This window comes from Streptomyces sp. NBC_00637, from assembly GCF_045161545.1.
Classification (GTDB): Bacteria; Actinomycetota; Actinomycetes; order Streptomycetales; family Streptomycetaceae; genus Streptomyces.
This window is the reverse complement of the sequence record NZ_CP109046.1, coordinates 4,989,291-5,045,913: the sequence shown is the minus strand read 5'-3', so window position 1 is coordinate 5,045,913 and position 56,623 is coordinate 4,989,291. Positions and strand designations below refer to the sequence as shown.

Annotated in this window: 50 protein-coding genes, 1 tRNA gene, 1 pseudogene and 1 riboswitch (2 of these 53 only partly in view); of the genes and pseudogenes, 22 read left to right on the top strand and 30 right to left on the bottom strand. The window is 71.7% G+C overall.

Annotated elements, in window-relative coordinates:
• The 4 genes in view from OG440_RS22190 to OG440_RS22175 are tightly spaced (at most 34 nt apart) and all read left to right on the top strand, a layout consistent with a single transcriptional unit that may run on beyond the window.
• On the top strand, window positions 1-343 hold the 3' portion of the coding sequence (locus OG440_RS22190) for a hypothetical protein (protein ID WP_406008539.1). It extends 113 nt beyond the left edge of the window; only the last 343 of its 456 coding nucleotides appear in the window; its start codon lies off the left edge, out of view; its stop codon occupies window positions 341-343.
• Entirely contained in the window at window positions 340-1,269 is a 930-nt protein-coding gene (locus OG440_RS22185; protein WP_406008538.1) for a transcriptional regulator, read from the top strand. The genes OG440_RS22190 and OG440_RS22185 overlap by 4 nt, the downstream gene beginning before the upstream one ends.
• Before the next feature lie 34 nt (window positions 1,270-1,303).
• On the top strand, window positions 1,304-1,840 hold the full coding sequence (locus OG440_RS22180) for a roadblock/LC7 domain-containing protein (protein ID WP_406008537.1): 537 nt from the start codon (window positions 1,304-1,306) through the stop codon (window positions 1,838-1,840).
• Window positions 1,841-1,862: 22 nt separating this feature from the next.
• Window positions 1,863-2,237: a hypothetical protein gene (locus OG440_RS22175; protein ID WP_020128504.1), complete on the top strand. Its 375-nt coding sequence runs from the start codon at window positions 1,863-1,865 to the stop codon at window positions 2,235-2,237.
• Between the two features lie 34 nt (window positions 2,238-2,271).
• Here the strand turns inward: OG440_RS22175 and OG440_RS22170 are convergent, their stop codons facing one another.
• From OG440_RS22170 to OG440_RS22160, 3 genes are all read right to left on the bottom strand, one after another.
• Window positions 2,272-2,856, bottom strand: coding sequence for a hypothetical protein (locus OG440_RS22170; protein WP_406008536.1), 585 nt, complete (start codon window positions 2,854-2,856; stop codon window positions 2,272-2,274).
• A gap of 197 nt (window positions 2,857-3,053) precedes the next feature.
• A complete protein-coding gene (locus OG440_RS22165) occupies window positions 3,054-3,995 on the bottom strand; it encodes a MurR/RpiR family transcriptional regulator (RefSeq protein ID WP_406008535.1) in 942 nt (313 codons plus the stop codon).
• Window positions 3,992-5,500, bottom strand: coding sequence for an aromatic amino acid ammonia-lyase (locus tag OG440_RS22160; protein WP_406008534.1), 1,509 nt, complete (start codon window positions 5,498-5,500; stop codon window positions 3,992-3,994). Before OG440_RS22160 ends, OG440_RS22165 begins: the two co-directional genes overlap by 4 nt.
• A 142-nt stretch (window positions 5,501-5,642) precedes the next feature.
• Here OG440_RS22160 and OG440_RS22155 point away from each other — a divergent pair.
• A pseudogene (locus tag OG440_RS22155) lies at window positions 5,643-6,090 on the top strand (ATP-binding cassette domain-containing protein); the annotation flags it as partial.
• A 28-nt stretch (window positions 6,091-6,118) separates the two neighbouring features.
• Window positions 6,119-6,547, top strand: a complete 429-nt coding sequence (locus OG440_RS22150; protein WP_406011422.1) for a hypothetical protein — start codon at window positions 6,119-6,121, stop codon at window positions 6,545-6,547.
• A 45-nt stretch (window positions 6,548-6,592) separates the two neighbouring features.
• On the opposite strand, the gene OG440_RS22145 is transcribed toward OG440_RS22150, so the two are convergent.
• Window positions 6,593-7,426 (bottom strand): SDR family oxidoreductase, encoded by an 834-nt coding sequence (locus OG440_RS22145; RefSeq protein ID WP_406008533.1) that lies wholly within the window; start codon window positions 7,424-7,426, stop codon window positions 6,593-6,595.
• Window positions 7,427-7,571: 145 nt separating this feature from the next.
• Here OG440_RS22145 and OG440_RS22140 point away from each other — a divergent pair, with 145 nt between their 5' ends.
• Window positions 7,572-8,444 carry a helix-turn-helix transcriptional regulator gene (locus OG440_RS22140; RefSeq protein WP_406008532.1) on the top strand — a complete coding sequence of 291 codons (873 nt, stop codon included), beginning with the start codon at window positions 7,572-7,574 and terminating at the stop codon, window positions 8,442-8,444.
• Between the two features lie 404 nt (window positions 8,445-8,848).
• Here the strand turns inward: OG440_RS22140 and OG440_RS22135 are convergent, their stop codons facing one another.
• Window positions 8,849-10,237, bottom strand: coding sequence for a cystathionine beta-synthase (locus OG440_RS22135; RefSeq protein WP_406008531.1), 1,389 nt, complete (start codon window positions 10,235-10,237; stop codon window positions 8,849-8,851).
• A gap of 161 nt (window positions 10,238-10,398) precedes the next feature.
• Here OG440_RS22135 and OG440_RS22130 point away from each other — a divergent pair, with 161 nt between their 5' ends.
• The 3 genes from OG440_RS22130 (at window position 10,399) to OG440_RS22120 (ending at window position 14,073) form a co-directional block, all read left to right on the top strand.
• Window positions 10,399-11,433, top strand: a complete 1,035-nt coding sequence (locus OG440_RS22130; protein WP_406008530.1) for an SGNH/GDSL hydrolase family protein — start codon at window positions 10,399-10,401, stop codon at window positions 11,431-11,433.
• 312 nt (window positions 11,434-11,745) lie between these two features.
• The gene (locus OG440_RS22125; protein WP_171397696.1) at window positions 11,746-12,966 is read left to right on the top strand and encodes an acetyl-CoA C-acetyltransferase; all 1,221 of its coding nucleotides are present in this window, start codon (window positions 11,746-11,748) and stop codon (window positions 12,964-12,966) included.
• Between the two features lie 297 nt (window positions 12,967-13,263).
• Complete coding sequence (locus OG440_RS22120; RefSeq protein WP_406008529.1) at window positions 13,264-14,073, top strand: hypothetical protein; 810 nt, start codon at window positions 13,264-13,266, stop codon at window positions 14,071-14,073.
• Between the two features lie 3 nt (window positions 14,074-14,076).
• Here the strand turns inward: OG440_RS22120 and OG440_RS22115 are convergent, their stop codons facing one another.
• On the bottom strand, window positions 14,077-14,388 hold the full coding sequence (locus OG440_RS22115) for a hypothetical protein (protein WP_406008528.1): 312 nt from the start codon (window positions 14,386-14,388) through the stop codon (window positions 14,077-14,079).
• A gap of 104 nt (window positions 14,389-14,492) precedes the next feature.
• On the opposite strand from OG440_RS22115, the gene OG440_RS22110 reads away from it, so the two are divergent.
• Window positions 14,493-14,720 (top strand): DUF4287 domain-containing protein, encoded by a 228-nt coding sequence (locus OG440_RS22110; RefSeq protein WP_020128488.1) that lies wholly within the window; start codon window positions 14,493-14,495, stop codon window positions 14,718-14,720.
• An 83-nt stretch (window positions 14,721-14,803) separates the two neighbouring features.
• Here the strand turns inward: OG440_RS22110 and OG440_RS22105 are convergent, their stop codons facing one another.
• From OG440_RS22105 to OG440_RS22095, 3 genes are all read right to left on the bottom strand, one after another.
• Window positions 14,804-15,697 (bottom strand): Bax inhibitor-1/YccA family protein, encoded by an 894-nt coding sequence (locus tag OG440_RS22105; protein ID WP_406008527.1) that lies wholly within the window; start codon window positions 15,695-15,697, stop codon window positions 14,804-14,806.
• 243 nt (window positions 15,698-15,940) lie between these two features.
• Window positions 15,941-17,116 carry a 4-hydroxybenzoate 3-monooxygenase gene (locus OG440_RS22100; protein ID WP_406008526.1) on the bottom strand — a complete coding sequence of 392 codons (1,176 nt, stop codon included), beginning with the start codon at window positions 17,114-17,116 and terminating at the stop codon, window positions 15,941-15,943.
• Between the two features lie 264 nt (window positions 17,117-17,380).
• Window positions 17,381-17,464: transfer RNA gene (locus tag OG440_RS22095), tRNA-Leu, on the bottom strand.
• 391 nt (window positions 17,465-17,855) lie between these two features.
• Between OG440_RS22095 and OG440_RS22090 the strand changes: the two genes are divergently transcribed.
• Together OG440_RS22090 and OG440_RS22085 are read left to right on the top strand one after the other, a co-directional pair.
• A complete protein-coding gene (locus OG440_RS22090; RefSeq protein ID WP_406008525.1) occupies window positions 17,856-18,656 on the top strand; it encodes an ABC transporter ATP-binding protein in 801 nt (266 codons plus the stop codon).
• Between the two features lie 50 nt (window positions 18,657-18,706).
• Window positions 18,707-21,235, top strand: coding sequence for an ABC transporter permease (locus tag OG440_RS22085; protein WP_406008524.1), 2,529 nt, complete (start codon window positions 18,707-18,709; stop codon window positions 21,233-21,235).
• Window positions 21,236-21,341: 106 nt separating this feature from the next.
• Here OG440_RS22085 and OG440_RS22080 read toward each other — a convergent pair whose 3' ends face one another.
• Both OG440_RS22080 and OG440_RS22075 read right to left on the bottom strand, forming a co-directional pair.
• Window positions 21,342-22,631, bottom strand: a complete 1,290-nt coding sequence (locus tag OG440_RS22080; RefSeq protein WP_406008523.1) for a class I SAM-dependent methyltransferase — start codon at window positions 22,629-22,631, stop codon at window positions 21,342-21,344.
• 237 nt (window positions 22,632-22,868) lie between these two features.
• Window positions 22,869-24,263 (bottom strand): NAD(P)/FAD-dependent oxidoreductase, encoded by a 1,395-nt coding sequence (locus tag OG440_RS22075; protein ID WP_406008522.1) that lies wholly within the window; start codon window positions 24,261-24,263, stop codon window positions 22,869-22,871.
• A gap of 548 nt (window positions 24,264-24,811) precedes the next feature.
• Here OG440_RS22075 and OG440_RS22070 point away from each other — a divergent pair.
• A complete protein-coding gene (locus OG440_RS22070; protein WP_406008521.1) occupies window positions 24,812-25,084 on the top strand; it encodes a type II toxin-antitoxin system Phd/YefM family antitoxin in 273 nt (90 codons plus the stop codon).
• Window positions 25,081-25,350 carry a type II toxin-antitoxin system RelE/ParE family toxin gene (locus OG440_RS22065; RefSeq protein WP_406008520.1) on the top strand — a complete coding sequence of 90 codons (270 nt, stop codon included), beginning with the start codon at window positions 25,081-25,083 and terminating at the stop codon, window positions 25,348-25,350. Before OG440_RS22070 ends, OG440_RS22065 begins: the two co-directional genes overlap by 4 nt.
• A 4-nt stretch (window positions 25,351-25,354) precedes the next feature.
• Here the strand turns inward: OG440_RS22065 and OG440_RS22060 are convergent, their stop codons facing one another.
• The 10 genes from OG440_RS22060 to OG440_RS22015 all read right to left on the bottom strand — a co-directional run bounded on the left by OG440_RS22060 (window position 25,355) and on the right by OG440_RS22015 (window position 35,697).
• Entirely contained in the window at window positions 25,355-26,296 is a 942-nt protein-coding gene (locus OG440_RS22060; protein ID WP_406008519.1) for an exopolyphosphatase, read from the bottom strand.
• Window positions 26,293-26,838, bottom strand: a complete 546-nt coding sequence (locus OG440_RS22055; RefSeq protein WP_406008518.1) for a DUF501 domain-containing protein — start codon at window positions 26,836-26,838, stop codon at window positions 26,293-26,295. The genes OG440_RS22060 and OG440_RS22055 overlap by 4 nt, the downstream gene beginning before the upstream one ends.
• A gap of 57 nt (window positions 26,839-26,895) precedes the next feature.
• A complete protein-coding gene (locus OG440_RS22050) occupies window positions 26,896-27,372 on the bottom strand; it encodes a septum formation initiator family protein (RefSeq protein WP_406008517.1) in 477 nt (158 codons plus the stop codon).
• A 112-nt stretch (window positions 27,373-27,484) separates the two neighbouring features.
• Window positions 27,485-28,771 carry a phosphopyruvate hydratase gene (eno, locus tag OG440_RS22045; RefSeq protein WP_054244161.1) on the bottom strand — a complete coding sequence of 429 codons (1,287 nt, stop codon included), beginning with the start codon at window positions 28,769-28,771 and terminating at the stop codon, window positions 27,485-27,487.
• A gap of 344 nt (window positions 28,772-29,115) precedes the next feature.
• Window positions 29,116-29,832, bottom strand: a complete 717-nt coding sequence (locus OG440_RS22040; RefSeq protein ID WP_406008516.1) for a transglycosylase family protein — start codon at window positions 29,830-29,832, stop codon at window positions 29,116-29,118.
• Window positions 29,833-29,835: 3 nt separating this feature from the next.
• A riboswitch (cyclic di-AMP (ydaO/yuaA leader) is annotated at window positions 29,836-30,021 on the bottom strand.
• A 205-nt stretch (window positions 30,022-30,226) separates the two neighbouring features.
• The gene (locus OG440_RS22035; protein ID WP_406008515.1) at window positions 30,227-31,243 is read right to left on the bottom strand and encodes a transglycosylase family protein; all 1,017 of its coding nucleotides are present in this window, start codon (window positions 31,241-31,243) and stop codon (window positions 30,227-30,229) included.
• Window positions 31,244-31,448: 205 nt separating this feature from the next.
• Window positions 31,449-32,735, bottom strand: coding sequence for a cytochrome P450 (locus OG440_RS22030; RefSeq protein WP_406008514.1), 1,287 nt, complete (start codon window positions 32,733-32,735; stop codon window positions 31,449-31,451).
• Between the two features lie 94 nt (window positions 32,736-32,829).
• The gene (locus OG440_RS22025; RefSeq protein ID WP_406008513.1) at window positions 32,830-33,825 is read right to left on the bottom strand and encodes a nucleoside triphosphate pyrophosphohydrolase; all 996 of its coding nucleotides are present in this window, start codon (window positions 33,823-33,825) and stop codon (window positions 32,830-32,832) included.
• A 191-nt stretch (window positions 33,826-34,016) separates the two neighbouring features.
• Window positions 34,017-34,661, bottom strand: a complete 645-nt coding sequence (locus OG440_RS22020) for a SurA N-terminal domain-containing protein (protein ID WP_406008512.1) — start codon at window positions 34,659-34,661, stop codon at window positions 34,017-34,019.
• Between the two features lie 205 nt (window positions 34,662-34,866).
• Complete coding sequence (locus tag OG440_RS22015) at window positions 34,867-35,697, bottom strand: glycoside hydrolase domain-containing protein (RefSeq protein ID WP_406008511.1); 831 nt, start codon at window positions 35,695-35,697, stop codon at window positions 34,867-34,869.
• Window positions 35,698-35,959: 262 nt separating this feature from the next.
• Between OG440_RS22015 and OG440_RS22010 the strand changes: the two genes are divergently transcribed.
• Entirely contained in the window at window positions 35,960-36,361 is a 402-nt protein-coding gene (locus tag OG440_RS22010) for a hypothetical protein (protein ID WP_406008510.1), read from the top strand.
• 90 nt (window positions 36,362-36,451) lie between these two features.
• On the opposite strand, the gene OG440_RS22005 is transcribed toward OG440_RS22010, so the two are convergent.
• Both OG440_RS22005 and OG440_RS22000 read right to left on the bottom strand, forming a co-directional pair.
• A complete protein-coding gene (locus tag OG440_RS22005; RefSeq protein ID WP_406008509.1) occupies window positions 36,452-37,195 on the bottom strand; it encodes an N-acetyltransferase in 744 nt (247 codons plus the stop codon).
• 180 nt (window positions 37,196-37,375) lie between these two features.
• Complete coding sequence (locus tag OG440_RS22000) at window positions 37,376-38,128, bottom strand: HNH endonuclease family protein (protein WP_406008508.1); 753 nt, start codon at window positions 38,126-38,128, stop codon at window positions 37,376-37,378.
• Between the two features lie 192 nt (window positions 38,129-38,320).
• Between OG440_RS22000 and OG440_RS21995 the strand changes: the two genes are divergently transcribed.
• Window positions 38,321-38,509 (top strand): antitoxin, encoded by a 189-nt coding sequence (locus OG440_RS21995; RefSeq protein WP_406008507.1) that lies wholly within the window; start codon window positions 38,321-38,323, stop codon window positions 38,507-38,509.
• 177 nt (window positions 38,510-38,686) lie between these two features.
• Here the strand turns inward: OG440_RS21995 and OG440_RS21990 are convergent, their stop codons facing one another.
• Window positions 38,687-39,649, bottom strand: a complete 963-nt coding sequence (locus OG440_RS21990) for an SCO6745 family protein (RefSeq protein WP_406008506.1) — start codon at window positions 39,647-39,649, stop codon at window positions 38,687-38,689.
• Window positions 39,650-39,757: 108 nt separating this feature from the next.
• Here OG440_RS21990 and OG440_RS21985 point away from each other — a divergent pair, with 108 nt between their 5' ends.
• Entirely contained in the window at window positions 39,758-40,339 is a 582-nt protein-coding gene (locus tag OG440_RS21985) for a TetR/AcrR family transcriptional regulator (RefSeq protein ID WP_406008505.1), read from the top strand.
• A 128-nt stretch (window positions 40,340-40,467) separates the two neighbouring features.
• On the opposite strand, the gene mfd is transcribed toward OG440_RS21985, so the two are convergent.
• From mfd to OG440_RS21970, 3 genes are all read right to left on the bottom strand, one after another.
• Window positions 40,468-44,025: a transcription-repair coupling factor gene (gene mfd / locus OG440_RS21980; protein ID WP_406008504.1), complete on the bottom strand. Its 3,558-nt coding sequence runs from the start codon at window positions 44,023-44,025 to the stop codon at window positions 40,468-40,470.
• A gap of 424 nt (window positions 44,026-44,449) precedes the next feature.
• Window positions 44,450-47,029, bottom strand: coding sequence for an ABC transporter permease (locus OG440_RS21975; protein WP_406008503.1), 2,580 nt, complete (start codon window positions 47,027-47,029; stop codon window positions 44,450-44,452).
• On the bottom strand, window positions 47,026-47,814 hold the full coding sequence (locus OG440_RS21970; protein WP_406008502.1) for an ABC transporter ATP-binding protein: 789 nt from the start codon (window positions 47,812-47,814) through the stop codon (window positions 47,026-47,028). The genes OG440_RS21975 and OG440_RS21970 overlap by 4 nt, the downstream gene beginning before the upstream one ends.
• Before the next feature lie 423 nt (window positions 47,815-48,237).
• Here OG440_RS21970 and OG440_RS21965 point away from each other — a divergent pair, with 423 nt between their 5' ends.
• From OG440_RS21965 to OG440_RS21955, 3 genes are all read left to right on the top strand, one after another.
• Window positions 48,238-49,803, top strand: a complete 1,566-nt coding sequence (locus tag OG440_RS21965) for an MFS transporter (RefSeq protein WP_406008501.1) — start codon at window positions 48,238-48,240, stop codon at window positions 49,801-49,803.
• A gap of 434 nt (window positions 49,804-50,237) precedes the next feature.
• A complete protein-coding gene (locus OG440_RS21960; protein ID WP_406008500.1) occupies window positions 50,238-50,663 on the top strand; it encodes a DUF485 domain-containing protein in 426 nt (141 codons plus the stop codon).
• Window positions 50,660-52,267 carry a cation acetate symporter gene (locus tag OG440_RS21955; RefSeq protein ID WP_406008499.1) on the top strand — a complete coding sequence of 536 codons (1,608 nt, stop codon included), beginning with the start codon at window positions 50,660-50,662 and terminating at the stop codon, window positions 52,265-52,267. Before OG440_RS21960 ends, OG440_RS21955 begins: the two co-directional genes overlap by 4 nt.
• 272 nt (window positions 52,268-52,539) lie before the next feature.
• Here OG440_RS21955 and OG440_RS21950 read toward each other — a convergent pair whose 3' ends face one another.
• Together OG440_RS21950 and OG440_RS21945 are read right to left on the bottom strand one after the other, a co-directional pair.
• Window positions 52,540-53,424, bottom strand: a complete 885-nt coding sequence (locus OG440_RS21950) for a cellulose-binding protein (protein WP_406008498.1) — start codon at window positions 53,422-53,424, stop codon at window positions 52,540-52,542.
• Between the two features lie 253 nt (window positions 53,425-53,677).
• Window positions 53,678-56,251: an SUKH-4 family immunity protein gene (locus OG440_RS21945; RefSeq protein ID WP_406008497.1), complete on the bottom strand. Its 2,574-nt coding sequence runs from the start codon at window positions 56,249-56,251 to the stop codon at window positions 53,678-53,680.
• On the opposite strand from OG440_RS21945, the gene OG440_RS21940 reads away from it, so the two are divergent.
• Window positions 56,178-56,486, top strand: coding sequence for a hypothetical protein (locus OG440_RS21940; RefSeq protein ID WP_406008496.1), 309 nt, complete (start codon window positions 56,178-56,180; stop codon window positions 56,484-56,486). The genes OG440_RS21945 and OG440_RS21940 overlap by 74 nt on opposite strands.
• A gap of 73 nt (window positions 56,487-56,559) precedes the next feature.
• On the opposite strand, the gene OG440_RS21935 is transcribed toward OG440_RS21940, so the two are convergent.
• Window positions 56,560-56,623, bottom strand: partial view of an SMI1/KNR4 family protein gene (locus OG440_RS21935; RefSeq protein WP_406008495.1) — the end only. The gene runs 962 nt beyond the window's last position; 64 of the gene's 1,026 nt are visible here — the last part of the coding sequence; the start codon falls outside the window, past its right edge — the gene reads right to left on this strand; it ends in the stop codon at window positions 56,560-56,562.

The window sequence follows — 56,623 nt, the reverse complement described above, 5'->3', positions numbered from 1 at the left end:
CGGCGGCGACCACGAGGCGGCGGCCGCCGAGGCCGCCGAGGTGGCCCGGCTCACCGCGGAGCAGCGGGCGTTCGCACCCGACGGCTACGACAGACACGACAAGAACGACGACCCCGAGAACCCCGGAGGCTCCGGGGGCCACGGCGGCGCCGGCGGGGCCGCCGATCCCCCGGTCGAGGACCTGATCATCAGCAACCGGGACAGCTACCACGTGCTCCGCTTCGTACCCACGTCCTTCGACAGCAGCGTGTTCCTGCACGTGTGGCTGGCCCGGCCGGACGGCAACCTCGCACTGGCCCGCATCCGGCTGGGCGAGATGGCCGGACGGCTGGTGCTGGGGTGACCGCGGTGAGAACGACCCCCCAGGGGACGACCCCGCCGCCCCGGCTGCCGGTGCGGGAGAAGTCGGCCGCCCGGGAGCGCGGCAGCGGACTGTCGCCGATGCTGACCCGGCTCGCCGCCGAGCGGGCCACCGGCGTCCTGGAGCGCGAACGCGGCTCCCTGTACCTGGCCGAGGGCCGTGTGGTGCACGCCGAGAGTCCCCTCGCCCCGGGCCTCGACGTGCTCCTCCTGGCCCACGGCACCCTCGCCCCCGCCGTCTGGCAGGACGCGGTGGACCGGGCCGACGAGGAGTACGGCGTCGCACGGCTGCTGCTCGACGCGGGCCGCGTGCCGCGCGGCGCGCTCGAACTGTGCCACCTGGAGGCGGTCTACGACGCGGCCTACTTCGCGCTCACCCCCAGCAGCACCCCGGGCCACTTCCGGTACGGCGCCGGGCACTGGCTGGGCACGCTCCGGCCGGTCCCGGTCGAGGCGGTCGAGCGCGAGACGCTGCGCCGACGCGAGCTGCTGCACCGGCTGTGGCCGGACCCGTTGACCGACGGGGCGCCGCTGCGGCGCGCCGAGACCGTCGCGGCGCCCGCGCCGACCGCCCGGCAGAGCGCGGTGCTGGCCTCGGTGGACGGCGTGCGCACCGCGTCGGACATAGCCCGGGAGCTGGGCCGGCAGGCCTTCCACACCCTGGTGGACGTCCGGCGGCTGGCGGCCGCGGGTCTGCTGACCGCCCTCTTCCCGCCGCCCCGGCCGCACGTCCCGCGACCGCCGGCGCCACCGCTGCGCCCCCGGTCGGCCGCGGGTCCCGCCAACGGTCCCGCCACCGGTCCCGTCCCCCCCGTCCCCGACCCGCCACCGGGCATCACCCTGCCCCGTGTCAACGACCCCGACATCACCCTGCTGAAGAGGCTCAGGGATGCGCTGGAGGCCCTTTGAACGGCAGCGACCGCGCGCCGAGAGGAGCGAGCTGATGGTGTCCGAGCCGGAAATACTCGACGAACTGCGGCGACTGCGGGCCCGGGTGCCCCAGTTGACCGGCGCCCTGACGGCCGGCGTGGACGGCCTCGTCCTCGCCCACGACACACCCGGCGTGGAGGCCGAGGTGGTGGCCGCGCTGACCGCCGCCGCCCTCGGCGTCGCGGTGCGCATGGCCGACACCACCGGCCAGGGCGACTTCCGCGAGCTGCTCGTGCGCGGGGTCTACGGCTACGTCGCCACCTACGCGGCCGGCGAGAGCGCCGTACTGACGCTGCTCGCGCAGGACCGCGTCAACGTCGGCCGGCTGCACCTGGAGGGCCGCCGCGCCGGGGCCCGCATCGGGGAGCTCGTCGACGCGTGGGAGGCGAAGGCACGGGAGGCGAAGGCCGCCGCCGAGCCACCGGTCAGAGCGCCGGCGAAGCCCCCCGCGAAGGCGCCCGTGCGGACCCCCGCCAAGCCACCCATCGTACGGACCAGATCGGCGCGCGGATCGGCGAGTACCAACGCGCGCACCACCACGGAAAGTTGAGAAGGAACCGAGGAGCACAGTCATGGCCAACACCGAAACCACACTGAAAGAGTGTCTCGCCTCGATCGAGGGCGCGACCGGAGTGGCGCTCGTCGACTACACCAGCGGCATGGCGCTGGGCACGATGGGCGGCAGCAAGACCTTCGACCTGAACGTCGCCGCGGCCGGGAACACGGACGTGGTGCGCGCCAAGATGCGCACCATGGAGCACCTCGGGCTCAAGGGCCAGATCGAGGACATCCTGATCACCCTCAACGACCAGTACCACCTGATCCGGCTGATCAGCGGCCGCGGCGGCAACGGGCTCTTCATGTACCTGGTCCTGGACGCCAAGCGGGCCAACCTGGCGATGGCCCGCCACCAGTTGAAGAAGATCGAGGAGGACCTCGAGGTGTAGCCGGTCCGACCGGTCCGGCCGGACCGGTCCGTGGCTAGACCAGTGCCGCGGTGCGGCGGCGGGACCCGCCCGGGGCCGCGTCGCCGGCCGCGATGCCGGTGCTGCGGTAGGCCTTGACGGCCTTGCCCGCCGGGCGTCCGCCGCGCCGGTCCAGCCAGTCGACGCGCACCCACAGCAGCGTGTCGTCGGCCCGCTCGCGCCGTCCGAGCCAGGCGGCCTTCAGCCGCAGTCCCGTCCCCCAGCCGGCGAGCAGCAGACCCGCGGCCGCGGGCACCACGAAGGAGCTGCCGAGCGCGGCCACGAAGGCGAGCAGCAGCCACCAGCGGTGACCGCGGCGCCAGGTGCGCACGGTCACCGCCCGGTCCTGGAGCACGTCCTGCTTGCCGGCCCGGGCGGCTCCCTGGCCGAGTCGGGTGATCCGCTTGCGTCCGCGCCACGCCGCCACGGCGACGGCGACGATGAACAGCGCGGCCCCGGCCAGCACCCCGATCCGGCGTCCGGTCAGGCCGGGCACCAGGACCCCGACCCCCGCCGCGAACACCCCGCACCACCACAACGGCGCGGCTCCGGCCCGTACGACGACGGCTACCCGAGCCAGCCCCTGCCCTCCGCGCGCCACGTCCGCCTCCTGGTCTCTCCGGCACAGTCTCGTGACCGTTCAGACTAGTGAGCGAACGTGAGACGAGTCTGAGAGACGGCGAGTTCGCACGAGGACACATTCGCGCGAGGACGCCTCCGAGAGCCGACGCGTCCGAAAGGCGGCGCATCCGGGCGGGACAGGGGCGCGGGACGGGGGCGGGCGGGACGGGGCGGGTGCTACTCCACGAAGAGCCCGCGCGCCGCCGCCCGTGCGTCGAACTCCTCCAGCCGGGCCTGCGCGTCGGGCAGGTCGTCGCACATCGCCTCCAGCAGCACCCGCCCGAGCAGCATCGGCGCGCACGCGGTGTCGAAGGCGAGGCCGGTGCCGACGGCGGCCGGCAGCAGCAGGTCGGAGACCTTGGCGACCGGCGCGAACGCGGAGTCGGCGACCGTCACCACGCTCAGCCCCGCCTCCCGGGCGTAGGCGAGGGTGTCGACCACCTCGCGCGGGTGCCGGGGCAGCGCGAAGCAGAGCAGCGCCGAGGCGCCCGCCCGGACGGCGGCGTCGATCCGGTCGTGGATCATCGTGCCGCCCTCGTTCAGCAGCCGTACGTCCGGATGGACCTTGGCGGCGAAGTAGGCGAACCCGTACGCCTGGGAGGCGGCGGCCCGCAGTCCGAGCACGGGCAGCGGCCGGGAGGCCGCCAGCAGCCGGCCCGCCCGTTGCACCGGCCGGGGATCGGCGAGCAGTTCGGCGAGGTGCTTCAGGTTCTCGATCTCGGCCTCGACGGCCTGCTGGTACTCGTTGTACGAGGCCGGGCCGGCCGACTGTTCGGCGGGGGCGACCTCGCGCAGGTGCTTGCGCAGGGCGGGGTAGCCGTCGAACCCGAGCGCGACCGCGAAGCGGGTCACCGACGGCTGGCTGACGCCCGCGAGCTCGGCCAGCTCCACACTGGACAGGAACGGCACGTCGGCGGCGGACCGCACCATGCTGTGCGCGATGCGCCGCTGGGTCGGTGTCAGCCGGTGGCCCTCGAAGAGCGCTTGCAGCCGGGCGGCGGGACTGTCCGGCACCCCGGCACCCGAAACCCCGGCACCCGACGCCCCCGGCTCCCGCGCTCCCGGACCCGATGCCCCTGGACCCGGCACGCCCTCTCCGATCTCCGTCTCCGCGCTCATGCCCCGCTCCCCCTCCAGATGTCCGTGAACCGGTCCAGCAGCCCGGCCGCCGCCCGTACGTCGTCCGTGAGCGGCCGGTCGGCCTGCTCCGCGTCGAGCACCGCCTCGGCCAGCTCCAGCGCCCGGCCCGCCGCGAGTCCCGGCTCGGGCCGCAGCTCGCGCTGGCGCAGCGCCCGTACGGCGGCCACGAGTTCGCAGCCGACGACGAGACGGTACGCGGCACAGGCGCGCAGTGTCTGCCGGGCGGCGAGCGAGGCGAAACTGGCCTGCTCCTCGACGCCCCGGGAGAGTACAGCGTGGCCGAGCGAGGCGGGGGCCGAGAAGGCCCGCAGGTCACCGAGGGCGGCCGCGGCGGCGTACTCGAGGATCATCACGCCGGAGGAGGCGGGCTCGGCGTCGGCGAGGAACGGGCGCAGCCGGGTGTACGCCGGTTCGTTCAGGGTCGACAGGCGGGAGGTGGACAGCCGTGCCACCTGGGTCAGCGCCAGCCTGAAGTGGTCCAGGGCGAGGGCGAGCTGGGCCTGGTAGAAGCCGCCGTGGTGGTAGGCGGCCATGTCCTCGGGGGAGATCAGCGGGTTCTCGGCGGCCGCGTTGATCTCGATGCCGACCACGTCCTCCAGGGCGTCGGCGGCGTCGTGCACGGGGCCGTGGATCTGGGGCAGGCAGCGGAAGCCGTAGGGGTCCTGGATCCTGCCGAGGGGTGGCGTGGGCCGGTCCTGCGCACCGATCAACTCACGCATGCGGCGGGCGACTTCGACGGACCCGCGGTGCGGTCGGGCGGCGTGCACGGGGGCGGCGTACGCCTCGTGGGAGCCGTCGACGGCGTGCAGGGAGAGCGCGGCGACGACCTGGGTGGCCTCCAGGAGCCCGCGCAGTTCGTGCAGGGCGAGGGCGGACTGGCCGAGGGTGAGGGCGTTGCTGCTGATGAGCGCGAGGGCGTCGTTGTTGTCGAGCTGCTGCGGTGCGGGGGCTCCGGTGCCGCGCCACGGGTGTTCCCCCACCAGCGCGAGCCCGACCTGTGCCAGTGCCGCCAGGTCTCCGGTCCCCACCGAACCGAACTCGTTGACGACCGGGTGCGCTCCGCTCTCGAGCGCCTCGCACAGCGCCGTGACGACGCCGGGCCGCAGGCCCGCGCCGCCGGCGAGCAACTGGTTGGCGCGGACGGCGAGCATGGCCCGGACCTCCCGGGCGGGCAGTTCCTCGCCGATGGCGCCGGCGTGACTGCGCAGCAGGCGCAGCCCGTGTTCGGCGGCCGCCTCGGTGGGCACGTCCTCGTTCCGGTTGGCGCCGACCCCGGTGGAGCGGCCGTAGACGCGGCCGGTGGCCGCGATGCGGCGGGCGGCGTCCCAGGACTCGGTCATCCGCTTCGTCGCCTCGGTGCCGGGGACCGGGCGGGCGGCCCGGTCGGCGAGGCGCGCGACGTCGGCGACGCCGAGTGCGATCCCGTCGAGGACGACGAGACCGGAGCCCACCCCGGAAGGGGCGTCCACCATCCGAGACGACATAAAGTCACGAACTCCCATCGATCCGGACACTCGGTCTTGCCTGCCGGTCATCCGCTACCTCGGCTCAACCCGGAGGCATTGGAAAGCTATTCACCTGCCGAAAACTCTGCATGACGTTATGCAGTCGGGCAAGGGACAACTCATGATCCAGCTCGACGCGGTCCACAAGCGCTTCCCCGACGGCACGACAGCGGTCCACGATCCCTCCCTCCGGATGCCGGAGGGCTGCGTGACCGTGCTGGTCGGTTCCTCCGGTTGCGGCAGGACGACCACCCTGCGGATGATCAACCGGATGGTCGACCCGACCTCCGGAACCATCGAGGTGGGCGGTAAGAACGTCCCCCGCCAGGACGCGGCCGAGCCGCGCCGCTCCATCGGATTTGTCATCCAGCAGTCGGGGCTCTTCCCGCACCGCACGGTGCTCGACAACATCGCCACCGTGCCGCTGCTGCTGGGCCACGGCGGTGCAGGGCACGCGCCCGCGCGGCCGAACTGCTGGAGACCGTCGGTCGCCGTCCTGCCCCGGAGCCGAACCCCACCCCGGACAGGGGGGCTATCCCCAGTGCGGCGGACGCCCCCGCTCCCTAGCCTGGTCGTATGACGGGATGGGAGACCACCATGGAAGCGCGGGACACGGACCTCAAGAAGGACCTCGACGCCACCCTGCAGACCCGCAGGGAGCTGGGCGAGGAGTACGAGTCCGCGCTGGTGGACTCGTTCCTGGAGAAGGTCGACCAGCGCATCGACGGCGCGGTGGAACGCCGGGTGCGCCGGCAGTTCGCGGAGCAGCAGATGGTGGCGGCCCGGGACGCCCGCTCGCCCAGGGCGACGGACTCGTGGGGCGAGCGCTTCGGCTTCGGCATCGTCTCGCTGGTGCTGGCGGTCCCGCTGTCCGCGATCGGCGCGGGCACCGCGCACCTGCCCGGCCTGATCGTCTCCTGGATCGGCATCGTCGGCGTCAACGCGGTCCAGGCCGCCCGCTCCCACCCCGGCCTCTTCGGCACCCGTCGCCGCTCCTCGAAGAAGGACGACGACTGGGAGGACTGACCCGGGACACGGGGTCGGGGCCGAGGGCGGGCCGGGGCCCCGCGGTCACGCCTGCCGGGTCGGCAGCACCATGATCTGCCGCAGGTTGACGTGCCGGGGGCGGCTGGTGACATAGGCGACGACGTCGGCGATCTCGGCCGAGGACAGCGCGCCGATCGTGTCGAGCATGCCGTCCAGCTGCCCGGACAGCTCGGCGTTGTCGAGGTGCGTCGCCAGCTCGGTCTCCGTCAGTCCCGGCTCGACGTTGGTGACCCGCACGTCCCGGGGCCCGAACTCGGTGCGCAGGGACTGGGAGAGGTAGGTGACGGCCGCCTTCGTCGCGCCGTACACCGCGTAGTTCGGGAACGTGATGTGCGCGCCGATGGACGAGACGTTCACCAGGTCGGCGCCGCGCCCCTCGGCGGCGGCGCCCACCAGGTCCCCGGTGAAGGCGCGGATCACCCGCAGCACTCCGGTGACGTTGGTGTCGAGCATCCGCCGCCACTCGTCGATCCGGCCGTCGTCGACGGGGTTCGGCAGCATCACGCCGGCGTTGTTGACGACCAGGTCGACGCTTCCGTAGGCGTCGCGGATCCTGGCGGCGGCCGCGTCCACCGACGCGTCGTCGGTGACGTCGGCGACGACAGCCAGGGCCTCTCCCCCGTCGGCGCGGATCTTCTCGGCGACCGACTCCAGCCGGTCCCCGCGCCGGGCCAGCAGCGCGACCCGGGCCCCCGAGGCGGCGAGCAGCGCGGCGGTCGCCGCACCGATACCGCTGGCGGCACCGGTGACGACGGCGGTACGCCCGGCGAGGCTCGCGTACGGGGTCCCGATCCGGTTCTCGTACCGGTTCGCGCCCGGGTTCTCGTTCTGCTTCTCGTTCTGCTTCTCGTGCGGCATCCGTTGCTCCTGTGAGGCGGGCCGGGGCGGTTCCCCAGCGGCACGCACCACCCTCGCCGTCCGCTGCCGCGTCACCCAGGGATGCGCTTTTCCTGGGTCTGCCAGTACCAGGTTCGCGACCCGCCCCTCCCCTACGATCGAACGCATGGACGGGGATCTTGGAGACTTTCTGCGCTCACGCCGTGCCCGCATCCGGCCCGAGGAGGTCGGTCTGCCCTCGCACGGGCGCCGGCGCGTACCCGGTCTGCGTCGCGAGGAGGTGGCGCAGCTGGCCGGAGTGAGCGTCGACTACTACATCCGCCTGGAGCAGGGCAGGGGGCCTGGGGGCCCCTCCCGGACGAAGTCCGGGGGAGTCAGCGACGCGGTGCTGGACGCCGTGGCGCGCGTCCTGCGCCTGGACGAGACGGAACACGCCTATCTGCGCGCCGTCGCCCGCCCCCGCAGGGCCGCCGGGCGGCCGGCCGCGCCCCGCGTCCGGCCGGGGGTACAGCTGCTGCTCGACAGCATGGAGCGCACCCCGGCGTTCGTCCTGGACCAGCGGATGGACGTGCTGGCGTGGAACGCGCTCGCCGACGCGGTCTTCGGCTACAGCCGCACCGGGCCCGAGGGCCGCAGCATCCCGCGGCACGTCTTCCTTGACCCGGACTCCCGCGACTTCTACCCGGACTGGCCCGCGGTGGCCGTCCAGTGCGTCGCGCATCTGCGGATGCTGGCGGGGCACCACCAGGACGACCACCGGCTGACCGCGCTCGTCGGGGAACTCTCGCTCAAGAACGACGACTTCCGCCGGCTGTGGGCCGATCATCCGGTCCGGGAGTGCGCGTACGGGGTGAAGCGGATCCTGCACCCGGTCGCGGGCCTGCTGACCTTCCCGTACGAGACGCTGGCGATCTCGGCGGACCCGGACCGGTCCCTGCTGGTCTACACCCCGGAGGCGGGGTCCGAGACGGAGGAGCGGCTGCGGCTCCTGGCCAGCTGGAAGGCGGCGACGCCGGTGCGGACGCCGTCCCGGACATGACCACGGGGCCTGTCCTGTGGACAGGCCCCGGGCGAGGAAGCTTGCGCGGGGACCGCCGCACCCCCGATACCGGGGGGCGGGACGACGGCGGTCCCCGCGAGGGACGCGGGCCGGGTCAGGCCGGGCTTGCGCGTCCGTGGCGTCGGTGGAGGTCCGGGAGCCGCTCCGGAGGTCCGTGACGCCGTATCGGTGCCGGTGGGGCGGGGAGCCGCTCCCGCCCCTTCCGACACCCACAAATATGCCGGACGCGTGTTAACCGGGTGCTGCGTACACGTGACACGCTCGTACCACTTCCGCGAAGTCCACCACTTCGGTAGGCAAACGGAGGTTCGGCGTCCGAAGGGGCCGTTCACCGCAGGTTTCCCCGAGGTACGGCCCCCTGTCCCCCGGAAGTTCCCCGGACGCTACTTGCCGCCCTTGGCCAGGAAGGCCAGCAGGTCCTGGCGGCTGACGACCCCGGTGGGCTTGCCTTCGACGAGGACGATCGCCGCGTCCGCCGTGCCGAGCACGGACATCAGGTCGCCGACCGGCTCACCGGAACCGACCTGCGGCAGCGGGGCGGACATGTGCTTCTCCAGCGGGTCGCCGAGGGAGGCGCGCTGGGTGAACAGCGCGTCCAGCAGCTCCCGCTCCACGACCGACCCGACGACCTCGGCGGCCATGACGTCCGGGTGACCGGCGCCGGGCTTCACGATCGGCATCTGGGAGACGCCGTACTCGCGCAGCACCTCGATGGCCTGGCCGACGGTCTCGTCCGGGTGCATGTGGACGAGGGACGGGATGGCGCCGTGCACCTTGTCGTTGAGGACGTCGGCGACGCGGGCGCTGGGGCCCTCGTCCTCGAGGAAGCCGTAGTCGGCCATCCACTCGTCGTTGAAGATCTTCGAGAGGTATCCGCGGCCGCTGTCGGGCAGCAGGACGACCACGACGTCGTCCGGGCCCAGCCGCTCGGCGACGCGCAGGGCGGCCACCACGGCCATCCCGCAGGAACCGCCGACCAGCAGCCCCTCCTCCTTCGCGAGCCGCCGGGTCATCTGGAAGGAGTCCTTGTCGGACACCGCGACGATCTCGTCGGCGACGGTCCGGTCGTAGGCGGTCGGCCAGAAGTCCTCACCGACGCCCTCGACCAGGTAGGGCCGCCCGGACCCGCCGGAGTACACGGACCCCTCGGGGTCGGCGCCGACGACCTGGACCCGGCCCTCGCTGGCGTCCTTCAGATAGCGCCCGGTCCCGGAGATGGTGCCGCCGGTGCCGACGCCGGCGACGAAGTGGGTGATCCGCCCCTCCGTCTGCTCCCACAGCTCAGGGCCGGTGGAGTGGTAGTGGGAGAGCGGGTTGTTCGCGTTGGAGTACTGGTCCGGCTTCCACGCGCCCGGCGTCTCCCGCACCAGCCGGTCGGAGACGTTGTAGTAGGAGTCCGGGTGCTCGGGATCCACGGCGGTCGGGCAGACGACGACCTCGGCGCCGTACGCCCGCAGCACGTTGATCTTGTCGGTGCTCACCTTGTCGGGGCACACGAAAATGCACTTGTACCCCTTCTGCTGCGCCACGATGGCCAGCCCGACCCCGGTGTTTCCGCTGGTCGGCTCGACGATCGTGCCGCCGGGCAGGAGCTCGCCGCTCTTCTCCGCCGCCTCGATCATGCGCAGGGCGATGCGGTCCTTCACGGAACCGCCCGGGTTGAAGTACTCCACCTTGGCCAGAACGGTGGCCCGGATGCCCTGGGTCACGCTGTTGAGCTTCACCAGCGGGGTGTTGCCGACGAGGCTGATCATCGAGTCGTGGAATCGCACCGTTGTCTCCGGTTGCTTGCAAAAACAGTGGTCGTAGTGGTGACGCCAGGGTACGGCCCGGGCAGCGGCCGAGTCGGCACGTTCACTCCTGGTTGAGATTGGCCGACGGTCCGTACGGGGCAAGGAGTGGGTGTACGAACACGAGGAGGTGGCGTCGAGGCATGACGAGCATGTCGAGGGCGAGAGTGGCCCGGCGCATCGCGGCCGGCGCGGCCTACGGCGGCGGCGGCATCGGACTGGCCGGGGCGGCGGCCGTAGGGCTGGTGGTGGCGGAGGTGCATCTGGCCCGACGCCAGGTGAACAACGGGGCGCATCCGCACGTCCCGCACGCGGACGGCCGTTACGGCGTCGCCTACGACGCGCCGGGGCCCGGCAAGGAACCCCTGCGTCTGACCATGCTGGGCGACTCCACGGCCGCCGGCCAGGGCGTGCACCGCTCCGGGCAGACCCCGGGCGCGCTGCTGGCCGCGGGCCTGGCGGCGGTGGCCGAACGCCCCGTGGAGCTGCGCAACGTGGCGCTCCCGGGCGCGCAGTCCGACGATCTCGACCGGCAGGTCGCGCTGGTCCTCGCGGACGCCGACCGGGTGCCCGACGTCTGCGTGATCATGATCGGCGCGAACGACGTGACCCACCGGATGCCGGCCACCCGCTCGGTCCGGCACCTGTCCTCGGCGGTACGGCGGCTGCGCACGGCCGGCGCCGAGGTGGTCGTCGGCACGTGTCCCGACCTGGGCACGATCGAGCCGGTCCAGCAGCCGTTGCGCTGGCTGGCCCGCCGGGCCTCACGGCAGCTGGCGGCCGCCCAGACGATCGGCGCCGTCGAGCAGGGCGGCCGCACGGTCTCCCTCGGCGACCTGCTGGGCCCCGAGTTCGAGGCCAACCCGCGCGAGCTGTTCGGCCCCGACCACTACCACCCCTCGGCGGAGGGGTACGCGACGGCGGCGATGGCGGTGCTGCCCACGGTCTGCGCGGCCCTCGGCCTCTGGCCGGCGGACGAGGAACGCCCGGACGTCTCCCGCCGCGAGGGTTTCCTGCCGGTGGCCCGGGCGGCGGCGGAAGCGGCGTCCGAGGCCGGGACCGAGGTGGCCGCGGCGATGCCGACCGGGCCCCGCGGCCCGTGGGCCCTGCTCAAGCGCCGCCGGCGGCGGCGGGTGTCGGAGGCGGAACCGTCCCCCACCAGCGCCTCGGAGGTCTGAACCCACCGCCCCGCCGGGCCGGCCCGACCGGCGGGGTCCGGTCTTCCAGCGCGTACGGCGTTCGAGGACGAGGCCTTCAGGGCCGTCGGGGTCTGGTGGCACGGCCCCTTCAGGACTGTCGGGGTCCGGGGCCCCGGCCCCGGGCTCGGTTCGCCGTGCCGCCCGACCGGCACGAGATCCGCCGATCGCCGACGACCAAAGCAAGCGCTTAGTAAATTGCGGTCAGGGTCACACCGCCACCCCCGTGACCCAGCCCATACGGACAGGTAACTTCCCAGACAGCCCCGCTCGTACATACCCCTTGGAGCCGTGATGCCCGAAGCAGTCATCGTCTCGACCGCCCGCTCACCCATCGGCCGCGCTTTCAAGGGTTCCCTGAAGGACCTGCGCCCGGACGACCTGACCGCCACGATCATCCAGGCCGCCCTCGCCAAGGTCCCCGAGCTGGACCCGAGGGACATCGACGACCTGATGCTCGGCTGCGGTCTGCCCGGCGGCGAGCAGGGCAACAACCTCGGCCGCATCGTGGCGGTGCAGATGGGGATGGACCACCTCCCCGGCTGCACGATCACCCGTTACTGCTCCTCGTCCCTTCAGACCAGCCGGATGGCGCTGCACGCCATCAAGGCCGGCGAGGGCGACGTCTTCATCTCGGCCGGTGTCGAGCTGGTCTCCCGGTTCGCGAAGGGCAACTCCGACAGCCTGCCCGACACGCGCAACCCGTTCTTCGCCGAGGCCGAGGCCCGCACCGCGGCCGTCGCGGCCCAGGAGGGCACCACCTGGCACGACCCGCGCGAGGACGGCCTCGTCCCGGACGCCTACATCGCGATGGGCCAGACCGCCGAGAACCTGGCCCGCCTCAAGGGCGTCACCCGCCAGGACATGGACGAGTTCGGCGTCCGCTCGCAGAACCTGGCCGAGGAAGCCATCAAGAACGGCTTCTGGGAGCGGGAGATCACCCCGGTGACGCTCCCCGACGGCACGGTCGTCAGCAAGGACGACGGCCCGCGCGCCGGCGTCACGCTGGAGGGCGTCCAGGGCCTGAAGCCGGTGTTCCGCCCCGACGGCATGGTTACCGCCGCCAACTGCTGCCCGCTCAACGACGGCGCCGCCGCGGTCGTCGTCATGAGCGACACCAAGGCCCGCGAGCTCGGCCTCACCCCGCTCGCCCGCATCGTGTCCACCGGCGTCTCCGGTCTGTCCCCCGAGATCATGGGCCTGGGCCCGGTCGAGGCGAGCAACCAGGCGCTGCGCCGGGCCGGCCTGACCATCGACGACATCGACTTGGTCGAGATCAACGAGGCGTTCGCCGCCCAGGTGATCCCGTCCTACCGCGAACTCGGCATCGACCTGGACAAGCTGAACGTCAACGGCGGCGCCATCGCCGTCGGCCACCCCTTCGGCATGACCGGCGCCCGCATCACCGGCACGCTGATCAACTCCCTCCAGTTCCACGACAAGCAGTTCGGCCTGGAGACGATGTGCGTCGGCGGCGGCCAGGGCATGGCGATGGTCATCGAGCGCCTGAGCTGATCACGCTCACCGAGGCCCGCGGCAGGGCCTCTGCGTAACCGTTTCAGCACCTGACGTGACCGATCGGCCCGGAGTCCGGAAAGCCCCTGGATTCCGGGCCGTTTTGTGATCCAATCTCCCCCAGGATGTGACCTATCTCCCTCCCCGGAGGGATTTACGCAGCTCAGCGCCTTTCGGCACCAAACCCCGGGCTCAAACTCCTGCCCGTTTCGTGACGTTACGCACTGACAGCTGGATAGTCCGCCCTTCAAGCTGATGTAGGAAGTCGGGGGTCGACTTTGAACCGGGAGTACGTCAGTGAGCGCCATGCCGATCGCCTTGCTGGTCACCACGGCCGCCACGGGCGCCGTGGGCGTCGCCGTCCTGCGCACCCTCTTGCAGTTGCGCCGGCAGGTGGCCGCCCTGCACACCCAGCTCGCCAAGGACGCCAGGAACGCCGAGGAGTGCGCCGCCGAACTGCGCGGCTTCGTCCCGGCGGCCCGCACCACGGCCGACGCGGCGGAGATACGCGCCGCCGTCGCCGAGGCGCTCGCGGAGGAGCGGGAGCGGGAGCTGGCCGAGGCGCGCGCGTTCTGGGCCGCCCAGGAGGCGCGTGACGCCTCCGACGCCCCCTCCCTGCTGGGCCTCCCGGACAGCGAGCTGTTCCTGCCCCGCCAGACCGACTTCGTGGGCATGGAGCCCCTGGAGCCGGTGAGCGAGCCGACCGGGGACGCCGACGAGTTCGCCGGGGACTCCGCCGAACTGGCCGCGGCCCGCCGCCGTCACCCGTCACACCCCGACTTCGTACCCGTGCAGTCACCGGTCGTGAACGACCACGAGCGCACGGTGGCGACGCTCGAGGAACTGGCCTCGTCCCAGATCGAACTGACCGACGTGCGCCCGGGGCCGCTCGGCACCCTCGACGTCTACGTCTTCGCCGACGGCACCACCCTGTGCATGACCCCGGGCCACCGCGAGACGGCGGAACGCCTCGCCGCCGCCCTCACCGCGGGCGAGACGCCGTTCCTGCTGGGCGGCTCGGGCATATCGGGCGCGTACACCCTGACGTTCCAGTGCGGCGCCGAGAACGTCTACATCCTGGCCGACCGGGTCATAGCGAGCCTGTGAGGCTCACACGGCCGCCCGTTTCTGCGCCTGCGCCACCAACTCCAGAGCTTCCCGAACCTGGCCCTCGTCCGTGAGTACGAGGGCCAAGTCGTGCGCCGCGACGGTGATTTGATCGGCGGCGGCGAACATCCCGGCGTCCGGCATCTCGCGCGGCGGCGTACCGGGCTCCTCGATGAGCTGCGCCCGCCGGACCAACTCCCTGGCCAGCGCCAGCGCCTCCGCGGCCGCGCCTCTCTGGAGCCGGCTCTGCGAAGCGGCACGCAGACGGTCGGCGAAGTGGTCCACCGCGCGGGTCAGGGACGTCGTATCAGCCACGCCGCGAGACTACGCGTCGCACCGGGACTGTTGCCAACGGGCGAACACTCAGGCACGGTGACCTGAAGGACCGGCTTACATCCCCTTTGCTACCGGAGGCGCCGATGTCCCATGTCCTCTCCGAGGAGACCCACCGCAACATACTGGCCCGCATCCCCCATTGCACCGGTCGTGAGGTCGCCGACTGGCTGCGCACCGTCGACGAAGGCCCCGCTCTCCGCTTCGAGGAGAAGGTCAGCTGGCTACGCGCCGAGCACAACCTCGCGTACGGCCACGCCAAGGCGATCATCCACGAGTACGACCTGAGGAGGGCCGCGCGCAAACTCCTCTAGCGCGCACGCGACACACCACGCCACGGACACGGAGAGGGGCCCCGGGATCGGAATCCCGGGGCCCCTCTCACCGTTCGCGTGGGTCAGTCGCTGTTGAGGATCGAGAGGAGTCGCAGGAACTCCATGTAGATCCACACCAGCGTCATCGTGAGGCCGAAGGCGGCGAGCCAGGCCTCCTCGCGCGGGGCGCCGTACGCGATGCCGTCCTCGACCTGCTTGAAGTCCAGGGCGAGGAAGCAGGCGCCGAGCAGGATGCCGATGACACCGAACACGATGCCGAGCGGACCGCTGCGGAAGCCGAGGCCGTCGCCGCCGCCGAAGACGGTGAACAGCAGGTTCACGACCATCAGCAGGACGAAGCCGAGCGCGGCCGCCATCACGAAGCCGTAGAAGCGGCGGTTGACGCGGATCCAGCCCGCCTTGTACGCCACGAGCACACCGGCGAAGACCGCCATCGTGCCCATCACCGCCTGGGCGACGACGCCGTCCGCGATGTACGTGGAGACCGCGCTGGAGATCACGCCGAGGAAGACGCCCTCGAGGGCGGCGTACGACAGGATCAGCGCGGGGACCGCGCGGCGCTTGAACGACTGGATCAGGGCCAGCACCATGGCGACCAGACCGGCGCCGATGGCGATGCCGTACGACTTGCCGAGGTTGGCCTCGTCGACGGGCAGCAGCGCCCAGGACAGCACCGCGGTGAGGACCACGAGGCCGAGCGTGGTCGCGGTGCGCGCGACGACGTCGTCCATGGTCATCCGGCCGGTGGCGGCCGGGGCCTGCGGCGGTGCGCCGTGCTGAAGGCCCTGCTGGGCGTAAGGGTTCTGCGCGTACGGGTTGCCGGCCGGCTGGGCGTAGGGGTTGCCCTGCTGCGTGCCGACTGCGGGTCCCCCGGCCTGCGGCGCGGCGTTGAAGCCCGCGTAGCCGTTGTCGCGGCTGAACCCCCGTCGCGAGAAGACCGGGTTTCTGCTCCTCATTGCACTCCTCCGTGGCCACACTGCGCGGCCTTGAGCTCAAGGGTAATGGGTAGGCAAAGGATTGACCCTAGTGCTTGGGGAGGATCTTTCCCTCTTCCTGCTGGCCAACACGCTACGTGGCGTCGTGATTCCCGGCACAGGAGGGCCGTATTCATGACCAAGCCGCGACATGGCCGGTACCGCGCGGAGACCGGACGGACCCCGGCGGCCCCGGGCGGGCCCCTGACGGGACCCGCCGTCCGATCACCCGAACGGGAACCCGGTGTACGCCTCGGCCAGGTCGGTCTCGGCGGCCCGGGAGGAGGCGATCCGCTCCAGCCGGGCCAGCTGGAGACGGTCCTCGAAGGGGGTGGCGTCGGGGGCGCGGTGCAGGAGGGTGGTCATGTCGTACGAGAACCGCTCGGCCTGCCACACGCGGCGCAGGCAGGTCTCGGAGTAGGCGTCCAGCAGTGCGGTGGACCCCGTCTCCCGCCGGTGCGTCAGGGCCCGCGCGAAGGTGACGACGTCCCCGACGGCGAGGTTCAGTCCCTTCGCCCCGGTCGGCGGCACGATGTGGGCCGCGTCCCCGGCGAGGAATAGCCGGCCGTGCCGCATGGGCTCGTGCACGTAGGAGCGCATCGGGGTGACCGACTTCTGGGTGATCGCCCCGCGTCGCAGTTTCCAGTCGTCGTCGCTCTCGAAGCGGCGCTCCAGTTCGTCCCAGATCTCCTCGTCCGCCCACGTCCGCGCGTCCGTGCCCTCGGGCACCTGGAGGTAGAGGCGGGAGACGGACGGGGAGCGCATGGACAGCAGCGCGAAGCCGCGGTCGTGGCGGGCGTAGACGAGTTCGTCGTGCGAGGGCGGCACGTCGGCGAGGATGCCGAGCCAGCCGAAGGGGTACGTCCGCTCGAAGGCGCGGGTGAGCGCCGCCGGGATCGCCTGCCGGGCGACACCCCAGAAGCCGTCGCAGCCGACGACGTAGTCGCACTCCAGGACGTCCTCGACGCCCTGGTGGCGGAAGCGGACCCGGGGGTGGTCGGTGGCGGCGTCCTCGACGGCCAGCGCCTCCGCCTCGAACAGCAGCGGGCCGCCGTCCGCGAGCTGGAGGGCGATCAGGTCCTTGCACACCTCGGTCTGCGCGTAGACCGTCACGGACCGGCCGCCGGTGAGGGCGGGGAAGTCGACGCGGTGACGCCGCCGGGCGAACCGCAGCTCTATGCCGTCGTGGCGCAGCCCCACGCGGTCCATGCGCTCCCCGGCGCCGGCCGCGCGCAGGACGTCCACCGTGCCCTGTTCCAGGATCCCGGCGCGCTGGCGCTGCTCGACATAGGCCCGGTCGCGGCTCTCCAGGACGACGGAGTCGATTCCGGCGCGGTGGAGCAGACGGGCGAGGAGGAGGCCGGCGGGGCCGGCGCCGACGATGCCGACGGTGGTGCGCATCGGGCGTTTCCCTTCACTGTTCGCACAGTGAAGTTTTCTTCACTGTATTGGGACGTGAGTCTGCGCCCCGGCCCCGCGGGTGTCAACGGTCGATGCGCGGGTACCTGGACGCGCGGGACACAGGCATGCGGAGTACGGGCATACGGAGTACAGGGGGATGCGGAGCACGGGGACGCGCGGCCAGAGGGTGAACGCGGAGGGAGCCGGCCGCCGCGGCGGTCAATGCCTCGATGGAGGATGCAGCGATCGCCGAGACGTCGGAAGTGCCCAGAGCCGGACTTGAACCGGCACGCCCGCGAAGGGGCAGCGAGGTTTAAGCTCGCCGTGTCTGCATTCCACCATCTGGGCAGGCCTGAGGGCTCCGTTTGAGCTTCCGACCCTATCGGGATCCGTCCCTCGAACAGCGGAACAGCGGACCGATGTTGTCTTATTTTATTGACGCCTGAGGGTGCATCAGCACCTGGAACTCGCCATCTGCACTTGCCAGTAGCCTCGCGCGTGGCAACCGCTTGCGTATGCGGAATGACGGAATTTCACCGTCCGAACGAGGTTGCTCCACCGGTTCTTGACGTCCCGCCCCTCGGGGACGGGGGTCATCCCCAGGTATGACACGGGGGCCCACCGTCCGACCCGAGTCTGCCTTCGGAACCGGAACAGCGGGTGACTACACGGCCGTCGGCGGCCAGGACGATGGTTCACGTCCCCCAGACTTGCCGTCGTCCCGTCAGGAGCCACGCCCGTGACCACCAGCCCCCTCGCCGAGCGGACCACCGCCGTGGCCGCACGCGCCACGGACCTGTCGAAGATCTACGGACAGGGTGAGACCCAGGTGGTCGCTCTCGACCGGGTGTCGGTCGACTTCCGGCAGGCCGAGTTCACCGCGATCATGGGACCGTCCGGCTCCGGCAAGTCCACGCTGATGCACTGCGTGGCGGGTCTCGACAGCTTCTCCTCCGGCTCCGTGCGCATCGGCGACACCGAGCTCGGCACGCTGAAGGACAAGCAGCTCACCAAGTTGCGCCGGGACAAGATCGGGTTCATCTTCCAGGCGTTCAACCTGCTGCCGACGCTGACGGCGATCGAGAACATCACCCTGCCCATGGACATCGCGGGCCGCAAGCCGGACAAGGAGTGGCTGGAAAAGGTCATCGCGATGGTGGGGCTCGCCGACCGGCTGGGCCACCGGCCCTCGCAGCTCTCCGGCGGCCAGCAGCAGCGGGTCGCCGTCGCCCGCGCCCTCGCCTCCCGGCCCGACATCATCTTCGGTGACGAACCGACCGGAAACCTCGACTCGCGCGCGGGCGCCGAGGTGCTGGGCTTCCTGCGCAACTCGGTGCGCGAGCTGGGGCAGACGGTGGTGATGGTGACCCACGACCCGGTGGCGGCGGCCTACGCGGACCGGGTGATCTTCCTGGCCGACGGGCGGATCGTCGACGAGGTGTACGGCCCGACGGCCGACTCGGTGCTCGACCGCATGCTGCGTCTTTCCGGGGGAACTTCCCAGACCCCCGCATCGGACGCCACGGGCCGCACCAGCTGATCCCCCACCGGGACCGATCGCTCGTCGACGAGCAGGACTGAGAAGAACCCATGTTCCGTACCGCCTTGCGCAACGTACTCGCGCACAAGGCCCGGCTCCTGATGACCGTGCTCGCCGTGATGCTCGGCGTGGCCTTCGTGTCGGGGACCCTGGTCTTCACCAACACCCTCTCCAACGCCCTCCAGAAGAGCTCCGCCAAGGGCTTCGACCAGGTCGACGTCGCCGTCACGCCCGAGGTCCAGGACGACGTCGGCGACCGCATCGTCAAGACCCCCGAGCTGACCGGGGCGCTGCTGGAGCAGAGCGCCGGGGTGCCGGGCGCCGCGTCCGCCGTCGGTGTCGTCAACGGTTTCACCGCGATCGCCGACAAGGACGGCAAGCTCATCGGCGGCGGCTTCCAGTCGCAGGGCGGCAACTACTGGGGCGACAAGGACATCCGGTACCCGCTCACCACCGGGCACGCGCCGAGCGGCGCCGACGAGGTCGTCATCGACTCGAAGACCGCCGAGCGCGCCGGGTACGAGGTCGGCGACACCGTTCGGATCTCCGTCGACGGCCCCGTCCTCACCCCGAAGATCACCGGCGTCTTCACCACCGACGACGGCAACGTCGCGGCCGGCGGCAGCCTCGCCCTGTTCGACACGGCGACCGCGCAGACGCTCTTCGGCAAGCCGGGCACCTACGACGAGATCGACGTGAAGGCGGCGGCCGGGACCTCGCAGAGCGCGCTGAAGGCCGCACTGGACGCCGCCCTGCCCAAGGGCAAGGTCGAGACCACCACCGGCAGGCAGCTCGCCGACGACCAGGCGGAGATGATCTCCGCGTCGATGAGCGGGATGAAGCAGGGGCTGCTGGTCTTCGCCGGGATCGCCCTCTTCGTCGGCACCTTCATCATCGCCAACACCTTCACCATGCTGGTCGCCCAGCGCACCAAGGAACTCGCGCTGATGCGGGCCGTCGGCGCCTCCCGCCGGCAGGTCACGCGGTCGGTGCTGATCGAGGCGTTCGTCGTCGGCGCCATCGCCGGGGTGACCGGACTGGTCGCCGGTATAGGCATCGGCGCCGGGCTGCGTTCGCTGCTGGGGACGCTGGGGGCGACCGTCCCCGACGGGCCGCTCGTCGTCTCGGGCGGCACGGTCGCCGCCGCCCTCGTCGTCGGCGTGGTCATCACCATGCTGGCGGCCTGGCTGCCCGGCCGCCGGGCCGCGAAGATCCCGCCGGTCGCCGCGATGAGCAGCGTGCACGCCACCGCGAGCACCAAGTCGCTGGTCCTGCGCAACACCCTGGGCGCGCTGTTCTCGGCGGCGGGCGTCGCCGTGGTGCTGGCCGCGACGACGATGAGCGGCTCCGACGGCCAGGCCCCCATGGGGCTCGGCGCCGTCCTGCTCATCCTCGGCGTCTTCATCCTGACCCCGCTGCTGTCCCGCCCGCTGATCGCGTCCGCCGCACCCGTCCTGCGGATCTTCGGGGTCTCCGGCAAGCTGGCCCGGCAGAACTCGGTGCGCAACCCGCGCCGTACGGCGGCCACGGCCTCCGCGCTGATGATCGGCCTGACCCTGATCACCGGTATGACGGTGATGGCGGGCAGCCTGCAGAAGTCCATCGACAAGATGGCGTCCTCCGCGATCAGCGCCGACTACGTCGTGTCGATGGCGAACGGCAACGAGCTCTCCGCGGACATCGCCGAGAAGCTGAAGGCCACCGACGGGGTGACCGCCACCAGCCCGATGCGCAACGCGCCCGGCCGCATCGACGGCGCGACCGAGTACCTCACCGGCGTCACCGGCTCCACCATCGGCGAGCTGACCGACCTCACGGTGGACGACGGCACCTTCAAGGTGGCGGGCAATCAGGTCGTCGTCGACGACGAACTCGCCAAGTTCCGTCACTGGAAAGCCGGTTCGACCTTCACGGTGAACTACGAGGACGGCAGGAAGCAGCAACTGACGGTCGCCGGGGTCTACGAGGGCAACGAGCTGATCGAGGGCATCCTGCTGGACAACGCCGCCCTCACCCCGCATCTGACGGACCCGGGCGACATGCGGGTCATGGTCAAGACGTCCGGCGGCGCCTCCGACGGCACGAAGGACCGGCTGGAGAAGGCCCTCGGCTCCAACCCGGCCATCAAGGTCCAGAGCAAGAAGGACCTCTCCGACGAGGTCGCGAAGATGTTCACGCTGATGCTGAACATGCTCTACGGGCTGCTCGCGATGGCCGTGATCGTCGCGGTCCTCGGCGTCGTCAACACGCTCGCGATGTCGGTCTTCGAGCGGTCCCAGGAGATCGGGATGCTGCGGGCCATCGGCCTGGACCGGCGCTCGGTCAAGCGGATGGTCCGGCTGGAGTCGCTGGTGATCTCGCTCTTCGGCGGGGTGCTCGGCATCGGCCTGGGCGTCTTCTTCGGCTGGGCGGCCGGTGAGCTGCTCGGCACCAGGATGCCGACGTACGAACTGGTGCTGCCGTGGGCCCGGATGACGGTCTTCCTGGTGCTGGCCGCCGGGGTGGGCATCCTGGCCGCGCTCTGGCCGGCCCGCCGGGCGTCGCGCCTGAACATGCTGGACGCGATCAAGTCCGAGTAGGTCAGGCCCGCACCGGACAGTCCCGAGCAGGACAGGTCCGAGCAGGGAAGACCCGGTCGGGGCCCCGTCGCACGTGCGGCGGGGCCCCTCGTGCGTCGAGCGGCCGTCAGTTCCAGGTGCGGGCGCGCAGCGGCATCCCGGAGTGGCCCGACTCGGGCGTCCGGACGGCCAGGACCTGGTTGACGCCGATCTGGTTGCGTTCGAAGGCGACGGCGGAGGCGGCCATGTAGAGCCGCCAGACCCGGGCGCGGCCGGGGCTGGTGAGGTGGACGGCCCGGCCCCAGTCGGCCTCCAGACGGGCGCCCCAGCGGCGCAGGGTGAGGGCGTAGTGCTCGCGGATCGACTCGACGTCACGGACCTCGAAGCCCGCGCGTTCGAGCTGGCCCACCGTGGTGCCGACGGGGGCGAGTTCGCCGTCCGGGAAGACATAGGCGTCGATGAACGCGTCCACGCCGTACGCCGACTCGTCGTGCTGCGGTCGGCGGGCGATCTGGTGGTTGAGCAGTCGGCCGCCGGGCCGGAGCAGCGCGAACAGGACCTGCGCGTACTCCAGGTACTTCGCGGAGCCGACGTGTTCCGCCATGCCGATGGAGGAGATCGCGTCGAACGGGCCGTCGGTGACGTCCCGGTAGTCCTGGACGCGGATCTCGACCTTGTCGGTCAGCCCGGCGTCGGCGACGCGCTTGCGGGCGAACGCCGCCTGCTCCTGGGAGAGGGTGATCCCGACGACGGTCGCACCGTGCTCGCGGGCCGCGTGGATGGCGAGGGAGCCCCAGCCGCAGCCGACGTCCAGCAGCCGCGAACCCGGTCTCAGGTCCAGCTTGCGGCAGACGAGTTCGAGCTTGTCGTGCTGGGCGCCTTCGAGCGTGCCGTCAGCGGACTCCCAGTAGGCGCACGAGTAGACCATGGACGGACCGAGGACGAGCGCGTAGAAGTCGTTGCCGACGTCGTAGTGGTGGCTGATGGCGCGTCGGTCGGTGCGGCGGGTGTGGAGGTGGCCGGTCCTGCGGACCTCTTCCCGGGGCGGGGCGGGCGGCAGCGGAGGTCCGGCGAGTTTCAGCAGACCGCGCACCGCCGAGCGGACGTCCGGGTCGCGCAGCGCCTGCCCGAGCGTGCGGGCGTCCTCGTCGCGCTCCCAGATCAGGCCGGAGAGCAGCCCGAGAGCGGTGTACAGGTCTCCCTCGATCTCCAGGTCGCCGGCCACCCAGGCGCGGGCGAGGCCGAGTTCGCCGGGCTTGAAGAGCAGCCGGCGCAGGGCCCGGCGATTGCGTACGACCAGCGTCGGCGCATCGGGCGGACCCGCCTGCGAACCGTCCCAGGCGCGGAGGCGCACCGGGAAGGGGGCTCCCAGCAGCTGTTCGACGAGGGCATGGAGCCGCGGCGCGGCGTCAGCCATGATGCACACCTCCGTGACGGGTGATCCCGCAATGTCGTGACACCACGTAAACACGGAAGGGCACCCGTTCCAGTCCCGCGCGGCCGTCACGACTCGGCAAAATACGTGTACATGGCACGCGTATCGGGCCGGCGGCGGACGGCCCGGGCGGGGCGGGGCGGGGCGGAGAACGCCGAAGGGGCCGCCCGCACCACGGATGGCGGACGGCCCCTTCGGGGATGTTGCGGTGACCGGAGGTCAGGAGGCCTTGGCCTTCTCGTTCTCGGTCTTCGCGGCGGCCGGCTTCGCGGCGACCGGCGCCGGCTTGGCGGCCTCGTAGAACTCCTCGCGCGGGGACTCCAGCGCACCCAGCGCCACGACCTCGCGCTTGAGGAACATGCCGAGAGTCCAGTCGGCGAAGACGCGGATCTTGCGGTTCCACGTCGGCATCGCCAGACCGTGGTAGCCACGGTGCATGTACCAGGCGAGACGGCCCTTGAGCTTGATCTTCATCTTGCCCATGACGATCATCGCGACGCCCTTGTGGAGGCCGAGGCCCGCCACCGCACCCTTGTTGGAGTGCGAGTACTCCTTCTGCGGGAAGCCCCGCATACCGGAGATCACGTTGTCGCCGAGGACCTTGGCCTGCCGCAGCGCGTGCTGCGCGTTCGGCGGGCACCAGGCGTTCTCGACGCCGGCCTTGCGGGCGGCGACGTCCGGGACCTGGGCGTTGTCGCCGGCGGCCCAGATGTAGTCGGTGCCCTGGACCTGGAGGGTGGGCGCCGTGTCCACGTGACCGCGGGGGCCCAGCGGCAGGCCGTAGCGGGCCAGCACCGGGTTGGGCTTGACGCCGGCCGTCCACACGATGGTGTGCGAGTCGACCTCGAGGCCGTTCTTCAGCACCACGTGGCCGTCGACGCAGGAGTCCATGGAGGTGGAGAGGTAGATCTCCACACCGCGGCCCTCGAGGTGCTCCTTGCCGTACTGGCCCAGCTTGGGGCCGACTTCGGGAAGGATCTTGTCGGCGGCGTCGACGAGGATGAAGCGCATGTCCTCGCGGGACACCGTCTTGTAGTACTTGGCCGCGTCCCGGGCCAGGTCCTCGACCTCACCGATGGTCTCCGCACCGGCGAAACCGCCGCCGATGAAGACGAAGGTGAGCGCCTTGCGGCGGATCTCCTCGTCGGTCGTGGAGTCGGCCTTGTCGAGCTGCTCGAGGACGTGGTTGCGCAGGCCGATGGCCTCCTCGACACCCTTCATACCGATGCCCTGTTCGGCGAGGCCGGGGATCGGGAAGGTGCGGGAGACCGCGCCGAGCGCGATCACCAGGTAGTCGAAGGGCAGCTCGTACGCCTCGCCGACCAGCGGGGCGATCGTGGCGACCTTGCGGTCCTGGTCGATGGTGGTGACCCGGCCGGTGAGGACCTCCGCCTTGGGCAGCACGCGTCGCAACGGGACGACGACGTGGCGCGGGGAGATGTTGCCGGCGGCGGTTTCGGGGAGGAAGGGCTGGTAGGTCATGTACGACCGGGGGTCGACGACCGTGACGGTCGCCTCGCCGTAGCGCATCTTCTTCATGATGCGCCGAGCTGCGTACAGGCCTACGTACCCACCGCCTACTACGAGGATCCTGGGACGCTCCGTGGTGCTCATGCCATCGAGTATCCACCCGCTCGAGGGGGGTCGCTCGTGCGCCCCTTCACAAGCTTTCCGGGGGTGTGTGCTATCCTCCGCCGCCCGCGTGATCCACGTCATGGCGCGGAGGGGGAACCAGCGTGTACGGCATGGCGTTGTCAATGCCGCGTGAGCTGCCTCTCCGCTCCCGGAGGTGCTCCGTGAGGGCCACCCGGAGCACCCTCGCCGGACCTCCGCGATACGTCCGCCCCCGCCTCTTTTGAACACGTTCACAGGGGTGTTGGGCCCCCGGAAGGGTCAACCGGGGCGCCACTGTCCTCCGACAGGGCCGAATTCCTTGTGAAGAACTTCACGAACTTTCCGCGGGGGTGCCCCCGGAAAGCGTCCGAGGGGCCGCGAAGGGCCCCTCGGGACTGCTCATACGGGCATCCTGCCTGCTCAGCAGAGTGCAAGTATCGGGTCGGCCGACGTCACGCGATCGACCAGGCGATGCCGTCGAGGATCGCGCATGAACACGACTCCCCGAATACATGTCGCGTGTACACGCATGCGCGTACACTGACTCCATGACTGAGAACACCGTGACCGTGCGGGAAGCCCGCGCGCACCTCGCCGACCACATCAACCGGGCCGAGGAAGGAGTTCCGACCGTCATCACGCGTAACGGCGCTCCGGTGGCAGCCGTGGTTCCGATCGCCGACTTCGAGGCACTTGAGGAAGCGGCCGACGTCATGCTGGCGCGCGAAGCCGAAGCGGTGCTGGCCGAGGGCGGCCCCACGGTGACGATGGCCGAACTGTTGGCGGACCTGTTCACCGAGCAGGACGGCGATGCGGCGTGAAGTACGCCTTCCGGTTCACCACGGCGGCGCAGCGGCAACTGAGGGACATCGCTCGGCTCGACGCCATGCGCATCCTGACCGCGCTGACCGCGCTCGGTGACGACCCGTACCGCCAGGACGCCGACGTCAAGAAACTCACCGGCCCGTCCGGGCTCTACCGGCTCGGGGTCGGCAGCTACAGGGTCGCCTACCAGATCAACGACGGTGAGCTCGTCATCCTCGTCGTCAAGGTAGGCGACCGGCGGGACGTCTACCGCAACCTGTAGGCGGTCAGGCCAAAGACCAGGCGATGCCGTCGAGGATGTCGTGCTCGCTCACGACGACCTCCTCCGCGCCGATCCGCTCCATGATCGCCAGCAGGACGAGCGCGCCCGCCGCGATCACGTCCACCCGGCCCGGATGCATCGCCGGATGCGCCGCGCGCTGTGCGTGGGTGGCGTTCAGAAGGTTCTCGCTGATGTCCCTGACCCGGTCGACACCGATCCGCGCGTGGTGGATCCTCGCCGAGTCGTACGCCTCCAGGCCCAGGGCGATCGCCGCGACCGTCGTCACCGAGCCGGCCAGGCCGACCAGGGTGCGCGCCTCGCGCAACGGGACCGTCCGCTCGGCGAGGTCGAGCGCCGCCTCGATGTCGGCGCGCATCGCGGCGATCTGCCCGGGGGTAGGCGGGTCGGTGACCTTCCCGTCCACGACCAGGTGCCGCTCCGTCATCCGTACACAGCCCACGTCCACCGAGCGCGCGGCGCGCACCCGGTCGTCGCCGACCACGAACTCGGTCGAGCCGCCGCCGATGTCCACCACCAGGAAGGGCTTGGCCAGATCGGCGCGCCCCTTCAGTTCCCTCGTGGCGCCGGTGAAGGAGAACTCGGCCTCCTGGTCGCCGGTGATGACCTCGGGCTCGACGCCCAGGATGTCCAGCACCCCGCGCACGAACTCGTCCCGGTTCTCCGCGTCCCGGGAGGCCGAGGTGGCGACGAAACGCAGCCGCTGCGCGCCGTACTCCTTGATGGCGGCCGCGTACTCCCGGCAGGCCGCGAAGGTGCGCTCCAGCGCCTCGGGGGCCAGCCGTCCGGTGCGGTCGACGCCCTGGCCGAGGCGGACGATCGTCATCCGGCGGTCCAGGTCGACCAGCTCGCCGGTCTCGGGGTCGGCGTCCGCGACGAGGAGGCGGATCGAGTTCGTACCGCAGTCGACGGCGGCGACGCGGGTCATCGGGCGTCCGCCGTCGCGTCGTCCTGTCCGCCCCGTACCACGCACGTGCCCTTGCGCCACCACTGCGGGAGCATCTCCAGGGCCTCGTCGCCCAGCGGGTTCACGCCCGGACCGGCGGCCAGGGAGTGCGCGACGAGCACGTGCAGGCACTTCACGCGGTCCGGCATGCCGCCCGCGCTGGGGAAGTTCTTCAGTTCCTCGATCTCGTCCCGGCGCCGGATGTAGTCCTCGTGCGCGGCACGGTAGGAGGCGGCCAGCTCCGGGTCGCTCTGGAGCCGCGCCGTCATCTCCTTCATCACGCCGTTCGCCTCGAGCGTGCCGATGGCCGAGTTGGCCTTCGGGCACGTCAGGTAGTACAGCGTCGGGAAGGGCGTGCCGTCGGGCAGGCGGGGGGCCGTCTCCACGACGTCCGGCTCGCCGCACGGGCAGCGGTGGGCGATCGCGCGCAGACCGCGCGGCGGCCGTCCGAGCTGCTGCTTGAAGGCCTCGACGTCCTCGTCGGTGGGCTCGGTGCGCGGGGTGGTCGGCGGGGGCGTTTCCATGCCTGTCTTTCTATCGGTCGGTCACCGGTCGGATCACCGGTCGGTTCACCTGTCGCATTACCCGTCGGAGGCGTCGGACTTGTCGACGCCGTCCCAGACGTTCGAATACCAGGGGCGGTCGGTCGCCCCGAGGTCGGCGCGGGACTGCTCGGCCGCGTCCGGGTCGATCACCACGAACCCGGTCTCGCCCGGCAGCACGTAGTGCAGCCGCTGCCGGATCTGCTGCTCGGCGTAGGCGTCGTCCTGCCAGCGCGCCTTGAGGTCGCGCAGCTGCTCGACGCGTTCGCCGGCCTGCTGCTTCTCGCGCTCCAGATCGGCGATCTCGGCGCGCTGCGAGACGTACTGGCGCATCGGGTAGGCCAGGGCCACGATCAGCGTGCACAGGACGAGCGCGAGGAGCGCGGCGCGGCCGGTGAGCCGGGAGCGGCGCGCCTGGCGCTTGGTCTGGGAGCGGTAGACCCGGGCCGCGGTCTGCTCGCCGAGCAGCTTGATCCTGGTCGCGGTGGAGAAACGGTCCCGGTCCTTCACGGCCACTGCTTCCCGCCTCCCGTCTCACACGTGCGTACGTCCCCGCACACGGTACGGGACCGGGTACGGGGACGTACGTACGACTGGCGGAGCCTTGACCCGGTTCGGGTCGGCGGCGTCAGCCCTTGAAGCGGGGGAAGGCGCTGCGGCCGGCGTACACCGCGGCGTCGTCGAGGATCTCCTCGATGCGCAGCAGCTGGTTGTACTTGGCGACGCGGTCCGAGCGGGCCGGGGCGCCGGTCTTGATCTGACCGCAGTTCACCGCGACGGCGAGGTCGGCGATGGTGACGTCCTCGGTCTCGCCGGAGCGGTGGGACATCATGCACTTGAAGCCGTTGCGCTGGGCCATCTCGACGGCGTCCAGGGTCTCGGTCAGCGAACCGATCTGGTTGACCTTGACGAGCAGGGCGTTGGCGGAGCCCTCCTCGATGCCGCGGGCCAGGCGCTCGGGGTTGGTGACGAAGAGGTCGTCGCCGACGATCTGGACCTTGTCGCCCAGCTTGTCGGTGATGACCTTCCAGCCGGCCCAGTCGTCCTCGTACAGCGGGTCCTCGATGGAGACCAGCGGGTACGCGGAGACGAGCTCCTCGTAGTACTCGGTCATCTCGGCGGCCGAGCGGGACTTGCCCTCGAACTCGTACTTGCCGTCCTTGTAGAACTCGGACGCGGCGACGTCGAGCGCGAGCGCGATCTGCTCGCCGGGCACGTAACCGGCCTGCTTGATGGCCTCGATGATGAGGTCGAGCGCGGCACGGTTGGACTCGAGGTTCGGGGCGAAGCCGCCCTCGTCGCCGAGGCCGGTGGACAGGCCCTTGGTCTTCAGCACCTTCTTGAGGGTGTGGTAGACCTCGGCACCCCAGCGCAGGGCCTCGGAGAAGGACTCCGCGCCGATCGGGGCGATCATGAACTCCTGGATGTCCACGTTGGAGTCGGCGTGCGAGCCGCCGTTCAGGATGTTCATCATCGGCACCGGCAGCAGGTGCGCGTTGGGGCCGCCCAGGTAGCGGAACAGCGGCAGGTCGCTGGCCTCGGAGGCGGCGTGGGCGACGGCGAGCGAGACGCCGAGGATGGCGTTGGCGCCGAGCGAGCCCTTGTTGTCGGTGGCGTCCAGGTCGAACATGGCCTGGTCGATCAGGCGCTGCTCGGTGGCGTCGTAGCCGACGAGCTCCGGGCCGATCTGCTCGATGACGGCGAGGACCGCCTTCTCGACACCCTTGCCGAGGTAGCGGTTGGGGTCACCGTCGCGGAGCTCGATGGCCTCGAAGGCACCGGTGGAGGCACCGGACGGAACGGCGGCACGACCCGTGCTGCCGTCGTCGAGGCCGACCTCGACCTCGACCGTGGGGTTGCCTCGGGAGTCCAGGATTTCCCGGGCTACGACGACGTCGATGGACGGCACGAGCATCTCCTTCTTGGGATGTGACGCTGGTTGTGCGGGGACCGGGGGCCTTGATGAGCCCTGGCCGGGCCTTGCGACTAGAGCCTAACCGCCCCGGGGCCGTCGGCAGCCGACCGACCGTCCCGTGGACAGACAGACCGTACCTATTGTTTCCGCCCGGAACAAAGGGGGGTGGCCAAGAAAGTCCGACAACAGGTGGTGAACGGGCAAAGAGAAACCCCGCTCCGGTGCGTACGGGGGAACACGCACCGGAGCGGGGGCCCGTGGGGACGGGGGGGGTGACCCTCACGAGGTCTTCAGTGTGCCGACCTCGGATGTGAGGGCGCTGTGGCTTCTCTGGGGGCCAGGTGTCACTTCAGGTGAAGCTGCTGGCCCGGGAAGATGAGGTCGGCGTCGTCGACGATGTCCTTGTTCAGCTCGAACAGCTTCGCCCAGCCGCCCTTGACCTTGTGCTTCTCGGCGATGGTGCTGAGGGTGTCGCCCTTGACGACCTTGTACTCGCCGTCGCCCTTCTTGACCTTCTTGCCCGTCGGGGTGGTGACCGTCTTGGAGGCGGCCGGGCGGTCGGTCGAACGGGAGGCGCTCTGCTCGTCGGTCGAGCGGCTGCTGGTGCTGCCGCTGTTCGACGAGCTGGACGAACCGGAGGAGCTGGACGAGCCGGAGCTCGACGAGTCGGCGCTGCCGCCGTCGTACGCGGCGCCGGACAGGCCGGTGCCGCAGACCGGCCAGGCACCCTTGCCCTGACCCGCGAGAACCTTCTCGCCGATGGCGATCTGCTGCGACTTGGAGGCCTGGTCGGCCTGCGAGGCGTAGGCGGTGCCGCCGTACGCGGCCCAGGTGGACGCCGAGAACTGGAGGCCACCGTAGTAACCGTTGCCGGTGTTGATGGACCAGTTGCCGCCGGACTCGCACTGGGCGACCGCGTCCCACTCGGAGGTGGTGGCGGCGGAGGCGTTGCCGGCCGCCATCAGCGGGGCGGCGATGGCGACCCCGGTGACGCCGGCGAGCGCGGCGACGCGGGTGGCCTTGGAGGGACGGCGGTGCTTGCCCTTGGCGCAAAACAGCATGGTGGATCCCCTCACCGACGCCTGCGAGGTGAGCTGTCGGGTTCGGGCCGTGTGAGTTGCCCGGCCACTCCTCGTCCGCCGGAGCACTGCTCCGTGGGAGGTGTGGCTTCACCCCGAGCCGTTCCGGTCAACCGACCGGCGCGGCACTTACCTTGGGTCCCCCGCTCCTGCCTACGGCGCTTGACGCGACGACTGTTCCCGGGGCGCCGCTGGCAGGATTCGGCGTTGCGACGGCCGGGGCTCGGGTTGCCGAGCGGCCTCGACCGTAGACACGCGATCGACGGAATTTCAAAGACGATCAGGGCTTCTGAGACTCATCCCACACTTTCACCAAACCGGACATTCGGCGCGAAGCGTGACGTGAACTCCCGCTGTTTTTCTTGGGCTTTGCGCCCTATTCCACCCCTGTGTCGAGGGTCTGACCGGCGGCGATGTTGCTCGGGTCGGCGCCGATGAGGTCCCTGTTCTCGGCGTAGAGGGCGCTCCATCCGCCGTCGAGACCAAGGGAGTCGGCGATCGACGCGAGGGAGTCGCCCTCCTGGACGACATAGGTGGCGGCGGCATGCCGGCCGGCGGAGGCGGTGGTGGTGCCGCCCTCGGCGGCGTCGGTCGCGGCCTTGGTCGCCGCCTCGTCGGCGGTGGAGCCGCGATGCTTGCCGGAGCCGAGGGAGCCGGTGTCGACGAGGCTCCAGGAGCCCTCACTCTGGCCGGAATTGTCCGAGTCATCCGCTTCCGGGGTCGCCGTGGGCGAGCCGTCGCCCGTCGACCCGTCACCCCGACCGCCGGAACCGCCGGACGTGCCGGAGTCGTCCGCGACGGCGGAGGAAGAGGAGGAAGGGGAGGAAGCGGACGCCGAGGGTGAACTGGACGAATCGGCGGACGAGTCGGACGATCCGGTCGAGGAGTCGTCACTCGTCGAGGAGCCCGAGGATCCGGACAATCCCCTGGACAGGTCGGACAATCCGGATGAACCAGAGGAGTCGGACGCGTCGGACGAGTCGTCCGCCACGCCGGTGTCCACGTTCAGCGCGCCGTTCTCCTGGGTGAGCCCGGAGGTCAGCCCGCAGGTGCCCCACGCGCCGATGCCGTCGGCCGCGAGGACCTTCTGCGCCACGGCGATCTGCTGGCTGCGGCTGGCCAGGTCGGGGCTCGTCGCGTAGTCGAGGCCGCCGTACGCCTCCCAGTCCTTCTGGGTGAGGCTCAGGCCGCCGTACTCGCCGGCACCCTCGTCGGCGCTCCACGAGCCGCCGGTCTCGCACTGCGCCACCTTGTCCCACACCGTGCCGTCGGCCGCGCTCGCGGCGGAGGCGGCGAGCAGCGGGATGGCGATGGCGGAGCCCGTCACTCCGGCCGCGACGAGGAGCGCCGGGGCCTGGCGGGGGCGACGGTGACGACCGTTCCCGGAGAGCATGCGAGGGGCCTTTCTGTGGACAGCACTGAACGGCGCGGCGGGCGGAACCGATGCGTCGCGCTGACGAGTGAACGTATCGGCAGACGATCACTTGTCACAAGTTAATGCCGCGCAGATCACGTGAAGATCACAGACTTGAGTGTTGGTCACCTTTGCTCCGCCGAACGGTCACACTCCCGCTGACATCCGGTCAGACACGGTCCGGTTATGCATCGGAATGCACCGGAGTGAACGCGACCGGCAAAGTCCGCAGTCCGCGCATGATGAGCCCGCCGCGCCACCTCAACTCGCCCGGATCCACGGCCAGTCGGAGATCGGGCAGGCGGGTGAGGAGCGTGGCCAGCGCGGTCTGGCCCTCCAGGCGGGCCAGCGGGGCGCCCAGACAGTAATGGATGCCGTGGCCGTAGCCGAGGTGCTGGTTGTCGCGGCGGGACAGGTCGAGGGTGTCGGGATCGACGAAACGCGCCGGGTCACGGTCCGCGGCCGCCAGCACGACGAGGACGGGGTCGCCCGCCGCGATGTCCTGCCCGCCGACGCTCAGCGGCTCGGTCGCGAAGCGCCAGGTGGCGAGTTCCACGGGCCCGTCGTAGCGCAGGAGTTCCTCGACGCCCGTTTCGAGGAGAGCGCGGTCGCCGTCGTCCTCGGTGAGCGAGCGCTGGAGACGGTCGCGCTGCTCGGGGTGGGTGAGGAGGGCGTAGGTGCCGTTGCCGATGAGGTTGACGGTCGTCTCGAAGCCGGCGAACAGCAGGATGAAGGCCATGGCGGCGGCCTCGTTCTCGGTGAGGTGCTCACCGTGGTCCGACGCGCGGATCAGCCCGGAGATGAGGTCCTCTCCGGGAGCCGGGTCCGCGGGAAGCTCGGCGCGCTTGCGGTGGATGAGCTCCAGCAGGTAGCCGCGCATCTTCTTGACCGACCGCGCGACCCCGCCCCGCGGCCCCCCGCCGTGCCGGATCATCATCCCCGCCCAGTCACGGAAGTCGTCCTGGTCCTCGCGGGGGACGCCCAGCAGGTCGCAGATCGCGTAGATGGGGAGAGGAAAGGCGAAGTCGTGGATGAGGTCGGCCTCACCCTCGGCGGCGAACCGGTCGATGAGCTGATCCGTCAGTTCCTGCACACGGGACGCGAACTCGGCGACCCGGCGGGGCGTGAAGGCCTTGCTGACGAGCCGTCGCAGCCGGGTGTGGTCCGGCGGGTCGATGTTGAGCAGATGCGTCATCAGCTCGGCCTTGCGCTCGCCGGGGATGCCGGTCTTGCCCTTGGCGTGCGCCGGTTCGTCGTGGTGCGCCGGGTTCTTGGAGAGCCGCTGGTCGGCGAGGGCCTGCTTCGCGTCGGCGTACCGGGTGACCAGCCAGGCCTCGACACCGCTGGGCAACACGGTGCGGTGCACGGGGGCGTGCTCGCGCAGCCAGGCGTAGGCGGGATAGGGATCGGTGGCGAACTCCCAGGTGAAGAGTTCGGGAGCGGTGGTGTCTGACTCGGGCTGCTCGGTCACTCCATGACCGTAGCGGTGCCCTCATCCCACCCCGCGAGGGCCTTCCGCGGCGCGGCACCCCTGGGCACGGGACGGGCGACAGCAATCCACGTGACTAACCGTCGACGCCCTCGACAGCCCGGATCGCGTCGCGGTACGCCCGGGCCGCCGCGCGCAGCGCCGCCTCCGGGTCGACGCCCTCCGACTCGGCTCGCGCCGCCAGGGCGAGCAGTTCGTAGCCGATGCCCTGGGCCGCCGGCAGCGGCACCTCCAGTCGTGCCGTGCGGGCCCGGGACACCAGTTTCGCTGCGAGGGCCAGGCCGGGCTGGTGGAGGGGGACGCCGTCGGTCACCGACTCCCGCCGCTTCTCCGCCGCCTTCGTGCGCAGCCAGTGCTCCTTCACCTCCTCCGGGGTGGTGGCCGTGGCGTCGCCGAAGACATGGGGGTGGCGGTGGATGAGCTTGGCGACGATCGTGCCCGCGACGTCGTCCACGGAGAACGGGGACTCCTCGTCCTCCTCGGCGATGCGGGCGTGGAAGACGACCTGGAGCAGGACGTCGCCCAGCTCCTCGCGCAGTTCGTCGTGGTCACCGTCCTCGATCGCCTCGACCAGCTCGTACGACTCCTCGACCGCGTATTTCGCCAGCCCCTTGTGGGTCTGCCGGGAGGACCACGGGCATTCGACGCGGATCCGGTCCATGACCTGGACCAGGTCGAGGAGCCGGGCGCCGGGGAGGTCGTAGGAGGCGGGGAGCAGTTCCAGCTCGGGCATGGACACTCGGCCGGAGCCGGCCAGGCGGGCCAGGCCGTCGGTGAGGGCCGGTTCGCCCTCCCCGGTGGCCACGACCACGACCGTGCGGCCGTCGGCGCAGGCGGCGAGGAGTTCCTCGGCGGTCGGGGAGGTCTCGTCGACGGTGATGCCGGCGTCGCACAGATAGGGCAGCTGCGGATGCGCGCCGTCCGCGCACAGCACCCGGTCCGCCGTGCGCAGCGCCTGCCAGGCGGGCCAGGACAGCAGGCCGGGGGCGACCCGGTGGCTGGTGGTGAGCAGGACGACACGGCCCGGGGCGGTGACTGCGGCGTCGGCGTCGGCGGAGCTGATTGCGTTCACACCCCGAACGTAACCCACACCCGCCGACGGACCCCGCGAGTTATCCACAGGCGAACCGGCCGGTCGTACGATCACATGGTCACGTCGCCGTGTCGCCCCGTGATCGCGGGGTCGCGGAGACGCGGGGTCGCGGAGACGCGGGGTCGCGGGGTCGCGGAGACGCGTGATCACGTCGTCACCTGGTCACGTGGTCACGTGGTCTGCTGTGTCCCCGCCGTGGAGATCTCCCGCACCCAGGGCGTCTTCGCGTCGACGCGGGCGACCTTCTGCGCGTCCCAGTTCCCGTAGCGCGGGTTGAGGTCGACGTCGAGGGCCTTGGAGGCCTTGGACAGCGCGTTCCAGAAGGCGGGCTGGCTGGTGTTCGTGCCGAGCTCGGTGGCGAGTTTCTGGGCCTCCAGCTGGAGGCGCAGGTTCTCGTCGAGGCGCTGCGGCGGAATGCCGTACTGCTGGAGCCACGCCGTCTCGAGGCCCTGCGCGCCGCCCGCCTGCTGTTCCAGTCCGGCCCGCATCTCCTGGACCTCCCGACGGCTGACGGTGATGCCCGCGTCCTCGGCGGCGCGGTGCAACACCTTGTCCAGGACCATGCCGTGCAGGGTGTCGCGGGCGAGGGAGCCGGTCTGGGCGACGGCCTGCGCGTACTGGGCGTCGTCGGTGACCGCTGCCCGCTGGGCGGCGCGCACCTCGTTCACCCGGCTCTCCAGCTGCGCGACGGTGATCCGCTGGCCGCCGACGACGGCCGCGGCACCGGGATGCGTGTCGTTCCCGCAGGCGGTGAGGAGAGGGGCCGCCATGATCGCGGCGGACAGCAGGAGCGCGGTGCGACGGCGGCGGTGCAAGGGAAACCTCCCGAGGAGATTGTGCGACGGTGCACAAAGTCTTGCGGTGATCGATGTTAGGCAGTGGGACGGCTGGGGCCAACCCATTCGACCAACGATTCACCGAGACTTCGGGCACCGCCGCGCCCGCTCGTCGCCCGCTCTTCGGTGCGAGGGCTCAGCCCTGCGCGTCCACCGCGTGCTCGACGGCCTCGGGTGATCCGGTTCAGCCGACGATGGCGACCGGCGCGTCCCACGCGTCGCGGTCCACGGTGATCGTGTAACCGCCGCGGGTCTCCTTGCTGTTGACCAGGTACTGGTGACCGCGGCTGTGGTTGGTGAACTGGGTGGCGCCCCACGGCCAGTCGGTGGTCGTGGTGTCCTTCTTGTCCCACAGCGCGTACCAGAGGTTGCCCGGCAGGTCCGTCTTGTTCGTGGCGGTGGCGATGGCCTTGGCGCTGGAACTGCTGAAGCCGTAGTACCCGCCCCGGTAGACCTTGGCGCGCAGCGTCTTGGTGAAGGAGCGCACATACGCCAGCACGGCGTCGTTGCACGCCTTGTCGGTGATGTCGTACGCCTCCATGTCGAGGTAGATCGGGCTGCCGGCCTTCATGCCGAGCGCCGCGGCCTTGGCGACCGCGTCCGCGCCGTCGGTCGCGCCCAGGGAGGTGGCCGTGGCGGCGGTGATCTTCTCGGGGCTGGAGCCCGTCTGGCAGGGCGGCTGGGCGCCGACGTAGAGCGGGATCAGCTTCCATCCGGCCGTGTTGACCGACTTCACCCAGGAGGCGGTCAGGTTGGGCTGCGCGCAGCCGCGGTTCTTGCCGCCGACGTAGACGGCGGCGCCCCCGTAGTAGCCGTCGGTCTTCCAGGCCTTCATCGCGGCCTGCGAGGGCGCGGTGCAGGCGTCGAAGGCCCGGCCGGTGTACGTCTTCTGGGCGGGCCAGGTGGTGGCCGCCATCGAGGTCTGCGCCGCTATCCCGGCCCCCGCGAGGACGGCCGCGCCGGCCACGCCCCACGTGATGTATCTGCGCTTTCTGGACTGCCGGTGCTCGGCCATCCCCACCCCATCGTTCGTCTGTGTGTACGGCGCTCCGGCCGCGTACGGCGGCGCCCGTCGAAGTCCCCTGATCGGTGCGACGATACGGTGTCGACTCGACGTCCGCACCGAACGGATCGCACCGTAACCCGTGGCATCCCAGCGCTCGGGAAACACAGGGCCCCCATAGCGACAAGATTCGCTCATGTCACAGTAAAGAAGCGACGGCCTGGAGAGGGCCGCCGGTGTCCTACCCTGGCCCTCTGCTTACTTGGGGGACGACATGACGATGCCGACGGTGCCGACCACGCGCGCGGAGAGACAACTGACGGCCGGCTGGTTCCAGCGGCTCGCCTGGGTGCTGCTGGTCTGGGTCTCGCTGGGCTTCCTGGTCTGGGTGCCCTTCCTCTACGTGGCGGTCCGCCGCGGCCTCTCCTCGGACTGGGTGGCCTTCGGCTCGTTCGCGCTGTACGAGTGCCTGATCCTGCCGTGGGCGGTGATGACGCCCGACGGCGACGGTGACGCCTTCTTCGGCATCGCCATCCTGGTGACCCTGCTGACGGGGACGGTGCTGCTGCTGTCCGCGGTGTTCGACAAGAAGATCCCGGCCGCCCAGCCGGCGTACGGAGCGCCCATGGCCCCGCAGGGCCAGCCGTACCAGCAGGGGTACCCCTACGGCCGTTAGGACCTGCGAGGGACGGCCCGACCCTCAGGCGGCGCGGGCGAGGAAGTCCCTGGGGCACCGCCGGCGCCGGCAGGCATCGCGGCGCCCGCCTCAGAGGGGGTGCCGCATCCACACGTTGGGCTCGACGTACACCGCGTAGTCCCGCTCCGGCTCGCACCGCACCGGGACCAGCGCGCCGGGCACCTCGACGTCGCCCCGCGCGTCGAAGGGCAGCCCGGTCCAGCGGCGCCACTCCGCCAGCGAACCCGCCACCGTCATCGACGCCGGCGCGACCCGCTCGATGCTCGCGCCCGCCCGGACGTGCACCCGCAGCCACGGGTCGTACGGCAGCCCGTCCTCCCGCACCCGGTGCGCGTACTCCTCGATCGGAACACGCGGCTCGAGATGCTTGGCGTTCGGCCGGACCGGGGCCACGACCTCGGTGAAGCCCTTCGCCCGGGCGCCGTCCCGCATCGCCGTGAGCATCCGCCCGGACAGGCCGAGGCCCTGCGCGTGCGGGGCGATGACGATCGAGATCGCGCTCACCGTGTCGGGCCGGGCCCCGCTGCGCTGGTCGGCGAAGGCCCAGACGAGCACCTGGTCCCAGCCCCGGGCGGGCAGTTCGCCCCGCCCTTCGGTGTGCAGGGCGAACGGCACGCTGTAGGCATGGGCGACGACCTGCCCCCGCTCGTCCTGCGCGAACAGGACGTACTCCGGGAACTCGACCGGGATCCGCCCGTAGTGCGCGTTGCCCACCGGGTCCTGTGTCGCGAACTCCGGCCAGGTGTCGGGCATGTCCTGGACCGGGCCGAGCATGTCGGGACGGTCCGCGAGGCTGGACACCTTCAGTTCCATACGGTCACGGTAGGCGAGGAGACGAACGGGCGGCACCGGATTTCGGCGGCCCCGGGCTGCGACGGCTCCGGGCTGCGGCGGCACCGGCCCCAGCCTCGCCTTCGGCACCGCCCTTGGCACAGGCTTCCGCATCGCCCTCGGCACCGGCCTCGACGGGTGCCGCCGTCGCGCCGGTGCCGCTCACCCCGCGTGGAAGCGCTCCGGCGCCTTCGTGGGGTTGCCCCCGGCGGGGAGTTTCTGGGCGGGGCAGGTCTCGAGGACCTCCTCCATCGCGGACTTCTCCGCCGCGGTGACCCACAGTTCGTACTTCTTCTTCACGGCGACCTGCGCCGCGACGTACGTGCACCGGTAGGCCTTGTTGGGCGGCAGCCAGGTCGCCGTGTCTCCGTCCCCCTTGGAACGGTTGGTGCTCGCGTCGACGGCCAGGAGGTTGAGCGGATCGTTGGCGAGAGCTATCCGCTTGCCGGCGTCCCAGTACTTGGCGCCCTTCTGCCAGGCGTCCGACAGAGCGACGATGTGATCGATGTCGACCTTGCTGCTGCCCCGCCGGTACGTCACGTCCTTGCCGGAGTACGGGTCCGACTCCAGCACGCCGTAGGACACCTTGCACGCGCCGCCGGTGAACTTCACCTCGTCCAGATCCCGTTTGAGTATGTCGTCACGGGTGTCGCAGGAGTTCGAGTCGGTGTCCGCCCAGGCGGTGCCGAACTTCTCCCGGTCGTAGCCGGTCTTGGGCGCCCGCCCTTTCACGGTCAGCGACTCGGCCGCCGCGAGAGCCGCTCCGCCGCTCCCCGCTCCGCCCCCCGCCGTAGCTCCCGCACCACCGGATCCGGTACCGGAGTCCGAGCCGGTGACCGTCTCCTTGCACCCGGCCACCGAAACGGCACACATCAGCACGGCGGCAACCGCCGCCCCACCCCTCAGACGCCTCACGCGCCCCTCCCCTGCCAGCCCGACGCCACCCCGCAAGGGGCGCTTTCCCCTGACGGGCACTGGCACACACCGTAGCGAGGGGGCGCTCGGAGGCAGTCGGGAGGTCCAGACCACCACCGACCCAAGTGGGCATACCGCACTTATCGGGAATATCGTCGATGGAGAGTCACCTCCTCCCGGAAGGAGCTCTGGATGGGCATCCTCGACAGGTTCAAGGGCAACAAGGCGGCACAGGACAAGGCCAGGGACATGTCCGACGTCGCGGAGCGGAAGGCGAACGAGAAGACGGGCAACAAGTACGAGTCCCAGGTCGACTCCGGGCAGCGGAAGCTGCACGAGCGGCTCGGCATGGACGAGGAACGGCCGCCCGACCAGCCTTAGCCCGCGGTCTCGCCCCGGAGCCGGCCGCAGCACTCGGCCGCAGCCCGGCCCGAGGACTTGCGGGGCTGAGCCGAGCCACCGCCACCACCCGACATCACCCGGCGCTTGAGGCCGTCCGCGCGGAGCGAGTCCGCCGCGGGCGGCTTCGCCCCACCTCGGGAGGAGCGGGCGCGAAGCTCACACCCGGCCTATGCCGAGCGTCGACTCCGAGGGCAGCAGTCCGGATCCCAGCACCGCGACCCAGTAGTCGCCGAGGAGTGCGGCCAGCCGTTCCGTGCGGTGCGGCCCGAGTGCCTGCCAGGGGCCCAGGGCCAGCCGGTCGGTGTCGTCCTCGACGCGGCTGCGCAGGTCACGCCCCGCCTCCGTCGCCGTACCGTCAGGCTCGAGGAGCCCTCTGGCCGCGAGCCGCTCACCCGCCGCCGCCCACTCCTCGCGGGTCCAGCCACGGCTTCGGAAGCGCTCGACGGACGCGGCGCCTGTCGCGGCGAAGGACACCAGCGCCTCGACCGGATCGAGGCCGGCGATGAGCAGGGCGGCGAGATGACCGTCGCCACGGTGCTCCCGCAGGACGGTCGCCGCCTGCCAGAGCTGGAGGTGGGGCTCGCTCGGCCACTCCAGCGCGGCGTTGGCCGAGGCCAGGGGGCGCCCTGCCGTGACGGTCGCCGCGGCGGCTCGGCGGGCGAGAGCGGCGGCCTCGGCCAGTTCGGGGCCGTCCACCAGGTCGCCGAACAGCTTGCGGTACAGGCGGTCGACGCCTCTCCGTCGCGCCGCCAGGGCGGCTTCGGGGGTGGCGACCTTCCAGGCGTCCTCGACGTACCGGGCGACCATGCCGGGCTGGAAACTGTAGAAGGCGGAGGTCACCGCCTCGGCACTCACCGGGCCCAACGGGGCGGCACGGAACGGGAAGTAGCTCCCCCAGCGCTCCTCGGTCGAGTAGCCGAGCGCACCGGCCTCCTCGAAGACCTCCGGCGCGTAGTAGACCACCGCGTGCAGCGGCTCCAGCAGATGCCAGAGCCTGCGCGCCTGCGCCGGAGCGACCTGTTCCCCCCGTGCGTCCTGCCGCCCGAACCGCTCGCCCCGCTCGTCCCGTTCGTAGTGGTCGGCCTTCTCGGCTGCCTGGTGCTCGTGATTCTCGGACATGACGGCTCCCCCTCGTCGCGTTCGGACATCGGCCACAACTTGACACTGACAAGATTGCCGGAACCTCGCGAACTTGTCAATGTCTAGATACCGCGTACGCTGCTGTCCATGAGCGACCGCCCCTACCATCACGGTGACCTCCGGCGCGCCATCCTGGCCGCCGCCCTGGACGTCATCGCCACCGACGGCCCCACCGGGCTGAGCCTGCGCGACCTGGCCCGCCGCGCCGGTGTCTCGCACGCGGCGCCGGCCCACCACTTCCGGGACCGCACGGGTCTGCTGACGGCGATCGCGGCGGAGGGGCACGGGCTGCTGGCCACCGCGCTGGCGGAGGCGACGGATCTACGGGACGCGGGCGTGCGCTACGTCCGCTTCGCGCGCGAACACCCGGCGCACTTCCAGGTGATGTTCGCACCCGAACTGCTGCGCGCCGACGACCTGGAGCTGACCACGGCCCGCGCCCTGTCGGCCGCCGCCCTGACCGACGCCATCGCCACCTCCGCACCCACCGGGGGCGGCACAAACGGCGCGGACGGCTCGGACGCCCGACTGGCCCGTATCGCCGCCTGGTCCCTGGCCCACGGCTTCGCCACCCTCCTGCTCGGCCACAACCTCGACCGCCTCCTGGGCGACGACGACCCCGAGGAGGTGCTCCGCGCGCTGCCGATGGTGCTGTTCCCGTCGGCCTGAGACGGGCGGGGCCAACGGCGGGCCATCGGCTGGTCACCGGCAGGCCACCGGCGGACGGATCCGACCGGTGGCCCGGGAAACGGCCGTACCCCCGCACGCGGCACGGACCGCGACACGCGACCGCGGGCCTACGACCCCAGCACCGAAGCCAGCAACTCGCCGACCCAGGCCAGCAGTTCGCGTCCGACCAGCGGCCTGCCGCCGACCTTCGCGGTCTTCGGGCGGGGCACCATGATCTGGTGCGCGGCCGGCTTGATGACGGTCCCGGGGTACAGCCGCTTGAGCCGCAGTTCCTGGGACTCGCGCAACTCCACCGGCGCGAAGCGGATGTTGGCGCCCTGGAGCACGATCTCGCCGACGCCACACGCGCGTGCCAGCATGCGCAGCCCCGCCACCAGCAGCAGGTTCTCCACCGGTTCCGGCAACTTGCCGTAGCGGTCGACGAGTTCCTCGCGGACCGCCTTGACGTCCTCCTCCGAGTTGGCGGAGGCGATGGACCGGTAGGCCTGGAGGCGCAGCCGCTCGCCGGGCGCGTAGTCGTGCGGGACGTGCGCGTCGACGGGCAGTTCGACCTTGACCTCGAGCGGCGGCTCCTCCTCGACGCCGCCGGACTCCAGCTGACGCCGGTAGTCCGCGACGGCCTCGCCGACCATCCGGACGTACAGGTCGAAACCGACGCCCGCGATGTGACCGGACTGTTCGCCGCCGAGCAGGTTTCCGGCGCCCCGGATCTCCAGGTCCTTCATCGCCACGTACATGCCCGCGCCCATCTCGGTGTGCTGGGCGATGGTGGCGAGACGCTCGTGGGCGGTCTCCGTGAGGGGCTTCTCCGGGGGGTAGAGGAAGTAGGAGTAACCCCGCTCGCGCCCTCGTCCGACCCGGCCGCGCAGCTGGTGCAGCTGGGACAGCCCGAAGGTGTCTCCGCGTTCCACGATCAGCGTGTTCGCGTTGGAGATGTCGATGCCGGACTCGACGATCGTCGTCGAGACGAGCACATCGAACTTCTTCTCCCAGAAGTCGACGACGACCTGTTCCAGCGCCGTCTCCGACATCTGGCCGTGGGCGGTGGCGATGCGCGCCTCGGGCACGATCTCGCGCAGTTTCGCCGCCGCGCGGTCGATCGACTCGACCCGGTTGTGGATGTAGAAGACCTGCCCCTCGCGCAGCAGTTCGCGGCGGATGGCGGCGCCGATCTGCTTCTGCTCGTAGGGTCCGACGAAGGTGAGCACCGGGTGGCGCTCCTCCGGCGGTGTGGTGATCGTCGACATCTCGCGGATGCCGGTCACCGCCATCTCCAGGGTTCTGGGGATCGGCGTCGCCGACATCGTCAGGACGTCGACGTTCGCGCGCAGCTTCTTCAGCTGCTCCTTGTGCTCGACGCCGAAGCGCTGCTCCTCGTCGACGATGACCAGGCCGAGGTCCTTGAACTTCGTCTCGGAGGAGAACAGGCGGTGGGTGCCGATGACGATGTCCACCGCGCCCTCGCGCAGCCCTTCCAGGGTGGCCTTCGCCTCGGTGTCCGTCTGGAAGCGGGACAGCGCCCTGACGTTCACCGGGAACTGCGCGTACCGCTCGCTGAACGTGCCGAAGTGCTGCTGCACGAGGAGGGTGGTGGGCACGAGGACGGCGACCTGCTTGCCGTCCTGGACGGCCTTGAAGGCGGCCCGGACGGCGATCTCCGTCTTGCCGTAGCCGACGTCGCCGCAGATCAGGCGGTCCATCGGGACCGTCTTCTCCATGTCGTCCTTGACTTCGGCGATGGTGGTGAGCTGGTCGGGCGTCTCCGCGTAGGGGAAGGCGTCCTCCAGTTCGCGCTGCCAGGGGGTGTCCGTGCCGAAGGCGTGGCCGGGGGCCGCCATCCGCGCGCTGTACAGCTTGATCAGGTCGGCGGCGATCTCCTTGACCGCCTTCTTGGCGCGCGCCTTGGTCTTCGTCCAGTCCGCGCCGCCGAGCCGGTGCAGCGTGGGGGCCTCACCGCCGACGTACTTGGTGATCTGCTCCAGCTGGTCGGTGGGGATGTAGAGACGGTCGCCGGGCTGGCCGCGCTTGGCGGGCGCGTACTCCACGACCAGGTACTCGCGCGTGGCGCCCTGGACGGTGCGCTGCACCATCTCGATGTAGCGGCCCACGCCGTGCTGTTCGTGGACGATGTAGTCGCCCGCCTCCAGGGTGAGCGGGTCGATGGTCTTCCTGCGGCGCGCGGGCATCCGCGCGCCGTCCTTGCCGGCCGCCTTCTGGCCGGTCAGGTCGGTCTCCGTGAGGACGGCGAGGCGGAGCGCCGGGTCGACGAAGCCGTAGTCGATCGAGCCGCAGGAGACGTGCACCACGGACGGCGTGAGCTCGGCCAGGTCCGCGTCCAGACGGGCCGCGACGCCCTCGCCGCCGAGCACCTCGACGGTGCGGGCCGCCGGGCCGTGGGCCTCGGTGACGAAGGCGACGCGCCAGCCGTCGGCCAGCCAGCCCTTGGTGTCGGCCAGCGCCTTCGCGGTGTCGCCGCGGTAGGTCTCCGGGGCGTGCATGCCCAGCTTCAGCGTGTCGGCGGACCCGGCCGCGTCATCGGCCTCCGTGAACGACTCGTCGGCCGCGAACGGCGACACCGACCACCACATCATGTCCAGCTCGCGCGCGTGGTCACGGACGTTGGCGATGGACCACAGGGAGGCCGCGCCGACGTCGATGGGAGCCTCGCCACCGCCGGCGGTGGCCGCCCAGGACGCCTGGAGGAACTCCTGGGACGTCGCCACGAGATCGGTGGCACGCGTGCGTACCCGCTCCGGGTCGCAGACGACGGCCATGGCGCCCTTGGGCAGGACGTCGAGCAGCAGCTCCATGTCGTCGACCAGCACCGGGGCCAGGGACTCCATGCCCTCGACGGCGATGCCCTCGGCGATCTTGCCGAGCAGTTCGCCCAGCTCGGGGTGTTCCTCGGTGAGGGCACGCGCACGCGTGCGCACCTCGTCCGTCAACAGGAGTTCACGGCACGGCGGGGCCCACAGGCCGTGTTCGGCGACTTCCAGCGAGCGCTGGTCGGCGACCTTGAAGTAGCGGATCTCCTCGACGTCGTCGCCCCAGAACTCGACGCGCAGGGGGTGTTCCTCGGTGGGCGGGAACACGTCCAGGATGCCGCCGCGTACGGCGAACTCGCCACGCTTCTCGACGAGCTCCACGCGCGCGTAGGCGGCTGCGGCGAGGGCTTCGACGATCTCGTTCAGGTCGGCGGTCCGGCCGGTGCGCAGCGCCACGGGTTCCAGGTCGCCGAGACCCTTGACCTGCGGCTGGAGTACCGAGCGGACGGGCGCCACGACGACCGAGACAGGGCCGGTCTCCGGGTCGTCGGGGCGCGGGTGGGCCAGTCGGCGCAGGATGGCGAGACGGCGGCCGACGGTGTCGCTGCGCGGGCTGAGCCGCTCGTGCGGGAGCGTCTCCCAGGAGGGGTACTCCACCACGCCGTCCGGCGGGAGCAGCGAGCGCAGGGCCGCGGCCAGGTCCTCGGCCTCGCGGCCGGTGGCCGTCACCGCGAGGACCGTGCGGCCGGTCTCGCGGGCGAGGGCGGCGATGGCGAACGGGCGGGCCGCCGGGGGGCCGACCAGGTCGACGTGCATGCGGTTGCCGTCGGCGGCCGCGGGGATCGCTTCCGCGAGGGCGGTGTCCTTGACGACGGCGTCGAGCAGACCGTGCAGGCTCATGGAGGGCTGGGCTTTCCGTCCGAGGGGCCGGGGTGCGTCCGGGGGCGGGCGTACCGGGGTCCGGGGTGGGCAACGCGAAGGGCCCGACGCGTGTCACGGGCCGGGGGTGTCCAGCGTACGTCGGGGCGGGATCGTTCGCCGGGGGCTGTGGACAACCCGGGGGGGCGGTGGGGTTGTGCGGGACGTTCCTCGCCCCCGCCGCCCCTGCCCTTTCCCGCCCCGGCGGCTGCCGCCCCCGGACCCCCGCCTCGGCCTGGACAACCTCGTGCTCGAGCGCCGGACCGGCTGAACGAACAGGCGCCGGACCGGCCGGAGAACGCGAAAGAGCCCGGCACCGAGAAGACCCCCGTTCTTCTCGGTGCCGGGCTGGTTCGGGTGGGACTGGTTCGGATGGACTGGTTCGGATGGGCTGGTTCGGGTGGGGCTAGTCCGTCGCGATCGCGTTCAGGACGTTCATGCGGCCCGCGCGGAACGCCGGGATCAGTGCGGCGAACAGGCCCACGAAGGCGGAGCCGATGAACACGCCGATGATCGTCGGCCACGGGATCTCGAGGACGTTCAGACCCTGGAGCGCGAGGAGCCGCTGTGCGGTGGCGCCCCAGCCCATGCCCAGACCGAGGCCCAGGAGGGCACCGAAGAGGGCGATGACGACCGACTCCATGCGGATCATGCGGCGCAGCTGGCGGCGCGAGAGACCGATCGCCCGCATCAGGCCGATCTCCCGGGTGCGCTCCACCACCGACAGGGCGAGGGTGTTCACCACACCCAGGACCGCGACGATGATCGCGAGGGCGAGCAGGCCGTAGATCAGGTTCAGCAGCTGCCCGATCTGGTCCTTGAGCTCCTGCTTGTAGTCGGTCTGGTCGCGGACGGTGTACTGCGGGTAGTCGTGCAGCGCCGCCTTCAGGGCCGTGTACGCGGCGTCCTGCTGCCCGTCCTTCGCCGTGGCGAAGACCAGGTCGTCGAGCGGCAGCTTGTCGGCCGGGACGTACTTCTGGAGGGTGGCGATGGAGGTGTACATCGCGCCCTGGTCGATGACGACGTCACTACTGGTGATCGCGCGGACCGTCAGCCGGGCCGTGGAGCCGTCCTTGAAGGCGACGGAGATCTTGGAACCGAGGGTGACGCGGTGGTCCTTGGCGAACTTCTCGTGGACGGACATCGAGTCGGGACGGTAGGCGTCGGTGAGGTCGCCGGCGACGGTCTCGACGCGCAGGTCGGTCGCGTAGCTCGGGTCGGCCGCCGTGATCCCCGTCTTGTCGAGCGTCTTGCCGTCGGGCGTGGTGAAGTCGGCCTGGGTCGCCTTGTACTCGGTGACCCGCTCCAGGCCCGGCGTCGCCTTGATGGCCCGCACCGCCTGCGGGGTCATCAGCTGACCGCCGTCGCTCTGGATGATGAAGTCCGTGCCGACGCTCTTGTCGAGCTCCTCCGTGGCGGAGGCGACCATCGAGGAGCCGACCACCGACAGGCAGGCGACCAGCGCGAGGCCGATCATCAGGGCCGCGCCCGTGGCACCGGTACGGCGCGGGTTGCGCAGCGCGTTGCGCTCCGCCATCCGTCCGACCGGGCCGAAGGCCCGCAGCACGATCGCGCCCAGCACCCGGACGACCGCACCCGCCAGCAGCGGGCCGATCACCACGAAGCCGATCAGGCTCAGCACCACGCCCAGGCCCAGCCAGAGCGAGCCCTCGGCGGCCTTGTCGGCGACGGAGGCGAGGTAGAGGCCGAAGCCGCCGGCGCCGGTGAGGAGCAGGCCGATGACGGCCCGTACGGCGCCCGCCTTGGCGTCGGCGGGGGCGCCGGCGTCGCGCAGCGCGGCCATCGGGGAGACCTTGCCGGCCCGGCGGGCCGGGAGGTAGGCCGCCAGCACGGTGACGACGATGCCGAGGACCATGCCGACCACCGGGGTCGTCCAGGCGACCGTCAGGTCGTCCGTGGACAGGTTCATGCCGGTCATGCCCATGAGCTTCATCAGGCCGACGGCGATGCCGACGCCCGCGCCGACGCCGAGGAGCGAGCCGACCACGCCCAGCAGCAGGGCCTCCGCGAGAACGGACCGGTTGACCTGCTTGCGGCTGGAGCCGATGGCCCGCATCAGGCCGATCTCCCGGGTGCGCTGCGCGACCAGCATGGAGAAGGTGTTGATGATCAGGAAGATGCCGACGAGGAAGGCGATCCCGGCGAAGCCGAGCATCGCGTACTTCATCACGTCCAGGAAGCCCCCGACGCTGTCGCGGTTGGCGTCGGCGGTCTCCTTGGCCGTCTGCACCTTGTAGGCGGCGCCGATCTCGGCCGCCACGTTCTTCTTCAGCTGCGCGTCGCTCACGCCGGACACGGCCGTCACGTTGACGTTCGTGTAGACGTTCGACTCGCCGACCAGGGCCTCCTGGGCGGTCTTCGTGTCCAGGTAGAAGATCGCCGCGCCGGGGTTGGTGACCTGGAAGGCGGCGATGCCGGAGATCTTCGCGGTGTGGGTACCGACCGCGGTGATCACGCCGATCTCGTCGCCGAGCTTCAGGTGGTGCTTGTCGGCGGTGTCCGCGTCCACCATCACCTGGTCGGAGCCCTTGGGCGCCGCGCCGTCGGTGATCTCCATGGTGCGGGCGTCGTTGCCGTTCCAGTTGCCGACGATGGTGGGCGCGCCGCTGGAGGGCGACAGGCTGTCCTTGTCGGCGTCGACGACGGTCGCGGAGGTCGAGAAGACCGTCCCCTCCGCCGACTTCACGCCGTCCGCCTTGCGGACCGCGCCGAGCACGGAGGCCGGCATGACCGGCGGCTTGCCGTTGCCGGAGGTCGTCTCGCCGGTGTCCGAGGCGCCCTTCGCGCTCACCGTCACGTCGGAGGAGGTGCTGGCGAAGAGTTTGTCGAAGGTCGTGTTCATCGTGTCGGTGAAGACGAGCGTCCCGCAGACGAACGCCACCGACAGCAGGACCGCCACGGCCGACAGGGCCATGCGTCCCTTGTGCGCGTAGAAGTTGCGCATCGAGGTCTTCATGACGGTCATGACGTACGCCCCCGCGCGTCGAAGTCCTTCATCCGGTCCAGGACGGTCTCGGCGGTCGGCTTGAACATCTCGTCGACGATCCGGCCGTCGGCGAGGTACAGCACACGGTCCGCGTACGAGGCCGCCACCGGGTCGTGCGTGACCATCACGATGGTCTGGCCCAGCTCGTCCACCGAGCGGCGCAGGAAGCCCAGGACCTCGGCGCCCGCGCGCGAGTCGAGGTTTCCGGTCGGCTCGTCCCCGAAGATGATCTCCGGGCGGGCGGCGAGGGCGCGGGCCACGGCGACGCGCTGCTGCTGGCCGCCGGAGAGCTGGGTGGGCCGGTGCCTGAGGCGGTCGGCGAGCCCGACGGTCTCCACGACCTGGTTCAGCCACGCCTGGTCCGGCTTGCGGCCGGCGATGTCCATCGGCAGCGTGATGTTCTCCAGCGCGTTGAGCGTGGGCAGCAGGTTGAACGCCTGGAAGATGAACCCGATCCGGTCCCGGCGCAGCTTGGTGAGCTTCTTGTCCTTGAGCCCGGTGATCTCGGTCTCGTCCAGGTAGATCTGCCCGGACGAGACGGTGTCGAGACCGGCGAGGCAGTGCATCAGCGTGGACTTGCCGGACCCCGAGGGGCCCATGATCGCGGTGAACTGACCGCGGACGATGTCCACGTCGACGTGGTCCAGGGCGACGACGCGGGTCTCACCGGACCCGTACGCCTTGACGACCTGCCGCGCCCGCGCGGCTACGGCCGTACGCCCTCCAGTGCCCCCGTGCCTGGGAATGGTCACAGCCGAAGTCACGGTAAGTCTCCTATGTCGTATGCCTGAAGCGGATGAGCAGCGCATCGGATGAGCAAAGGTTGGCGTGAGGCGCTACGTCGAAGAGTCTGTCGGCGGAAGGGGGTCCCTCGCGCTGGTGCTCGGGCCCGTCTTTCCGGGGGGTTAACCCCACCCCCCGGAAGTGGTGCCGGCCGCCCCCCAGCGGCGTAAAGCCAGGTTAAGGACGGGACCCCGCCCTTCTCCTCCTCCGGCGGTACGAACCCTCCCCGAGCCGTAGTACGGAGATACCCCTAGGGGCCGTCCACCGCGGGGTGGAGGCTCACTCGGGGTTGTCTCCACCTTCCGGCCCCGTCAGGCTCCACCCTCCCGCGACGTGAGGGTCAAGTGGGAAGCTGAGCCCCGACAGGTAGGTGCAGGGGGCACGGGGCTACGGGGAGGCATCAGGTGGGGGACGTCAGACCGGCGACACGGGAGGCCGCGCGGCCGTCCGCACCGCACCGACGGGGAGCGGTCGTCGCCGCCCTCATGCTCTCCATGGCGCTGGCCGCCCTCGACTCCACCGTGGTCTCCACGGCCGTTCCGCAGATCGTCGGCGACCTGGGCGGGTTCTCCGTCTTCTCCTGGCTGTTCTCCGGCTACCTGCTCGCCGTGACGGTCACGCTGCCCGTCTACGGCAAGCTGTCCGACACCATCGGCCGCAAGCCGGTGCTGGTCGCCGGGGCGGTCCTCTTCCTGCTCGGCTCGCTGCTGTGCGCCCTGGCCTGGAACATGGGCGCGCTGATCGCGTTCCGCATCGTGCAGGGCCTGGGCGGCGGGGCGTTGCAGGGCACGGTGCAGACGCTCGCCGCCGACCTGTATCCGCTGAAGGAGCGGCCGAAGATCCAGTCGAAGCTGTCCACCGTGTGGGCGGTCTCGGCGGTCGCGGGGCCCGGACTGGGCGGGCTGCTGGCCGCCTACGCGGACTGGCGCTGGATCTTCCTCGTCAACCTGCCCATCGGGGCGGTGGCGTTGTGGCTGATAGTCCGTCACCTGCACGAGCCGCAACGGCAGTCGTCGCCGACCGGGCAGAAGACCACTGCACGCGCGCGTGGCGGGTCGCGTACGCGCGTGACGCGTGGCGCTACGCGTGCACGCGCGCGTGTCGACTGGGCGGGCGCGCTGGCGGTGTTCGCGTGCGGCGGGGTGCTGCTGACCGCGCTGGTGCAGGGCGGGGTGGCGTGGCCGTGGCTGTCGGGGCCGTCGCTCGCCCTGTTCGGTACCGGGCTGGCGCTGGCCGGGCTCGTCGTCGTCATCGAACGCCGGGCGGCGGAGCCGATCATCCCCGGCTGGGTGTGGCGCCGCCGCACGATCGCGGCGGTGAACCTCGCGCTGGGCGCGCTGGGCCTGCTGATGGTGGCCCCGACGGTGTTCCTGCCGACGTACGCCCAGTCGGTGCTGGGCCTGGAGCCGGTGACCGCCGGGTTCGTCCTCTCCGTGTGGACGCTGAGCTGGCCGCTGTCCGCCGCGCTCAGCCAGCACGTCTACCGGCGTATCGGCTTCCGCGACACCGCGCTGCTGGGCATCGGCGCGGCGACGCTGATCCTCTTCGCGTTCCCGTTCCTGCCGTATCCCGGCGAGGCCTGGCAGCCGGCCCTGCTGATGCTGCTGCTCGGCGCCGCGCTGGGCCTCTTCCAGCTCCCCCTCCTGGTCGGTGTGCAGTCGACGGTGGGCTGGTCGGAACGCGGCACCACGACCGCGTCCGTGCTGTTCTGCCGTCAGACCGGGCAGACGGTCGGCGCGTCGGTGTTCGGCGCGGTCGCCAACGGTGTGCTCGCGGCCCGGCTGGGCGGCGCGGGCGATCTGGACTCCGTCACCGGCGCCCTCGCCGCCGGCACGGCGCCCGACGCCGTCCGTGACGCCGTCGCGAGCGCCGTGCACGCCGTCTATCTGGGCGCGGCCTGCGCGGCGGCGCTCGCCTTCCTGGTGCTGCTGTGCGTGGCCCCACGCCGGTTTCCGGTCCTGACGGATTGACCGACGGACGGAAGGACCGAGGGCTGGGGCTGAAGGCTCAGGGCTGAAGGCTGAGGACTGAGGGCTGACACACCCGGCAGGCCGACGGGCCGGCGCACCTGCCGCCCGCCCCGCCCCGGCGGTCCGCACCGCCGGCGGCAGCCGTCCGCACCTGACGGGCCGGCCGGCCGACGGCCCATGAGCCAGCCCCCGCCGACTGCCCGCCGCTGTGCGCACGATCGCCACCAAGCGCACCGGAGCAGCCACCGAACGTGTGGTTAACGCGGGTAACACTCCAGGTCAGGCGGTGTTTTGTGCAGTAAGCGCATACCGACCGCTCAGTTCGGTGAAAACCCTTCGCAGCCGACGTACTCCCGAGTAACGTGCGTCCCTCGCACCACCCCCCACTCCCTGCGGTCCGCCGCCACGGACCCGAGCCACGCAAGGAGCACGGGATGTCACACGACCCGTCACACCCCGGCCCGACCTACCCATGGCAGCCGCCGCCCCGGCCACCCGAACCACCCCGGCGCCGGCCGGCCGACCACGCCCCGCTGGGGCGCCACAGCGACCTGCGGGTGCTGCGCGGCGCCTACCGCCGCCAGCGGCGGGTGGCCACGCTCACCGCGCTCGGCTACTTCGTCGTCTTCCTGGTGCTGTCGGCGTTCGCGCCGTCCCTGATGACCGGCAGGGTCGCCGGCCTCCCCTCGGGTCTGCTGCTCGGCCTGCTCCAACTCCCGGTCACCTGCCTGGCGATCGTCCTGTACGAGCGGACCGCCCGCCGGCACGTGGACCCGCTCGCGGACCGCATCCGCAAACTCTCCGAGATCGACGCGAAGCGGGACGCGCGCGGAACCCGTACCAAGGAGGCCGGACGATGACGGAGTTCAGCGACAACGCGCAGACGATGTCCCTCGTCGCGTTCACCGCGATCGCCACGATCACGCTGCTGCTGTGCGTGATGACCGGCCCCGACCGCGACGACCTCGCCGAGTTCTACACCGGCTACCGCTCCCTGTCCCCGCTGCGCAACGGCCTGGCCATCGCGGGGGACTACATCTCGGCGGCCACCGTCCTGGGCACCGGCGGGGTGATCGCCCTGTGCGGCTACGACGGTTTCGTCCTCGCCCTCAGCACCGCCCTCTCCCTGATGCTGCTGATGTTCCTGCTGGCCGAACCGCTGCGCAACGCGGGCCGGTTCACCATGGGCGACGCGCTGGCCCGCCGTATGCCGGGGCGGGCGGTGCGCATCACGGCGTGCGCGGTGACGCTTGCCGCACTGCTGCCGATGATGCTCGTGCAGCTCGCCGGCACCGGTCAGTTGCTCGCGTTCATCCTGGGGTTCTCCGGCGCCTCCGTGAAGACGGGCTGCGTCGTCTGCATGGGGGTGCTGATGATCAGCTACGCGGCGATCGGCGGCATGAAGGGCACCGCCCTCATCCAGATGCTGAAGATCGTGACGCTGCTCGGCTCCGGCATCGTGATCGCTCTGATCGTCCTGTACCGCTTCGACTGGAACCCGGGCCACCTCTTCGACGCGGCGGCCGAGAACAGCGGGGTCGGTGACGCGTTCCTGCGCTCCGGGCTGGAGTTCGCCGGCGGCCCCTACCCCCGCGTCGACATGATCACCGCCCAGTTGTCGGTGGTGCTGGGCGGCGCCTGTCTGCCGCACATCACCATGCGCATGTACACCGCCTCCAGCGCCCGTCAGGTGCGCCGGTCGATGTCCTGGGCGGTCTCCGGCGTCGCACTGTTCGTGCTGGTCATGACGGTCGTCGGGTTCGGCGCGACGGCGATGGTCGGCCGCGTGGTGATCGCCCAGGCGGACCCGCAGGGCAACACCGCCTACCTGCTGGGCTCCCAGGCCGCCTTCGGCCGTGAGGTGTCCACGGCCGAGACCCTCCTCTTCACGACGGTCACGACGGCGATCTTCCTCACCGTGCTCGCCTCGGTCGCCGGCATGATCCTCGCCTGCGCCAACTCCCTTGCCCACGACGTCTTCGCGGCCCGCGACCCGCGGATGCCGGCGCGCCGCGAGATGCTCCTGGCCCGGCTGTCGGCGCTGGCCGTCGGCGTCCCGACGATCCTGCTCGCCACCCAGGTGCAGCACCGCAGCCTCCAGCCGCTGGTCACCCTCTCCTTCTGCCTCGGCGCCTCGGCGCTCGCCCCCGCCCTGGTCTACAGCCTCTTCTGGCGTCGCTACACCCGGACGGGCCTGCTGGCCACCCTGATCGGCGGCACCCTGTCCGTGCTGATCCTCATGCCGGGCACCAATTTGGTCTCGGGGTCGCCCGTCTCCGCCTTCCCCGAAGCCGACTTCAACTGGTTCCCCTTCACCACCACGGGCATCGTCACCATCCCTCTGGGCTTCGCCTTCGGCTGGCTGGGCACGGTGGCCTCGGGCCGCCGCAAGGCGGAGGAGCAGCGCCGCCAGTACGAGGCGGTGGAGGGCTGGATCCTGGCGGGCGCGGTACGCAAGGGGTGAGCGGCGCGGGGACGGTGAGTGTCGCGTCGGCGGCCGCTCGTCCACACCGTCCTCGGGTTGCCGACGCCCTGACCGAACGACGAGCACGGACTCCCGGACTCCCGGACTCCCGGCGTCCCGGACTCCCGGACTCCCGGCGTCCCGGCGTCCCGGCGTCCCGGCGTCCCGGCGTCCCGGCGTTTCCTAACCCCGGAGTCCCGCCGTCCCGCCGTCCCGCCGCCCGTCGCCCGTCGCCCGTCGTCCCCTCCGGTCCGGTCCGGTCCCGTCCGGTGCTAGTCGACCGCGCGGCCGGTGAGTGCGCTCAGGCTGTTGCGGACGTGATCCATGTGCGCCTGTACGTCGTCCCGGCGTTCGCCGTGCTCCCGCAGCACGCGCTCCGTCTCGCGGACGACACGCTCCTCCCGGGCGCGCGCCTCGGCGAGAAGCTCGGCGGCACGCGCGTGTGCCTCCTCCTGACGCAGGCGGGCAGACTCCTCGGCCTGCGCGAACGCCTGCTCGGCCTCGGACAGCGCCGCCTCGGCGCGGGCCACCGCCCGGGCGTGCCGCGCGTCGAGGGCCGCTGCCCGCTCGGTCGCCTCGCGCTCCGCCGCGGCCCACCGCTCGGCGAGTTCCTTCTCCTGCTCGGCGAGCATGCCGGCGGTGCGCTGCCGCACCTCGCGCAGGGCGGCCAGCGCCTCGCCCCGGTACTCCTTGACCTCGCGACGGGTGCCGATGCGCAGCTCGTCGGCCTCGGCGCGGGCCGCGAGCAACCGCTGGCGGGCGCGTTCCTCGGCCTCCGCGCGCAGCGCGTCCGCCTCCTCCTGCGCCGCGCGGCGCACATCGAGGGCGCATGTCTCGACGTGCGCGACGTGCTCGCGCGCTTCGCTCCGCGCGTTGTCGCGGACCGTCGCCGCCTCTTCCAGCCCGAGCTGGAGAATGCGCCGTGCGCGCTCCCCGAGGGACTCGTACGTCTGCGGCGCGAGCCGGGTCACCACCTCGCGCAGCTGCTCGGCCTCCGCCTGCATCTCCCGGGCGAGCACCGTGAGCCGGGCGGCCCGTTCCCACGCGGCGTCCCGGTCGGCACAGAGGGCGGCGGTGTACGCCTCGACCTGTTCCGGCCGGTAACCGCGGCCGCGAACGGTCACGAACCCCGGAGGTGACACCGATGCGCTGCTCATCCTGGAACCCCTCGCCACCCGACGGACACGACATGATGATTTCGCGCATATCTTGATGGATCAGGCGTAAGTGTTCATAACGCGACACTCCGCGCACATGTCACGGCCAACCCCGAACACAAAGGGGCCGGGCCCGATCATCCGATCGGGCCCGGCCCCTTCCCGTCCTGCGCGTAGTCGTACTCGTGGTCGTGGTCGTGGTCGTGGTCGTACGAGAGTCCCGCGCGTCGCTACGAGGTGCGGCGACCGCCCGTCACAGCAGTCCGTCCCACATCTGCTCCAGCAGCACCGACCACCAGCTCTCGGGCGAACCGAGCGCCGCCGGGTCCAGCGAGGCCAACTGGGCCTGGAAGTCGACGGTCCAGCGACCCGCCTGCTCCTGGTTCAGGCCGAACCGCAGCCGCCACATCCGCCCGAGCAGCGCCAGGCAGCGCGCGAACTCCGGCAGGCCGGTGTTCACGAACTGCGGCGGTACGGACGCACCGCCCGGACCCGCCTCCACCGGTACGGCCACGATGTTCGCCGTGCCGTACTGCACGCAGATCGCCTTGCCGAAGTCGCTGCCCATGACGAGGTACGAGCCCGCGTCCGGCGCCGGCTGCACACCCCGTTCGGCCGCCATCTCCGCCAGCGTCGGCACCGGCCGGCCCGGCTGGGCCTGCGCCCAGAAGAACGGCCCCATGTCCGCCGGCAGTCCCGCCACCACCAGGGTGTGCGCCACGACAGGCGGCACACCCTGCCGGGACACCGCGGCCTGCTCGAAGCGGAACACCGCCGGCCCGAAGACCGCCGCCAGCTCCTGCCCGATCGCCTCCGGCGGAAGCGGCGGCGCGGCCTGTACCGGCGGCAACGGCGCACGAACGGGAGCCGGGCGCGCCGGCCCGTCCGCCACCTGGTGCAACTCGCCCTGGTGCGCCAGCAGCTGCTGCATTCCCTGCTGTCGGCTCGCGTGATCCGTGCCGTACGGCGCGATGCTCGTGATCCGCGCCTGCGGCCACTGCTCCCGCATCATCCGCGCGCAGTACGCGCCCGGCAGCTCGCACGACTCCAGCTCCGTGTGCAGCTCCAGCACCTGGTCCGGCGGCACGTTCATCGCCCGCAGCTCGTGGAAGATCTGCCACTCCGGGTGCGGGGTCCCCGGCGCCGAACGCCGGATCAGCTGCTGCTCCGAGCCGTCCTGCGCGCGGAAGCGCAGCACGGCCTGATATCCGGGGCCCACCGTCGGCAGGCCCTGCTGCTGCGGATACCCGTACGCGGGCGGCTGCCCCGGAACCGGTCCGCCCGGCGGCATCGGGGGCTGAGGGGCGCCGGGAGCCATACCGGGACCGGCCGGAGCCGTGCCCGGAGCACCCGGGAACCCGGGGCCACCCGGAGCCTGCGGCGGCGGAGGCGCGCCGACGCCACCCGCCTGAGGCCCGGCCAGCATGGTCTGCGCGTGGTGAACGGCACCGGGAGCACCCGGCGTTGCGGGGGCGCCAGGGAAGCCGGGGGGAGCACCCGGAACGGCCTGCGCGCCGGGCATACCCGGAGCACCCGGAGCACCCGGGGCACCAGGAGCACCAGGCCCGTGGGGTCCGCCCGGGGCACCGGGCGGCTGCGGCGCGCCCGGTCCCATCCGGCCGGGGTCGGCAAGCATCGTCGCGGCATGGTGAACGCCACCGGGAGGCGTGCCCCCGGGCGGGTTCGGCCCAGCCGGCGCACCCGGCGCACCCGGAGGCTGGGGCGCATTCCCCGGACCCGCACCCGGGCCGACCGGACCCGCGGACCCGTCGGGGCCCAGGGCCGACACGAGCTGCGTGGGCACATAGCCGCCCGCCGGGGCCCCGGGGGCACCCGGGCCGGAAGGCGGAGGCGGAGGCGTGTTCGCCGGTCGCGCACCCGGTGCTCCCGGCGCACCCGGCGGAGGCGGCGGCTGCGCCCCTCCACCACGGTGGCGACGCGGCGGCGGCGCCGCCTTGCTGGTCGCGGCGTCCGCGATGTCACCGGCGTTCGGCGCGAGCGGCCGCGCGGGCGTACCCGGACCGGCCGGAGGCGGCGTACCCGGGCCCGCCGCCGAAGACGACGACGGCGCCTGGGACGACGACGGGGACGGAGCCCCCGCACCACCCGGCACACCCGCAGCACCCGGCGCACCCGCGCCCGGCCCCTGCGGATACCCGTACGAGGCACCGGCCGGACCGGACGGCGGGGTGGGAGCAGCCGGCGGGACCGGCGTGGACGGAGAGCCCGGTGCGTTCCCGGGGGCGCCCGTGCCGCCCGGCCCCACGCCACCCGGTCCCGAAGCGTCCAGCGCGGGCGCGACCGCCGTCCGGGGGAGTCGGCTGCCGCCCGACATCAGGGCCGTCTTGGCGTCCGGCGCGGACGTGGGCGGCGCCGCCTCGTCGTCGGAACCGCTCAACGGCGGCGCGAACACGGTCGCGGGCAGCGGCACGGAACGGTCGTCACCGGCATCGCCGTTGGTGTCCGTCCCCGCCCACGGCGTCGCCCCTACGGGAGCGGCGGGCGCCGACGGCGCGCCGGAACCCGACCCCGTGGGCACTCCCGCCTGTGTCTCGGGCAACCCGCCCCCCGGCACCCCGCCCTGGGTCCGCGGAAGCGAGGGATCACCGCCGCCGGGCGTCGCACCCGCGCCCGCGGGCGAGGCGGACCCCGACGCCGACGCGGCCTCGTCGCCGTTCCCCGAACCAGCCCCGGCACCAGCACCAACACCAGCCCCGGAAGCGGCCCCGGCACCGGCCTCGCGTCGATCCGCGATGCCCAGCCTGTCCGCCGCCTCCTGCAACCACTCCGGGGGCGACAGCAAGAACGACGTCTGGTTCAGATCCACCCGCGCCGGGGGCGCCGGCACCGCGTCGGCGGGCGCGTCCTTACGGCCGTACTCCTCCTCGTACCGGCGGATGACCTCGCCCACCGGCACCGCGGGCCACAACGTGGCCTCCCCGCTGTCCCGGGCGATCACCAGCCGCTGCGCGCCGCCGTCCGAACGCGGCCCCTCCGCGCGGTCCTCGGCCCACACGACGAACCCGAGCTCGAACTCCCGCACCCGCACCTCACGGTGCTGATACGCGGGCACGTCCCCGTTGATCCACTCTTCGGCGCGCTCCTGCGCCTGCGCGAACGTCACCATCGTCCAGCTCACTCCCCCGCCGAAGACGCGGCCGCCGGCACCGCACGCGCGAACCCGCCGTCCACCATCAGA

What these genes read in the sequence shown, in the direction of transcription:
- OG440_RS22015 (WP_406008511.1), bottom strand. Translation starts at nt 35,697, where the DNA reads ATGGCCGAGCACCGGCAGTCCAGAAAGCGCAGATACATCACGTGGGGC.
- OG440_RS22085 (WP_406008524.1), top strand. Translation starts at nt 18,707, where the DNA reads ATGTTCCGTACCGCCTTGCGCAACGTACTCGCGCACAAGGCCCGGCTC.
- OG440_RS22100 (WP_406008526.1), bottom strand. Translation starts at nt 17,116, where the DNA reads ATGCGCACCACCGTCGGCATCGTCGGCGCCGGCCCCGCCGGCCTCCTC.
- OG440_RS22125 (WP_171397696.1), top strand. Translation starts at nt 11,746, where the DNA reads ATGCCCGAAGCAGTCATCGTCTCGACCGCCCGCTCACCCATCGGCCGC.
- OG440_RS21960 (WP_406008500.1), top strand. Translation starts at nt 50,238, where the DNA reads ATGTCACACGACCCGTCACACCCCGGCCCGACCTACCCATGGCAGCCG.
- OG440_RS22130 (WP_406008530.1), top strand. Translation starts at nt 10,399, where the DNA reads ATGACGAGCATGTCGAGGGCGAGAGTGGCCCGGCGCATCGCGGCCGGC.
- OG440_RS22145 (WP_406008533.1), bottom strand. Translation starts at nt 7,426, where the DNA reads ATGCCGCACGAGAAGCAGAACGAGAAGCAGAACGAGAACCCGGGCGCG.
- OG440_RS21955 (WP_406008499.1), top strand. Translation starts at nt 50,660, where the DNA reads ATGACGGAGTTCAGCGACAACGCGCAGACGATGTCCCTCGTCGCGTTC.
- OG440_RS22055 (WP_406008518.1), bottom strand. Translation starts at nt 26,838, where the DNA reads ATGGAAACGCCCCCGCCGACCACCCCGCGCACCGAGCCCACCGACGAG.
- mfd (WP_406008504.1), bottom strand. Translation starts at nt 44,025, where the DNA reads ATGAGCCTGCACGGTCTGCTCGACGCCGTCGTCAAGGACACCGCCCTC.
- OG440_RS22005 (WP_406008509.1), bottom strand. Translation starts at nt 37,195, where the DNA reads ATGGAACTGAAGGTGTCCAGCCTCGCGGACCGTCCCGACATGCTCGGC.
- OG440_RS21995 (WP_406008507.1), top strand. Translation starts at nt 38,321, where the DNA reads ATGGGCATCCTCGACAGGTTCAAGGGCAACAAGGCGGCACAGGACAAG.
- OG440_RS22075 (WP_406008522.1), bottom strand. Translation starts at nt 24,263, where the DNA reads ATGAGCACCACGGAGCGTCCCAGGATCCTCGTAGTAGGCGGTGGGTAC.
- OG440_RS22175 (WP_020128504.1), top strand. Translation starts at nt 1,863, where the DNA reads ATGGCCAACACCGAAACCACACTGAAAGAGTGTCTCGCCTCGATCGAG.
- OG440_RS22165 (WP_406008535.1), bottom strand. Translation starts at nt 3,995, where the DNA reads ATGAGCGCGGAGACGGAGATCGGAGAGGGCGTGCCGGGTCCAGGGGCA.
- OG440_RS22140 (WP_406008532.1), top strand. Translation starts at nt 7,572, where the DNA reads ATGGACGGGGATCTTGGAGACTTTCTGCGCTCACGCCGTGCCCGCATC.
- OG440_RS22060 (WP_406008519.1), bottom strand. Translation starts at nt 26,296, where the DNA reads ATGACCCGCGTCGCCGCCGTCGACTGCGGTACGAACTCGATCCGCCTC.
- OG440_RS22180 (WP_406008537.1), top strand. Translation starts at nt 1,304, where the DNA reads ATGGTGTCCGAGCCGGAAATACTCGACGAACTGCGGCGACTGCGGGCC.
- OG440_RS22160 (WP_406008534.1), bottom strand. Translation starts at nt 5,500, where the DNA reads ATGTCGTCTCGGATGGTGGACGCCCCTTCCGGGGTGGGCTCCGGTCTC.
- OG440_RS22070 (WP_406008521.1), top strand. Translation starts at nt 24,812, where the DNA reads ATGACTGAGAACACCGTGACCGTGCGGGAAGCCCGCGCGCACCTCGCC.
- eno (WP_054244161.1), bottom strand. Translation starts at nt 28,771, where the DNA reads ATGCTCGTGCCGTCCATCGACGTCGTCGTAGCCCGGGAAATCCTGGAC.
- OG440_RS21940 (WP_406008496.1), top strand. Translation starts at nt 56,178, where the DNA reads ATGCCCAGCCTGTCCGCCGCCTCCTGCAACCACTCCGGGGGCGACAGC.
- OG440_RS21990 (WP_406008506.1), bottom strand. Translation starts at nt 39,649, where the DNA reads ATGTCCGAGAATCACGAGCACCAGGCAGCCGAGAAGGCCGACCACTAC.
- OG440_RS21950 (WP_406008498.1), bottom strand. Translation starts at nt 53,424, where the DNA reads ATGAGCAGCGCATCGGTGTCACCTCCGGGGTTCGTGACCGTTCGCGGC.
- OG440_RS22150 (WP_406011422.1), top strand. Translation starts at nt 6,119, where the DNA reads ATGGAAGCGCGGGACACGGACCTCAAGAAGGACCTCGACGCCACCCTG.
- OG440_RS22105 (WP_406008527.1), bottom strand. Translation starts at nt 15,697, where the DNA reads ATGAGGAGCAGAAACCCGGTCTTCTCGCGACGGGGGTTCAGCCGCGAC.
- OG440_RS22080 (WP_406008523.1), bottom strand. Translation starts at nt 22,631, where the DNA reads ATGGCTGACGCCGCGCCGCGGCTCCATGCCCTCGTCGAACAGCTGCTG.
- OG440_RS21985 (WP_406008505.1), top strand. Translation starts at nt 39,758, where the DNA reads ATGAGCGACCGCCCCTACCATCACGGTGACCTCCGGCGCGCCATCCTG.
- OG440_RS22040 (WP_406008516.1), bottom strand. Translation starts at nt 29,832, where the DNA reads ATGCTGTTTTGCGCCAAGGGCAAGCACCGCCGTCCCTCCAAGGCCACC.
- OG440_RS22010 (WP_406008510.1), top strand. Translation starts at nt 35,960, where the DNA reads ATGACGATGCCGACGGTGCCGACCACGCGCGCGGAGAGACAACTGACG.
- OG440_RS21975 (WP_406008503.1), bottom strand. Translation starts at nt 47,029, where the DNA reads ATGACCGTCATGAAGACCTCGATGCGCAACTTCTACGCGCACAAGGGA.
- OG440_RS22110 (WP_020128488.1), top strand. Translation starts at nt 14,493, where the DNA reads ATGTCCCATGTCCTCTCCGAGGAGACCCACCGCAACATACTGGCCCGC.
- OG440_RS22035 (WP_406008515.1), bottom strand. Translation starts at nt 31,243, where the DNA reads ATGCTCTCCGGGAACGGTCGTCACCGTCGCCCCCGCCAGGCCCCGGCG.